This is a genomic window from Candidimonas humi, assembly GCF_019166065.1.
GTDB classification, from domain to species: domain Bacteria; phylum Pseudomonadota; class Gammaproteobacteria; order Burkholderiales; family Burkholderiaceae_B; genus Candidimonas; species Candidimonas humi.
Window position 1 is genome coordinate 57672 of the sequence record NZ_JAHTBN010000003.1, and the last position, 56395, is coordinate 114066.

General features: G+C 65.1%; 54 protein-coding genes, 3 tRNA genes and 1 pseudogene (1 of these 58 running past the window's edge). 30 read left to right on the forward strand and 28 right to left on the reverse strand.

What is annotated here, in order from left to right:
• The first annotated feature begins 123 nt into the window (after positions 1–123).
• On the forward strand, positions 124–558 hold the full coding sequence (locus tag KVP10_RS07190) for a DsrE family protein (RefSeq protein ID WP_217963893.1): 435 nt from the start codon (positions 124–126) through the stop codon (positions 556–558).
• 146 nt (positions 559–704) lie between these two features.
• Here KVP10_RS07190 and KVP10_RS07195 read toward each other — a convergent pair whose 3' ends face one another.
• Entirely contained in the window at positions 705–2057 is a 1353-nt protein-coding gene (locus KVP10_RS07195) for an MFS transporter (protein WP_217963894.1), read from the reverse strand.
• A gap of 78 nt (positions 2058–2135) precedes the next feature.
• Positions 2136–2639: a peroxiredoxin gene (locus KVP10_RS07200; protein WP_217963896.1), complete on the reverse strand. Its 504-nt coding sequence runs from the start codon at positions 2637–2639 to the stop codon at positions 2136–2138.
• A 376-nt stretch (positions 2640–3015) separates the two neighbouring features.
• Between KVP10_RS07200 and KVP10_RS07205 the strand changes: the two genes are divergently transcribed.
• From KVP10_RS07205 to KVP10_RS07230, 6 genes and pseudogenes are all read left to right on the forward strand, one after another.
• The gene (locus tag KVP10_RS07205; RefSeq protein ID WP_217963897.1) at positions 3016–3408 is read left to right on the forward strand and encodes a hypothetical protein; all 393 of its coding nucleotides are present in this window, start codon (positions 3016–3018) and stop codon (positions 3406–3408) included.
• Positions 3409–3582: 174 nt separating this feature from the next.
• Complete coding sequence (gene moaC, locus KVP10_RS07210) at positions 3583–4083, forward strand: cyclic pyranopterin monophosphate synthase MoaC (protein WP_217963898.1); 501 nt, start codon at positions 3583–3585, stop codon at positions 4081–4083.
• Positions 4061–4315 (forward strand): molybdopterin converting factor subunit 1, encoded by a 255-nt coding sequence (gene moaD / locus KVP10_RS07215; protein ID WP_217963899.1) that lies wholly within the window; start codon positions 4061–4063, stop codon positions 4313–4315. The genes moaC and moaD overlap by 23 nt, the downstream gene beginning before the upstream one ends.
• A 3-nt stretch (positions 4316–4318) precedes the next feature.
• Positions 4319–4771 (forward strand): annotated as a pseudogene (locus KVP10_RS07220) (molybdenum cofactor biosynthesis protein MoaE); the annotation flags it as partial.
• A gap of 185 nt (positions 4772–4956) precedes the next feature.
• Positions 4957–5490, forward strand: a complete 534-nt coding sequence (gene moaB, locus KVP10_RS07225; RefSeq protein ID WP_217963902.1) for a molybdenum cofactor biosynthesis protein B — start codon at positions 4957–4959, stop codon at positions 5488–5490.
• A gap of 155 nt (positions 5491–5645) precedes the next feature.
• Positions 5646–6851: a molybdopterin molybdotransferase MoeA gene (locus KVP10_RS07230; RefSeq protein ID WP_217963904.1), complete on the forward strand. Its 1206-nt coding sequence runs from the start codon at positions 5646–5648 to the stop codon at positions 6849–6851.
• Between the two features lie 153 nt (positions 6852–7004).
• Here the strand turns inward: KVP10_RS07230 and KVP10_RS07235 are convergent, their stop codons facing one another.
• Positions 7005–7859, reverse strand: a complete 855-nt coding sequence (locus KVP10_RS07235) for an EamA/RhaT family transporter (RefSeq protein ID WP_217963905.1) — start codon at positions 7857–7859, stop codon at positions 7005–7007.
• A 125-nt stretch (positions 7860–7984) separates the two neighbouring features.
• A complete protein-coding gene (gene bioB, locus KVP10_RS07240; protein WP_217964488.1) occupies positions 7985–8986 on the reverse strand; it encodes a biotin synthase BioB in 1002 nt (333 codons plus the stop codon).
• 433 nt (positions 8987–9419) lie between these two features.
• On the opposite strand from bioB, the gene KVP10_RS07245 reads away from it, so the two are divergent.
• The 9 genes from KVP10_RS07245 to KVP10_RS07285 all read left to right on the forward strand — a co-directional run bounded on the left by KVP10_RS07245 (position 9420) and on the right by KVP10_RS07285 (position 19939).
• Positions 9420–9821 (forward strand): acyl-CoA thioesterase, encoded by a 402-nt coding sequence (locus tag KVP10_RS07245; RefSeq protein WP_246600463.1) that lies wholly within the window; start codon positions 9420–9422, stop codon positions 9819–9821.
• 140 nt (positions 9822–9961) lie between these two features.
• Positions 9962–10570, forward strand: a complete 609-nt coding sequence (locus KVP10_RS07250) for a glutathione S-transferase (RefSeq protein WP_217963906.1) — start codon at positions 9962–9964, stop codon at positions 10568–10570.
• Positions 10571–10638: 68 nt separating this feature from the next.
• Positions 10639–11349, forward strand: coding sequence for a nitroreductase (locus tag KVP10_RS07255; RefSeq protein WP_246600464.1), 711 nt, complete (start codon positions 10639–10641; stop codon positions 11347–11349).
• Positions 11350–11712: 363 nt separating this feature from the next.
• Positions 11713–13392, forward strand: a complete 1680-nt coding sequence (locus KVP10_RS07260; protein WP_217963907.1) for an FAD-dependent oxidoreductase — start codon at positions 11713–11715, stop codon at positions 13390–13392.
• Positions 13385–14497, forward strand: a complete 1113-nt coding sequence (locus KVP10_RS07265) for a cupin domain-containing protein (RefSeq protein WP_217963909.1) — start codon at positions 13385–13387, stop codon at positions 14495–14497. The genes KVP10_RS07260 and KVP10_RS07265 overlap by 8 nt, the downstream gene beginning before the upstream one ends.
• Positions 14497–15384 carry a fumarylacetoacetate hydrolase family protein gene (locus KVP10_RS07270; RefSeq protein ID WP_217963910.1) on the forward strand — a complete coding sequence of 296 codons (888 nt, stop codon included), beginning with the start codon at positions 14497–14499 and terminating at the stop codon, positions 15382–15384. Before KVP10_RS07265 ends, KVP10_RS07270 begins: the two co-directional genes overlap by 1 nt.
• Positions 15385–15414: 30 nt before the next feature.
• A complete protein-coding gene (locus KVP10_RS07275) occupies positions 15415–16389 on the forward strand; it encodes a Bug family tripartite tricarboxylate transporter substrate binding protein (protein WP_217963911.1) in 975 nt (324 codons plus the stop codon).
• A gap of 57 nt (positions 16390–16446) precedes the next feature.
• Positions 16447–17235 carry a FadR/GntR family transcriptional regulator gene (locus tag KVP10_RS07280; RefSeq protein ID WP_217963912.1) on the forward strand — a complete coding sequence of 263 codons (789 nt, stop codon included), beginning with the start codon at positions 16447–16449 and terminating at the stop codon, positions 17233–17235.
• Positions 17236–17530: 295 nt separating this feature from the next.
• Complete coding sequence (locus KVP10_RS07285; RefSeq protein ID WP_217963913.1) at positions 17531–19939, forward strand: hypothetical protein; 2409 nt, start codon at positions 17531–17533, stop codon at positions 19937–19939.
• A 91-nt stretch (positions 19940–20030) separates the two neighbouring features.
• Here KVP10_RS07285 and KVP10_RS07290 read toward each other — a convergent pair whose 3' ends face one another.
• The 11 genes from KVP10_RS07290 to KVP10_RS07340 form a co-directional block, all read right to left on the reverse strand.
• On the reverse strand, positions 20031–20678 hold the full coding sequence (locus KVP10_RS07290) for a MarC family protein (RefSeq protein ID WP_217963914.1): 648 nt from the start codon (positions 20676–20678) through the stop codon (positions 20031–20033).
• Between the two features lie 186 nt (positions 20679–20864).
• Entirely contained in the window at positions 20865–21437 is a 573-nt protein-coding gene (locus tag KVP10_RS07295; RefSeq protein ID WP_246600465.1) for a nucleotidyltransferase family protein, read from the reverse strand.
• Positions 21438–21457: 20 nt separating this feature from the next.
• Positions 21458–21964: a GNAT family N-acetyltransferase gene (locus tag KVP10_RS07300; protein ID WP_217963916.1), complete on the reverse strand. Its 507-nt coding sequence runs from the start codon at positions 21962–21964 to the stop codon at positions 21458–21460.
• A gap of 116 nt (positions 21965–22080) precedes the next feature.
• On the reverse strand, positions 22081–22437 hold the full coding sequence (locus tag KVP10_RS07305) for a SpoIIAA family protein (RefSeq protein WP_217963917.1): 357 nt from the start codon (positions 22435–22437) through the stop codon (positions 22081–22083).
• Between the two features lie 605 nt (positions 22438–23042).
• Entirely contained in the window at positions 23043–23336 is a 294-nt protein-coding gene (locus KVP10_RS07310; RefSeq protein WP_217963918.1) for a HigA family addiction module antitoxin, read from the reverse strand.
• Positions 23336–23614 (reverse strand): type II toxin-antitoxin system RelE/ParE family toxin, encoded by a 279-nt coding sequence (locus tag KVP10_RS07315; RefSeq protein WP_217963919.1) that lies wholly within the window; start codon positions 23612–23614, stop codon positions 23336–23338. The genes KVP10_RS07310 and KVP10_RS07315 overlap by 1 nt, the downstream gene beginning before the upstream one ends.
• Positions 23615–23724: 110 nt before the next feature.
• Complete coding sequence (locus KVP10_RS07320) at positions 23725–23997, reverse strand: helix-turn-helix domain-containing protein (protein ID WP_217964492.1); 273 nt, start codon at positions 23995–23997, stop codon at positions 23725–23727.
• A gap of 261 nt (positions 23998–24258) precedes the next feature.
• Positions 24259–24335 (reverse strand) — tRNA-Asp (locus KVP10_RS07325).
• A gap of 38 nt (positions 24336–24373) precedes the next feature.
• A tRNA-Glu gene (locus KVP10_RS07330) sits at positions 24374–24449 on the reverse strand.
• Between the two features lie 68 nt (positions 24450–24517).
• Positions 24518–24593, reverse strand: a tRNA-Ala gene (locus KVP10_RS07335).
• A gap of 305 nt (positions 24594–24898) precedes the next feature.
• Entirely contained in the window at positions 24899–25600 is a 702-nt protein-coding gene (locus KVP10_RS07340; protein WP_217963920.1) for an alpha/beta fold hydrolase, read from the reverse strand.
• Positions 25601–25704: 104 nt separating this feature from the next.
• On the opposite strand from KVP10_RS07340, the gene KVP10_RS07345 reads away from it, so the two are divergent.
• Complete coding sequence (locus KVP10_RS07345) at positions 25705–26502, forward strand: AraC family transcriptional regulator (RefSeq protein ID WP_217963921.1); 798 nt, start codon at positions 25705–25707, stop codon at positions 26500–26502.
• Between the two features lie 153 nt (positions 26503–26655).
• On the opposite strand, the gene lnt is transcribed toward KVP10_RS07345, so the two are convergent.
• The 10 genes from lnt to queA form a co-directional block, all read right to left on the reverse strand.
• Positions 26656–28299 carry an apolipoprotein N-acyltransferase gene (gene lnt / locus KVP10_RS07350; RefSeq protein WP_246600467.1) on the reverse strand — a complete coding sequence of 548 codons (1644 nt, stop codon included), beginning with the start codon at positions 28297–28299 and terminating at the stop codon, positions 26656–26658.
• Between the two features lie 3 nt (positions 28300–28302).
• A complete protein-coding gene (locus tag KVP10_RS07355; protein ID WP_217963922.1) occupies positions 28303–29184 on the reverse strand; it encodes a CorC family transporter in 882 nt (293 codons plus the stop codon).
• An 85-nt stretch (positions 29185–29269) separates the two neighbouring features.
• The gene (ybeY, locus tag KVP10_RS07360; protein ID WP_217963923.1) at positions 29270–29740 is read right to left on the reverse strand and encodes an rRNA maturation RNase YbeY; all 471 of its coding nucleotides are present in this window, start codon (positions 29738–29740) and stop codon (positions 29270–29272) included.
• Positions 29730–30722, reverse strand: a complete 993-nt coding sequence (locus tag KVP10_RS07365) for a PhoH family protein (protein ID WP_217963924.1) — start codon at positions 30720–30722, stop codon at positions 29730–29732. The genes ybeY and KVP10_RS07365 overlap by 11 nt, the downstream gene beginning before the upstream one ends.
• Before the next feature lie 79 nt (positions 30723–30801).
• Positions 30802–32280 (reverse strand): tRNA (N6-isopentenyl adenosine(37)-C2)-methylthiotransferase MiaB, encoded by a 1479-nt coding sequence (gene miaB, locus KVP10_RS07370; protein ID WP_217963926.1) that lies wholly within the window; start codon positions 32278–32280, stop codon positions 30802–30804.
• 202 nt (positions 32281–32482) lie between these two features.
• Positions 32483–33418 carry a protein translocase subunit SecF gene (gene secF / locus KVP10_RS07375; protein ID WP_217963927.1) on the reverse strand — a complete coding sequence of 312 codons (936 nt, stop codon included), beginning with the start codon at positions 33416–33418 and terminating at the stop codon, positions 32483–32485.
• Between the two features lie 2 nt (positions 33419–33420).
• Positions 33421–35301, reverse strand: a complete 1881-nt coding sequence (gene secD, locus KVP10_RS07380; RefSeq protein WP_217963928.1) for a protein translocase subunit SecD — start codon at positions 35299–35301, stop codon at positions 33421–33423.
• Positions 35302–35371: 70 nt separating this feature from the next.
• On the reverse strand, positions 35372–35722 hold the full coding sequence (gene yajC / locus KVP10_RS07385; protein WP_217963930.1) for a preprotein translocase subunit YajC: 351 nt from the start codon (positions 35720–35722) through the stop codon (positions 35372–35374).
• Between the two features lie 50 nt (positions 35723–35772).
• Positions 35773–36909, reverse strand: a complete 1137-nt coding sequence (gene tgt, locus KVP10_RS07390; protein WP_217963933.1) for a tRNA guanosine(34) transglycosylase Tgt — start codon at positions 36907–36909, stop codon at positions 35773–35775.
• The gene (gene queA, locus KVP10_RS07395) at positions 36906–37946 is read right to left on the reverse strand and encodes a tRNA preQ1(34) S-adenosylmethionine ribosyltransferase-isomerase QueA (protein WP_217963935.1); all 1041 of its coding nucleotides are present in this window, start codon (positions 37944–37946) and stop codon (positions 36906–36908) included. Before queA ends, tgt begins: the two co-directional genes overlap by 4 nt.
• Positions 37947–38329: 383 nt before the next feature.
• Between queA and dacB the strand changes: the two genes are divergently transcribed.
• From dacB to KVP10_RS07425, 6 genes are all read left to right on the forward strand, one after another.
• Positions 38330–39778 (forward strand): D-alanyl-D-alanine carboxypeptidase/D-alanyl-D-alanine endopeptidase, encoded by a 1449-nt coding sequence (gene dacB / locus KVP10_RS07400; RefSeq protein ID WP_376810937.1) that lies wholly within the window; start codon positions 38330–38332, stop codon positions 39776–39778.
• A 157-nt stretch (positions 39779–39935) separates the two neighbouring features.
• Positions 39936–40577 (forward strand): uracil phosphoribosyltransferase, encoded by a 642-nt coding sequence (upp, locus tag KVP10_RS07405; RefSeq protein WP_217963938.1) that lies wholly within the window; start codon positions 39936–39938, stop codon positions 40575–40577.
• Between the two features lie 157 nt (positions 40578–40734).
• Positions 40735–41451 (forward strand): hypothetical protein, encoded by a 717-nt coding sequence (locus KVP10_RS07410; RefSeq protein ID WP_217963939.1) that lies wholly within the window; start codon positions 40735–40737, stop codon positions 41449–41451.
• 180 nt (positions 41452–41631) lie between these two features.
• Positions 41632–41958: an ElaB/YgaM/YqjD family protein gene (locus tag KVP10_RS07415; protein WP_217963940.1), complete on the forward strand. Its 327-nt coding sequence runs from the start codon at positions 41632–41634 to the stop codon at positions 41956–41958.
• Positions 41959–42052: 94 nt separating this feature from the next.
• Positions 42053–42463, forward strand: coding sequence for a phage holin family protein (locus KVP10_RS07420; protein ID WP_217963941.1), 411 nt, complete (start codon positions 42053–42055; stop codon positions 42461–42463).
• The gene (locus tag KVP10_RS07425) at positions 42460–42816 is read left to right on the forward strand and encodes a hypothetical protein (protein WP_217963942.1); all 357 of its coding nucleotides are present in this window, start codon (positions 42460–42462) and stop codon (positions 42814–42816) included. The genes KVP10_RS07420 and KVP10_RS07425 overlap by 4 nt, the downstream gene beginning before the upstream one ends.
• Before the next feature lie 49 nt (positions 42817–42865).
• Here KVP10_RS07425 and ubiD read toward each other — a convergent pair whose 3' ends face one another.
• Positions 42866–44410 (reverse strand): 4-hydroxy-3-polyprenylbenzoate decarboxylase, encoded by a 1545-nt coding sequence (gene ubiD, locus KVP10_RS07430; protein WP_217963943.1) that lies wholly within the window; start codon positions 44408–44410, stop codon positions 42866–42868.
• Positions 44411–44738: 328 nt separating this feature from the next.
• Between ubiD and KVP10_RS07435 the strand changes: the two genes are divergently transcribed.
• Positions 44739–45644, forward strand: coding sequence for a lytic transglycosylase domain-containing protein (locus KVP10_RS07435; RefSeq protein WP_376810936.1), 906 nt, complete (start codon positions 44739–44741; stop codon positions 45642–45644).
• A 159-nt stretch (positions 45645–45803) separates the two neighbouring features.
• Here KVP10_RS07435 and KVP10_RS07440 read toward each other — a convergent pair whose 3' ends face one another.
• Positions 45804–46961, reverse strand: a complete 1158-nt coding sequence (locus tag KVP10_RS07440; protein ID WP_217963944.1) for a pyridoxal phosphate-dependent aminotransferase — start codon at positions 46959–46961, stop codon at positions 45804–45806.
• A 382-nt stretch (positions 46962–47343) separates the two neighbouring features.
• Between KVP10_RS07440 and KVP10_RS07445 the strand changes: the two genes are divergently transcribed.
• From KVP10_RS07445 to KVP10_RS07460, 4 genes are all read left to right on the forward strand, one after another.
• Complete coding sequence (locus KVP10_RS07445) at positions 47344–48270, forward strand: hypothetical protein (RefSeq protein WP_246600469.1); 927 nt, start codon at positions 47344–47346, stop codon at positions 48268–48270.
• Positions 48271–48529: 259 nt separating this feature from the next.
• Positions 48530–50818: an NADP-dependent malic enzyme gene (locus KVP10_RS07450; RefSeq protein WP_217963945.1), complete on the forward strand. Its 2289-nt coding sequence runs from the start codon at positions 48530–48532 to the stop codon at positions 50816–50818.
• 37 nt (positions 50819–50855) lie between these two features.
• Positions 50856–52079: a patatin-like phospholipase family protein gene (locus tag KVP10_RS07455; protein ID WP_217964496.1), complete on the forward strand. Its 1224-nt coding sequence runs from the start codon at positions 50856–50858 to the stop codon at positions 52077–52079.
• Position 52080: 1 nt separating this feature from the next.
• Entirely contained in the window at positions 52081–52551 is a 471-nt protein-coding gene (locus KVP10_RS07460) for a barstar family protein (protein WP_217963946.1), read from the forward strand.
• 3 nt (positions 52552–52554) lie between these two features.
• Here the strand turns inward: KVP10_RS07460 and KVP10_RS07465 are convergent, their stop codons facing one another.
• On the reverse strand, positions 52555–53289 hold the full coding sequence (locus KVP10_RS07465; RefSeq protein ID WP_217963947.1) for a 16S rRNA (uracil(1498)-N(3))-methyltransferase: 735 nt from the start codon (positions 53287–53289) through the stop codon (positions 52555–52557).
• A 295-nt stretch (positions 53290–53584) separates the two neighbouring features.
• On the opposite strand from KVP10_RS07465, the gene tkt reads away from it, so the two are divergent.
• Together tkt and gap are read left to right on the forward strand one after the other, a co-directional pair.
• The gene (gene tkt, locus KVP10_RS07470) at positions 53585–55630 is read left to right on the forward strand and encodes a transketolase (RefSeq protein ID WP_217963948.1); all 2046 of its coding nucleotides are present in this window, start codon (positions 53585–53587) and stop codon (positions 55628–55630) included.
• Positions 55631–55645: 15 nt separating this feature from the next.
• Positions 55646–56395, forward strand: the 5' portion of a protein-coding gene (gene gap, locus KVP10_RS07475; protein ID WP_217963949.1) for a type I glyceraldehyde-3-phosphate dehydrogenase. Its footprint extends 264 nt past the window's final position; only the first 750 of its 1014 coding nucleotides appear in the window; it begins with the start codon at positions 55646–55648; its stop codon lies beyond the right edge, outside the window.

Sequence of the window (56395 nt, forward strand, 5' to 3'; positions counted from 1 at the left end):
TTGCGCCGGATCGCGGCATGGCAAGGGCAATTCCTGGGGCGGCAGCGCTTCCAGGGAAGCCATGCCTGGCCGATCTGGCGTGACACAATCATTTTCCTACCGCAACAATCCGGAGTTCAAATCATGATCAAGCAGATTCTGACTTTCATCGTCGCCGCCAGCATGCTGGGCCTGGCCGGCGTGGCCCGCGGCGCGGACGCGCAGGGCGCCAAGGTGCCGCGCGTGGTCTATCACATTTCCGACGCCGAGCATCAGGCGCTGGGGGGGCTGCGCAACATCCGCAACCATCTCGACGTCGCGCCGAACACCAAGATCGTCGTGGTGAGCAATGCGAAGGGCGTGGACTTCATGATGAGCAACTACAAGGATGCGGCCAAGGTCGATCCGCTGATTTCGGCGCTGGCGGCGCGCGGCGTCGACTTCGAAGTCTGCGAAGTCACGATGAAGAACCGCAAGCTGAAGAAAGACGACTTCGTCATGGAAGCCAATTTCACGCCTTCCGGCGTGGTGCGCATCACCCAACTGGAAAACGAAGGCTACGCATACATCAAGCCTTGATACATCAAGCCTTGGTACATCGAGCCTTGGTACATCGAGCCGTGGCATCTCAAGCCTTGGCACCTCAAGCCGTGGCACATCGAGGGCCTTGATGCATCGGTCCCGGGCGGCGCCGCTGCATGCGCCGCCCGGGGCGGGCGCCGGCCTCAGGAGCCCGTCGCCGTCGATGCGGCCGGGGTTTCGGTGCCGGCGGCCGGAGCTTCGTCGCTGACCGGCGTCTCGCCGTCGGTCTGTTCCAGTATGGGGTCGCGCGAAATATCGCTTTGCACGTCGACCCGCGGGTCGAGTTCGGCCGCCACCGGCGAGGCCTGCAGGCTGTCGGGCATGGGTACGAAATTGGTCGGCGCATCCTGGCTCAGGTGAGCCCCGGTCACCTTGCGCGGCCGCACGAAAGCCACCAGCACCAGGGCGCAGCACGACACGAACACATAGAACATGCCCGTGCTGATGTGGCGCATCAGCAAGCCCACGAACAGCGGGCCCAGGCAGGCGCCCACGCCATAGACCATGAGCAGCATGGCGGAAAGCCCGACGCGGCGTTCCGGATCGACGTTGTCGTTGGCGAATGCCGCGCCCAGCGGATACATGGTGAACTGCAATATGCCGTAGGCCGCCGAGAACAGCAGCAGGACCCAGAAGGGGAATTGCCACCAGCCCCACAGGGGCAGTGTCAGCAACAGCAGCATCACGGCATTGATGCGGATCAGGCCGGCCCGGTTGACCCGGTCGGCCAGCCAGCCCATGGGCCATTGCGAGGCCAGGCCCGCGGCCACCGCCACCGCCAGGAAGACGGCCGCCTCGCTGTTGCTGAGCCCCACTTTGGCGCCGTACACCGGCGCCAGCCCATAGAAGGCGCCATTGATGTTGCCGGCCACGAAAAACACCAGCAGCGACATGGGCACGCGCGCCAGATAATATTTGATATAGATGGGCGCCGGCTTCTGGATCGCCGGGTGGACCCGGCCCGTGAGCGCGATGGGCACCAGGCACAGCGACATGCAGATGGCCACGAACACCAGCGGCTCGTAGTTCAGGTGCGGGAACAGGGTCAGCGACAACTGGCCGGACACCGTGCCGGCGCCCGAGAACACCATGTAGAAGGCGAATATGCGTCCGCGCAGGTGGTTTTCGGTCTGCTCGTTCAGCCAGCTTTCGATCACCATGAACTGGGTGACCATGGCAATGCCGGCGACGAAGCGGAAGGCCAGCCAGACCCATAGATTGTCGACCAGCGCCTGGGCCAGCACCGTGGCGGTGGCGACGGCCGCGGCGGCCCCGTAGGCGCGGATATGGCCGACCCGGATGATGAGCTTGTGGCCGATCCGCGCGCCGAACACCAGCCCGGCGTAGTAGGCCGCGATCAGCGCGCCTACCCAGACCTCGGACACGGCGCTGGCCGTCAGCCGCAGGCCGATATACGTATTGAACAGCCCCGCGCCGGATTGCAGCAGCAGGATGGCCAGATAGAGAGAAAAAAACGAGGTGACCGACTTGAACATTGGGCGGCTACCGCAGGGCTGAGGGAGGCGGCGCGCAGGATCCTGCGCGCGCGGCGGCCCGGGCGGGCCGGCTCGGACTCAAAGCTGGGACAGTAGCGTGGCCGCGTCGCTTACCTTGAATTCGCCGCCATTTTCCAGGTTCAGTTGCTCGACTACGCCGTCTTTCAGCAGCGCGGAATAGCGCCGCGAACGCACGCCCAGGCCGCGCGCCGTCAGGTCGAGTTCGAGGCCCAGCTTGCGCGTCCATTCGGCGCTGCCGTCGGCCATCATGCGGACCTTGCCCTGGGCGCCCTGGTCGCGGCCCCAGGCCCCCATGACGAAGGCATCGTTGACGGCCACGCACCAGATTTCATCCACGCCCTTGGCCTTGAGCTGGTCGGCCAGCTTGATGTAGCCCGGCAGGTGCTGGTTCGAGCACGTGGGGGTAAAGGCGCCGGGCACCGCGAACAGCGCGATCGTCTTGCCTTTGACCAGATCGGCCACCTTGAAGCTGTTGGGCCCCAGCGTGCAGCCTTCGGTTTCGGTTTCGATGAATTCCGCCAGCGTTGCGTCGGGTACGTGGTCTCCAGCCTTGATCGTCATGTGATGCTCCTGTGGGTTCGAATAAATGGCCGCCGGGGCCTGAAAACATAATCATACGACGAGGCCGGCGGGCTCGCTGACATACCGCCGCAAGCAGGGCCGCGCCATTTTGCCGGAAACCGCAGGCGGTGCAGGACGGCTTGTGCCGCGGCGCGTAGGCGCAGGGCCCGATACGGTATTGATACATTTTCAAACGCCTGGGCCCACCTTCGGCAATGATTCGGAAATACTTCTTGCGGACAATGGTGACCATTGCGCCGGAGTGCCGGCACAGCCGCCCGGTCGGTCGGGCGCTACGGCACCATATTGGGGCGGCGCCCGGGCACACAGCCCAATGCCGCGCCTACCGGCCGGCACCACACTGACGGAGGTCCACGTGATACTACCGAAACTTTCCGCCGCCATTCTTTCCATGGCCTTGCTGGGCAGCGCCTATGCGGCGCCGGCTCGCGATGCCGACACTACCCTGGACCAGTGGGTCCTGATCTCCGGCGCCACCAATGGCGCGGCCGATGCGCTGGGCGTCAGCGAAGACGACCTCGACGAACACCGCAACACCGCCCGCAGCCATCTCACGCGCTATGCGGCCGAGCACGGCATGCGCATGGAGCGCTTCGACGCCCTGTTCGACCTGGGCGCCAACGAAGGCCGCCGCCTGGTGTCCGATCGCGTCGCCCTGGCCCGCGCCAAGGGCCAGTCGCTCATCGACGGCTTCCAGCGCGACAAGATCATCGGCTACGAAAGCGTCAAGGACGCGCTGGACGTCTGACGCTGACCGGTGTGGCCGGCCTAGCCGGCCCGGCCCCGGCGCCATTGCGCCGCGGCCGGGTTTTCCTGCGCCACGCCCATCGGCATTGCGTATTATCATAGGGTCATGACACGCCCCCGGCCCGCCTTGCGCGGCATGCCGGGGTTCCACGCGCCGAACCGACCCGAATTTTCCATGAATCAAGCCGAAGCCGCCGAACCCGTCCTCAGCCATCTGGACGAATCCGGACACATCCGCATGGTGGACGTCAGCAGCAAGGCTGCGACGCAGCGCACGGCGATCGCCGAAGGGCGCGTGCGCATGAGCGCGCAGGCCTACCGGCTGCTGACCGCGCGCGAGAACGGCAAGGGCGAGGTGCTGAACACCGCCAATGTGGCGGGCGTGATGGCGGCCAAGCGCTGCGCCGAGCTGATCCCCCTGTGCCACAGCCTGCCGCTCAGTTTCGCGGGAATCGAATTTTCGCTGGACGAAGCAGGGCATGCGGTCACCATCCGCGCCACTTGCCGCAGCGACTACAAGACGGGCGTCGAAATGGAGGCCATGACGGCCTGCAGCGTCGCCGCCCTTACTATCTACGACATGTGCAAGGCCGCCGACAAGGGCATCGTCATCGAGACGGTGCGGCTGGCCTATAAATCCGGAGGCAAGAGCGGTGAGTGGCGCAGCAGCAATTAAGGTCCTGTATTTCGCGCAAGTGGCCGAACTGACTGGCACGCGCCATGAATCCTGGCCGCTGCCGCGCAGCGTCAGCGGCGCCGACTGGCTGCGCGAGCTCGAGGCCCGTTATCCGCAGCTCGCGCCGGTGTCGCGCCTGCGCCTGGCGGTCAACCAGCGCCACGTCGCGCATCACGCCTCCATCCAGGCGGGCGACGAGGTGGCGGTGTTCGAGCCCGTCACGGGGGGCTAGCCCATGGTCATTGTGCAAGAAGCCGATTTCGACTCGGCGCGCCTGCAGGCGGAATTGCGCCGGCGCCATGCGGCGGGCGCCATTGTCACCTTTACCGGATATGTGCGTGACTACGCGCAGGACGCGTCCACCCGCAGCCTGTTCCTCGAGCACTACCCGGGCATGTGCGAGCGCGAGATCGAGGCTATCTGCGCCGCGGCCGGCGCGCGCTGGCAGGTGCTGGAAAGCCTGGTCGTGCACCGGGTTGGCGAATTGCGCCATAAAGAGCAGATCGTGTTCGTGGCGGTGGCCAGCGCGCATCGCGGCGACGCCTTCCGTGCCTGCGAGTACATTATCGACGCCCTCAAGACCCGCGCCCCTTTCTGGAAACGCGAGAACCTGGCCGACGGCGACAGCTTCTGGGTAAGCCAGCATCAGGCGGACGCCGACAAGACTGCGCAGTGGGGCGAGGACCCGGCGGCATCCGGGCCCGCGGCGACGCCGGCAGAAGCCGCCGAGGCCGCTGAGGCCGCTGAGGCCGGAGCCGGAGCCGGAGCCGCCAAGCGGCAGGGCATGGCATCCCAGGCCACGGCATCGGCGGTTGCAGGCTCCCGAAGCGGGGCGTCCCGGACCGCAACATCCCCGACCAAGGAAACCTCATCGTGAGCAAAGCATCCGCCGACAAGCCCAGGATCTCGCTGGAGTGCGCGGTTCTTACCATATCCGATACACGCACGGCCGCCGACGATACCTCCGGCGATTATTTGACGCAGAGCCTGCAGGATGCCGGCCATCATTGCGCGGCGCGTGCGCTGAGTTCAGGAAATCTCTACCAGATCCGCAAGATCCTCAGTGACTGGATCGCCGACCCCGGCATACAGATCGTCATCACCAACGGCGGCACGGGCTACACGCACCAGAAATCCACGGCTGCCGCCATCGTCCCCTTGCTGGACATGCAGATCGCCGGGTTCGGGGAATTGTTCCGCCACCTTTCGTTCCTGGAAATCGGCTCTTCTTCGCTGCAGTCCGATGCTTTCGCGGGATCGGCCAACAACACGCTGATCTTCTGCGTGCCGGGCTCGACCGGCGCCTGCAAGACCGCCTGGGAGGGCATTATCCGCGAGCAACTGGACAGCACGCATCGCCCCTGCAACTTCGGCAGCCACTTCCAGGCGCTGCTGGCCGCGCGATAGTTCCGCGTGGGCATCCCGGGCCGGTCGGCCCGGCCGCAATGCCCTTCGGCCCGCCGGCCGGCACCTGGTGTCCGGCTTTCAGCTTTCGGCTTTCAGTTTTCGGCTTTTAGCTTTCGATCTACGATCTCAACCTCCGTCTTTTTCATTCATCTCTCATGCTCGACTTCGATACCGCCCAGGCCCGCCTCGCCCAAGCCGGCAAGGCCCCGACCCATACCGAGAAATGCCCGCTGCACCTGGCCGCGGGGCGCGTCCTGGCGCATGCCGTTACGGCCAGGCTGGATCTGCCTCCGGCCGACAACAGCGCCATGGACGGCTACGCGATCCGCTACGCCGATTACCAGCCCGGCCGGCGCCTGCCCATCCAGGAACGCTGCTATGCCGGCCAGCGCCCGCAGCCCCTGCGCGAGGGCCAGGCCACGCGGCTGTTCACCGGCAGCGTGATGCCCGAGGGCGCCGATACCGTGGTCATGCAGGAAGACTGCACCGAAGCCGACGACATGCTGGAGATCCGCGAGGCGCCGAAGGCGGGGTCGCACGTGCGCAAGCGCGGCGAAGACATGCAGCAGGGAGGCACGGTGCTGGAGGCCGGAACCGTGCTCGGGGCGGCGCAGATCGCGGCCCTGGCCGCGCAGGGCGTGGGCCAGCTCGAGGTGTTTCCGCGCCTGCGCGTGGGCATCCTGACCACCGGCGACGAATTGGTCTTCCCCGGCCGCGAGCTGGCGCCGGCGCAGATCTACAACTCCAACGGCCCCATGCTGGCCTCGCTGGTCGATGGGCTGGGCGCGCAGGTGCTGCACGTGCTGCATGCGGTCGATACCGATGTCTCGGTGCGCAAGGCCTTCAAGATGCTGATCAAGGACTGCGACCTGGTGCTGACGGTAGGCGGCGTGTCGGTCGGCGAGAAAGACCTGGTCAAGCCCGCCATCGAGCAGGCCGGCGCCACCCTGGACCTGTGGCGGGTATGCATGAAGCCCGGCAAGCCCGTGGCCCTGGCGCACGCACGCAACAAGCCCATCGTCTGCTTGCCCGGCAATCCGGTGTCGGCCTATACGGTGTTTACCTTGCTGGTCACGCCCCTGATTCGCGCCATGCAGGGGCGCGCGGCGATACTGCCGCCGGTGCGCCAGGCGCGCCTGCGCAGCGACCGCGTGTTCCGCGAATCGCGCGAGGAATTCCTGCGGGTGCGCGCGCAGGAATCCGAAACCGGCGTGGCCGAAGTCACGCCCTACGGCAACCAGGGGTCGGGGGTGGTGAGCTCGCTGCCCTGGGCCACGGGTTTCGCCCGGGTGCCGGTCAATACCGATGTGCGCGACGGCGACCTGCTCAGGTATTACGACTGCCGGCATTGGCTGGCATAGCGGCGTAGCGGCTTAAACGGGAGCATCCCCCAGGCGCAGGGGCGGGCCTGTATGCGGCTCCGCCCGGCGTGCTGTCCAGACGCGCCGCGCCGGCTTTGCGCGTAGGCGTCTATGCCTACGCATGGCGCACGGTAGTGTGCGTGCCGCCTGTCTCTACATGTGCTGCATCAGTATCACGATGGCCGCGATCGCCAGCACGATGCCCAGCACGTTCATCCAGGACAGTTTTTCCTTGAAAAACCCCGCGCCCACCACCGCGCCCAGCGAGATCACGCCTATGTTCATGGCGGAAAACACCAGCGTGGGGTTGTGCGGATAGACCTGGTGGGCGCGTATATAAAAATAGATATTGCTGAAATTCAGCAGCCCCAGCACCAGCCCCGCCGTCACATTGCGCATGCTCCAGGCGCAGCGGCGCAGCGCCAGGTACAGGATCATCAGCAGCGCCGCCAGCGCGAAGGCGCTGAACAGGCTGCTGGCGAAATCGGCGCCGCTCTTGGCCAGTTGCTTGAACAGGACGTCGATGCAGCCATAGCCCGCCCATACGCACAGCAGCAGCGCCGCCGATTTTCCCAGCTCGCCCGAGGCGGCGGCCTGGCGGCGCGGGCGCAGCAGCAGGCACGCCAGCGCGACCAGGGCCACGGCGATGCCGGCCAGCTTGCCTGTCGATGCGGCTTCGCCGAAGATCAGGAACGAGGCCGCCAGCGGGATCAGCAGCGACAAGCGCTGCGCCGCATCGCTGAGCACGATGCCGGCATGCCGCACCGCGGCCGCCATGGCCAGGAAGATGCCGGGCAGCAGCACGCCCAGCACCGCCAGTATCCACCACGGCGTGTCGGGCCGCAGCAGCGAGGCCGGGTCCGGCCGCAGCACCGCCAGGCACAGCGCCGCGGCGAGCAAATAGTTGACGGCGATCGCCTGGTCTATTTCGATTCGTTGCTGTCTTGCGATCTTCAGCAGGATCGATACGGCCACGCTGCAACTGACGCTGACTATCAGGGTATACATGACGGTGTGGGCGGATAGTGTCGAAAGAATGAGGAAGGGCGGTAAAACAGAGTAGCTAAAACAAGGCAGCTAAAACAGGGCGCGCAGCAGTGATTCGATTCCGGATGGCCGCGCGGCGGCAAGCCTCAGTCCGGGGCCGCCGCTGCCGCGCCGGCCGGATGCAGCCCCAGGCGCCGCAACAGCGTCCGGTCCCGATCTTCGCCGGGATTGGCCGTGGTCAGCAACTTGTCGCCGTAGAAAATCGAGCTGGCTCCGGCCATGAAGCACAGGATCTGGGTCGATTCGTCCAGGTCCTCGCGCCCGGCGGACAGGCGCACCACGGCAGCCGGCATGGTAATACGGGCCACGGCTATGGTGCGCACGAACTCCAGAGGGTCCAGGTCCGGCGCATCATGCAGCGGGGTGCCCGGCACCTTGACGAGCCGGTTGATCGGCACCGATTCGGGCGGCGGGTCCAGGCGGGCGAGCTGGGCGATCAGGCCCGCGCGCTCGGTGCGCGACTCGCCCATGCCCACGATGCCGCCACAGCACACTTTCAGCCCGGCGTCGCGGACGCGTTCCAGCGTATCCAGCCTGTCCTGGAAGCTGCGCGTGCTGATGATCTTTCCGTAGAACTCCGGCGCCGTGTCCAGGTTGTGGTTGTAGTAGTCCAGCCCCGCTGCCTTCAGCGTGTCGGCCTGCCCGGGCTTGAGCATGCCGAGCGTCACGCAGGTTTCCATGCCCAGTGCTTTCACCCCGGCCACCATTTCGGCCATGGTGTCGATCTGGCGTGCCGTGGGCGAACGCCAGGCCGCGCCCATGCAAAAGCGTTGCGCGCCGGCGGCGCGGGCCTGGCGGGCAGCGTCCAGCACTTCCTGCAGCGGCATCGTCGCCTGTGCCTGCACGGGGGTTTCGTAGCGGGCCGATTGCGGGCAATAGGCGCAGTCTTCGGGACAGCCGCCCGTCTTGACCGACAGCAGGGTCGACAGTTGTATCCGGGCCGGATCATGGTGCGCGCGATGGACTTGTTGTGCGCGATGCAGCAAGTCCAATAGCGGCAATTCATATAGCGCCAGGATTGCGTCGATCGTCCATTGCGTGGGGGCGGCCGCGTCGCCGGGGGCGTGTGGGCGCTGCGCTTCAGGCATATCGGTGCGAGCGGGGCCGGAAGCTGCGGTGTCGGTCTGTAGAGGCATGGCGGATGGGGACAAGAAGGATGCCAGCGATGGTAGAGGACTGCCCGTATACGGGGCAATAGCAAAAGCTGGCGGCAAGATGGCTGAAATAGACGGATTCTGGTCGATGATGGCTGCTATTTGCGTTCATTTTTTTTGAACTGGGTCGCTGGAGGCCGGGATAGGAGGCTGCTGGCAAATGGTGTCAAAATGCAACGGCAATGCCATTGCTGCCAGGCTCGTGTTCGGAGTTTCAGCCTGGGCCTGGTTCGATGGCAGCCAGGCCCGGCCTGCGTTGCACGCAGCGGCTGGCCTGGGAGTGCGCGTCGCGCCTGGCGGGAATCCTACGGAACGGCTATCATCAATTAATTGATACTTAAAGTATTTGAAAGGAGGCCGGCCCATCATGCGGTTCGAGCGCGAATTGACCATAGAGTGGGGCGACTGCGACGAGGCCGGCATCGTCTTTTATCCGAACTATTTCTATTGGTTCGACTGCACCTTCCAGGCCATGCTGCGCAGCAAAGGCCTGAGCCAGCGCGAAGTGCGGTCGCGTTATGGCGCGGTGACGCCGCTGGTCGATGTGGGCGCGGTCTTTCGTTCGCCGGTGAGCTACGACGATGTCGTCACCATACAGGCCGAATTGCAGGAATGGGCCGAAAGGCGCATGCGCATTGCTTATACGGTGCGCTGCGGGAACCGGCTGGTGGCTACCGGCCACGAACTGCGCGCCTGGGCCGTGCCGCGAGCAGAGGGCGGTTTGAAAGGGGCCGTGATTCCCGAGGATTTCAAGCGCTTGTTTGCCTGAATCGAGGCATCGGCCGCGACCGCATACAATCGGTCATGGGCTAGTCCTGTCCGACCTGTGGGCCGGGCAAGCCTTGCAAGGCCGCCCGGCAGCGCTGGCTGCTTCAGACGCCGTTTCCTCAATTTGATTCAGGACATGCAATGAAGATCTATTTTTCTCCGTCTTCCCCTTTTGTGCGCAAATGCATGGTCGTCGCTCACGAGCTGGGGCTGGAGTCTCGTATCGAGAAGTTGCCCGCTGCGGCCGGGCCGGTCGCTCGCGACCGTAATATCGTTTCGTCCAATCCCCTGGGACAGGTTCCCACGCTCTTTACCGACGAGGGCCAGGTCTTGTACGACAGCCGTGTGGTGTGCGAATACCTGAATGAACTGGGCGGCGGCGACCTCATCCCCGGCGAAGGCTCGTCGCGGTGGCTGGTATTGACGGAACAATCGCTGGCCGACGGCATGCTCGATGCCGCGCTGCTGTCGCGCTACGAAAAAGCGCTGCGCCCCGCGGAGTTTCGCTGGAATGAGTGGGTAGGCGGCCAGATGGACAAGATCAAGTGCGGCCTGGACCACTTCGAGGCCGGCATGGCCGGCGCCCGCGCGCAGGCCATAGACATCGGCACCCTGACGCTGGCCTGCGCCCTGGGCTATCTGGACTTCCGTTTTGCCGATTATGGCTGGCGCGAAGGCCGTCCGGTGCTTACGGCCTGGTTCAAGGAAATGAGCGAACGCCCGTCCATCAAGGCTACGGTTCCCGCATAACTGCGGCGCCCGGCCCAGCCGCCCGCCGCGCATCCGGCGGGCTTTCCGTGCAACGGAATGACCGCAGCATGAATTCCCAGAGCACCGATATGTCCGATATCCCAGATACCGCCGAGGCCGTCGTGCAGGCCATCACCTCGCGCAGGAGCGTGCGGGGTTTCTTGCCCCGTCATGTGGACGCGCAGCTATTGCGCCGCATTCTTGCCATTGCCGCCGCCGCGCCCAGCGGCAGCAATATCCAGCCCTGGAAGGTGCATGTCGCGACGGGTTCGATGCGCGACGAGCTTTCCGCCGCGCTGCATGCGGCCCACGAAAGCGGCGTGGCCACTGCACGGGAATACGAATACTACCCCATGGCCTGGCGCAGCCCCTACATCGAACGGCGCCGCGCATGCGGCTGGGGGCTGTACGGCGCGCTGGGCATCAAGAAAGGGGAACGCGAGGCGACGGCGCGCCAGCATGGGCGCAACTACCTGTTCTTCGATGCGCCAGTCGTGCTCATCTTCACCATCGACAACGATTTGCAGAAAGGAAGCTGGCTCGACTACGGCATGTTCCTGGAGAACATCATGGTCGCCGCGCGCGGCTTCGGCCTGCATACCTGCCCGCAGGCCGCCCTGGCCAATTACCCCGACATCGTCAAGCGCTTGCTCGGCATCGATGCCAAGCAGACCCTGGTATGCGGCATGGCGATAGGCTACGAAGATCCCACCTGCGCCGCCAACCAGTTCCGCACCACCCGCATCGATCTGGACGAATTCGTGACTTTCCACGAGTAGGCGTTCAAGGCCGGCTGTCGCCGGCGGTTCGGTTGCGCAAACATGGCGCGCCCGAACGTCCTGTCGCTTCGTAATTCGACACCGCCGCTTGGGATGCGGGGCTGGCCTTTCCCATGCGCTGGCGCGTGATTTCCGAGAATTAGCACCCACATAGTCAGGGCTCCCATCTCTGCCGCACACGGCATCGAAGTTGCCCGCGGCGATATTCACACTTGATTCCAGGCCGGACATCGGTATAAGATGGTCAGACCAAGTTGGTAGGACCATATTGGTCTGACCAGTTTGGAATGCACAGGCCTGGAAAGCACAGGGTGCGGCACGGTTCTCCCGCACGGAGGCCCTGGATATCGGAAAAGGAAAGTTATGGTGCACAAGACTTCTGTACTCATCGTGGGGGGCGGTCCCGTGGGGCTGGCATTGGCCGGAGACCTGGGTTGGCGAGGCGTACAGTGCACGCTGGTCGAGCGTGGCGATGGCTCGATAGAGCAGCCCAAGATGGACATGGTGGGCATCCGCTCCATGGAGTTCTGCCGCCGCTGGGGCATCGTGCCCTGGGTCGAGGGGGCAGGTTACAACCGGGACTACCCGCAGGATTGCGCCTGGGTCACGGACCTGAATGGCTATGAGTTCGGCCGCGAGCCTTTTCCTTCGCCGCGGCAGGAACAATGTCCCCCCCAGAGCCCGCAAAAGCGCGAGCGCTGCCCGCAGAATTTCTTCGACCCCGTGTTGCGCAGGTTCGCCGAGCGCTCAGGTAACGCCACGCTCCGTTTCGATACCGAGTTGCTCGAATTCGTCGACACCGGCGAGCATGTATCGGCGCAAGTCCGCGATTCGCGCAGCGGCACGCTGCACGAGATCCAGGCCGATTATCTTGTCGGCTGCGATGGCGGATCCAGCAGCGTGCGCCACGCGCTGGGCATAGACATGCAAGGCGACGCAGTTCTGACCTACACGACAAATGTCATATTCCGCTGCGAAGGCCTGGAGCGCCTGCACACCAAAAAGCCAGCCTATCGCTACATTTTCATAGGTCCCGAGGGCACCTGGGCGACTCTGGTGGCGATCAACGGGCGCGATCAATGGCGCTTTTCACTCATCGGCGACGAGCAAAGGCGCACGCTGACCGAGGACGAGGCGCGACGCGCCATCGTGCGCGCGGTCGGGGTTCCGTTCGACTTCGAAATCCTGTCGATGCTGCCCTGGGTGCGGCGTCAATTGGTGGCGGAAGAATATGGAAAGGGCCGGGTATTCATTGCCGGCGATGCCGCGCACCTGACTTCGCCCACCGGCGGTTTCGGCATGAACACGGGGCTACTCGATACGGTCAATTTGTCGTGGAAACTGGCGGCTGCGGTGCAGGGCTGGGCGGGGCCGGGCCTGCTGCCGTCGTACCAGGCGGAACAACAGCCCGTGGCTCGGCGCAACGTGGCCGAGGCGAGCGACAACCTCAGGCGCATGCTGTCGCCGCGGATACTCAAGCCCGATCCCGCGGTGTTCGACCAGGATGATCCGGATGTCGAGACCGCGCGCAGGGAATATGGCGCGCGCTACACGGAAATGATGCGGCGCGAATGGTTTTCCATCGGAATCCATCTGGGCTATGTCTATGAAGGGTCGGAAGTGATCGTGCCGGACGGCACCCCCAGGCCCGCGGACGAGGTGTCTTCCTATACGCCGACCGCCAGGCCGGGCTCGCGCGCGCCGCACGCATGGCTGGCCGATGGCAAATCCATCCTGGATCTCTATGGCGGCGGCTTCGTCCTGCTGAGATTCGGGGCGGACGCGCCTGCGGCGGAAGAGCTCGTAGTGGCCGCGCGGCGGGCCGGCCTGCCCTTGCAGGTAGTGGAGATCGACGATGCCGCCGCGGCGAAGCTGTACGAACGCCGCCTGGTGTTGGTGCGGCCGGACGGGCAGGTGGCGTGGCGGGCGGATGACGCGCCCGCCGATGCCGCGACGCTGGTCGACATCGTGCGCGGCGCCCGGCTCGCGTCCGTGGTCAACGGCCAGGCCCTGCCAGTCTCCGAGGAGGCCCAGCATGGCTGATCTGCAGATGGTACCCGACGAGGCGGCACGCCGCAGCCTGAATGAAGATCTGGCCCGCTACGGCTGCCGGGTCTATCAACCCGATGATCCGCCGCTGTTTACCCGGTCACCCCGATTCGTGATGCAGCCCCAGCACTGGCGCTGGAGCGATATCGGGCCTCTGCTGGACCGACTGGGACAGCAGCTTTCCCTGGAAAAGGGCGGCCAGCGCCGTACGCTGCGGTTGTGCAATCCGGGCCTGCCTTATGGCACCACGCCGACTTTCTGGGCTTCGATCCAGGTGATTTTGCCGGGCGAAATAGCCACTGCGCATCGCCATACGGCGAGCGCGCTGCGCTACATCATGCAAGGCAGCGGCGCGATGACCACCGTCAACGGCGAACGCTACCCCATGAACGAGAGAGACCTGGTACTGACGCCGGCGATGGCGTGGCACGACCATGAGCATCATGGCGACAAGCCGATGATATGGCTGGATGTGCTGGATATCTCTCTTGTGCGCTCCATGCATGCCACCTTCTTCGAAGAGTCGAAACAGGCGACTCAGGATGTGGCGGACATACCGGATCGTTCTTTCCGCCAGTTCGGCAGCGGCCTGATGAGCCCGCCCGATGCGCCCGAGACCGCGCCGCGGCTCAATCCCTTGCTGGCCTATCCGCGCGAGCTTGCATTTGCTGCGCTGGCGCAGGCGGCGGGGCTGGATCCGGACCCGTTCGATGACGTGGTGCTGGAATACCGGAATCCCACGAACGGCGCGGCCGCCATGCAGACCTTGGGGCTGCGCTTGCAGATGTTGCGCCCGGGAATGCGCGGCAAGGCTCGCAGGCATACCGGCAGCAAGCTCTATTACGTGGTCGAAGGCCAGGGCACCAGCATCGTGGAGGGCCGGGCCTGCGACTGGAGCACTGGAGATTTTCTCGCCATTCCGCCCTGGGCATGGCACGAGCACGCGAACCGCTCGTCCACGCACGATGCGGTGCTGTTCCAGGTCAATGACATCCCGGCAATGCGCGCCCTGGGCCTGTATGCAGAGCAGGCGCTGTCTTCGGGCCAGGGGCACCAGGAAGTCATCGGCCAGGGTTTTGAAACAGGAACGAACCGCTAATGAACATCGCTTCTTTCAACGACTACCGGGTAGGCATCGTAGATGGTCCGGAAATTTTCGATATGACGGCGGCACTCCCGTCGTTTCTGGATCAGTTGCCGCGACAGCGGATGAACTGGCTTATCGCGCACTGGGATGAGCTGTCCGCGACCCTATCCGCGTATCACCGGCACGGAATCGGACTGCCCCTGGACCAGGTGCGCTTGCTGCCGCCGAATCCCGCGCCGCTGCATGTGTTCGCGGCGCCCGCCAATTACCGCAAGCATATCGGAGAGCTGGGCGACCGAACTGTGACCAAGGGCGGCCGCAGCGCCAGGGAGCAGGGCTTTTTCCTGAAGGCTCCCGGTTCACTGGCAGGCGCCGGCACGGATATTTTGCTGCCCAAGGGCTCGTCCCGGCGCTTCGACCACGAGTCCGAATTGGCCGTCGTGATCGGCCGCGAGGCCCGCAATGTGCCGCGTGACGAGGCGATGGGCTATGTGTTCGGCTATTCATGCCTGATCGACGCAACCATGCGCATTGAAAAGGGAGTGGCCGAAGAAGAGCGCTCCATGCGCAAGTCCTTCGAGACCTTCACTCCCATGGGGCCGTATATCGTGACGGCGGATTCCATCGGCGACCCGCAGGCGCTGCAGAATCGCCTGTGGGTCAATGGCCAGTTGCGCCAGCAGGCCAATACCAGCGAGATGATCGTCGGCATAGCCGAATTGATCGAGCTCGTTTCATCGGTCCTGACCTTGCAGCCCGGCGATGTGATCGCAAGCGGCACCCCCGAAGGAGTGGGGCCGTTTGTTCCCGGTGATGTCGTACGGATCGAGATCGAATCCGTGGGCTCGATGGAACTGAACGTGCGCGAGTTCGCGCAACATTCCCCGAGACCATATTAAGTAGTCAATCGTGGTGGACAGGAGATCAACATGATGAAGCGTTTCGCAGCAAGCTTGGCAGTTATGTCTGTAATTGGCGCCATAGTGCCCGCGCATGCCGACACTTATCCCGCCAAGCCGGTTACGGTGATTATTCCCTTTGCCCCGGGCGGCGGGGTCGATGTGCTGACGCGCGCCATCGCGGCCAAGCTGGAGGCGAATTGGCGCAAGCCGGTAATCGTGCAGAACAAGCCGGGCGCCGGATCCCTGGTAGGTACGGCATATGTGGCTCGCGCGGCGCCGGACGGCTACACCCTGCTGGCGACGGTGAACCAGAGCATGGTCGGCAACCGGTTCCTGTACAAGCATCTGCCCTATGATCCGGACAAGGATTTCGTGCCCATCACTATGATGGTCAAGGCCGAACAGCTTATCGTCGCCAATAAAAACCTGCCGGTCAAGACGCTGAAGGACGTGGTGGCGCTGGCGCGCAGCAAGCCTGGCACGTTGAACTATGGTTCATATGGAAACGGCAGCCAGCCGCACTTGCTGTTTTCGATGATCAACGACCGGGAGCACATCCACCTGACTCATATCCCATACAACGGCATTACCCCCAATCTGCTGGCGCTTGCCGGCGGCGACGTGCAACTGGCCAGCGGCAGTGCGGCGGTTGTCCTGCCCCTGGTGCAGTCGGGTAAAATCAAGCCCATTGCCGTGGCTGGCAGCGAGCGGGTCAACCAGTTTCCCGATGTTTCCACCACAACGGAGCAGGGCTTTCCTTACGCCCAGATCTCGATCTGGTATGGCATGTTCGCTCCGGCCGGAACGCCGGCAGCAGTTGTCAGCGACATACGCAAGGCGGTGCAGGCCGTGCTTGCCGATCCACAGTTCGTCAAGCAGCAGGTGAGCTCCAAGGGGCTGAACGTCGTGGCGGGGGACGGCAAGCAATTGGCCGACACCATACATAAAGAAACCCAGTCCACCGGAGCAATGATCAAGGCGGCGGGTGTCGTTGCCGAATGATCGCGCGGGGCGCTCCCGCCCGGGCCTCGGATGATTGAAGAGGAACTACCTTTCCCGATGAGTATTCCACGCAAGAGCGCCGCGGGCGGCTTGGCCAAATCTTCGGGCGCTGCGGCCAGGCGGCCGCGCGTGTTCGAAGACATATGCGATCAGATCCGCCAAAAGCTTTCCAGCGGCGAGCTCAAACAAGGCGACAAGCTGCCTTCCGAGCGTGATCTGGCGGAAACTTTCGGGACATCCCGGGCGGCGGTGCGCGAGGCTCTGCGCAGTCTCGAACGGGGCGGCGTGGTGGAACTGCGCCGGGGGGTGAAGGGGGGTACCTATGTCTCGCGTGCCGACCCTTCGATCGTCGCACAGTCCTTGCACGATCTGCTGAGCTTTGGTGCGGTGTCCATTCAAAGCCTTACGGAAAGCCGCGCAATCTTGCAGGACTCGGTGATCCGCCTGGCATGCGACCGGGGCACTGACGCCGATTTCGATTTGCTGGAAGCGAGCATCGACCGGACCGAAACCCTTACCCGCGAGGGCCGGCTGGAGGAAAGGCGCGTCCAGTTGCTGGAATTCTATCGCCTGCTTGGGCGCGCCACGCGCAACGAGGTAATGGTCATCCTGGTGGGGGCGCTCACCGATATGGTCCTGAAGCTGATGGCCCGGCACGATGTGGCGCCGCGCCTGGCCACGATCAGGACCCATCGCCAGATCGTGCGCTGCCTGCGCAGGCGCGACAAAGAAGGGGCTGCCCAGTTGATGGCCACGCACCTGGACAAGCTGCACGCCCATTTCCTGAAGGCCGAAAGAAGCCAGCAAAAGCGGAGCCTGGCTCTCGACAGCAGCCCAAACGCCTGATTTACGACCTGTCGACTGTGGCGACGGCCCACAAGGCCGTGTTTGGTGACGGCTACGGCCGCCCGCCGGTCGTGGTGCGGATGTACACGAAATCCGGCAGGTATGCCTGGATGGAAATCAATGCGCGGGTCGTCGCCATGCCTGGCGGCAAATAGGGATATCGTATGCTGCGGCATACACCGACAAACCAGGGGGAAAGCGGGCTGGCGAGTATACAGGTTATAGAATAAGTCCTTTTGTCTTGCTGCGAATCAAACGCAGCTCTTGCGGGCCCCGCAAAGAACCAAGGAGATAAATGGAAAACACAAACCTGTTGCGTCCCCGCGTCGCCGTGCTGACGGTATTGTTGCTGGCCGCCCTGGCCATAGTCCTGGTTTTCTCTTTGAATGTCCTCGCGCATTACGCCCAGTTTTGCGGTCCCGAGACTGTGGGGGCCTGCGCGGGCCGGGCGCTGCGCTATGTGCCCTGGCTGCCCATGGCCCAGATCGTGCTGGCCGCCGCAGCGGCGCTGGTGGCGATGATCGGAGCGCCGCTTGCGCGTCGCCGTTCGTGGGCTGCGCGTCTATGGCCTCTGTATTTATTGCTGCTTCTCGTGGGGTTGCTGTACGTCGGCGTACTGCTGGCGCAGGCCGCGGCGCTGTCATCCGATGCCCTGCGGGCCGGGACGGTGTCGGGCTGGCGCCAGTTCTGGTTCCTGCTGGCCGGCGTTTCGGGCGTGCCTTCCGTGTTGGCGGTGATGCTTTCGTGGCTGGTACTCGCCTGCTTGTGTTTCACCGCGCCGGCGGGCGTAACGGCAAGCCGCTCCAGGGGCCGGCTGGCGCTGCTGTTCTTCCTGGTCTTCGCAGCGGTGCCGATGGTGCTGTACTTGTCCGCGAACATCGGACTGATCCTGTTTTCGACGACAGACTACGTCGTGTTCGCACACGACTATAAAAAGGCCGCCGGCATAAGCATCGAATGGGGGATTTTCCTGGCGTGCATCCTGAGCGCGTTGCCGGTATGGATCGTGGCCTATGTCCGCGACTCGGGCCGGCGCGGCGTGGCCGGGACGTTGCTGGCGGCCTTGATCGCCTTGCTGCTGGGTTTCGCATTCGAGCTGATCGGCGTGCTGGTCCTGGCGGTGTTGCCCTCCCATGCGGTGTCGCCGCGGCACGTGATGCAGACCGCCTGGTACTTGTTGGCCTGGATCCTGGTCTTCAATGCCTTGGCGGCCTGGATAGCCTGCTCGCTGGTCCGGCCGGCGCCTGCCGGGGCGCACGGCATGTTGCGCGGCAATGGCACGCGCTGGGCGTGGGGAGCGGCAAGCGTACTCGTCGCTATTGTCACTTTCGGATTCTGGGGCATCCTGCTTGCGGCCAAGCTCAACTGGGCGGGGGCGCAGCCGGCGAAAAGCCTGCTCGCCGATAGCCCTCCGTTTGCCTTGGCTGCGTCGCCCGAGGGCAATAGTTGCGCCGGCATCGTCCGCGCCGGCTCGTCGCTGTGGCTGGTGGGTAGCAATGACGACAGCGTCAGCGACAGCCTGGCCGACATCGTGAAGGATCCGCAGGTACAGAACCTTGCGTTGGGGCCTGATCACTTACCGGGGCAGCCGCCGGCCTATCGGACTTTCTACCCCACCAGTACGGTCCTGTCGCGACTCGAGGGGCACGCGTTCAAGCCGGTCGCCTATTTGCCCGGAAAGGGATGCCTGGTGCCGGTGCCCGGTACCCAACGGCTTTTGCTCCTGACTTCGCTGCAGCCGCGCGACGGCTATGCGCCACAGGCGCCCAGCCTGGTCTTCCAGACGCAGGACGATGGCCGTCACTGGCAAGTGCTGGAGCCCGGGATGCTTGCGACGGTCAGCCCGGATGTCTACCAGAGCGGCGTCGAATTCCGCAGCAAGGACCGCGTCTGGGCCTGGCGCGGGCGCCTGGGCGAGGCGGGCTCGGACCCGTCGGGCTTCGGCTATTCGGGCGACGGCGGCCGCACATCCGAGCCTTTGCCGATACCGGCAGATTTCCGCAGCAAGGCTGGCGATGTCGCGAGCCTGGTGCCCGAAGATGCGCGCGCATCCATCAAGCTGGACGACAGCAGGGGCGTGCGGCGCTTCGTCACCGAGATCTCGCCGACCCGGGCTGTGCTCTGGCTTTCCCAGCGCTTCAGCTATGAGATTGCGCCGCACCGGCATGGATATATTGCCCGCACCGATGCGCTGGTTCTCGAGCGCGCGGGCGATGCGTGGCGGGCTTCGGCCGTCAAGCATTTGGACGGCCTCTACATCGACAAACTGGCGCAGCCGCAGTCGGGGCCGGCTTATGCCGCCGTCTTCCGGCAGAAACAGGGGCGCGAGGAGATTGCCGTGCTCGATGGCGCAAAGGTGCAATGGCAGGATCTGTCCGCGGCGCCGAACCCCTTCTGGCCTATGGGGCAGAGCGACGTGCGCGGTTTGTGGGCGGCCAAGAATGTGCTGGTCGTGAATGTGTACGCCGAATATGTGGCCGTAAAGGGCACGCGCGGGCGCTCTTACTTCGACGAAGTGAGCTTCTCGGCGCCGGCAAAGTATTATTCGAACGATGCCGGCCGTCACTGGCATAAGCTGGCGATTGCCGCTTATCCAGGCATATACGGCCTGGACCCGGACACGGCGCGCCTGTATTTCCGCAACTTCAACAGGCGCACTTATGTGTCGCCGTTTTTCGCCTTCGAGCTCGGCACGGCGAAGTAATACCCGGAACTACTGTTCGCCGGGCTTGCCGCCCCGGTTCAGCCATGGCCGGGGCCGCCTGCCGGATTAGAGCAAACGCATTTCGGCCTGCCTATGCTAGGCCGGGCAGCATCACCTTGGCGCCGGCGAACACCATCTCGACGGCGATGGCCGCGAGGATCATGCCCATGAGGCGGGTCATGACGACACGCATCTTGGCTGAAAGCAGCTTGCCGATCGATGCCGCGAAAAACAAGACCACGAACAGTGCCAGCAGCGTGGCAAGAAGCACGACGCCGAACGACACGTATTGCGCCGCTCCGCGTACCTGGGCCGCGTAGATGATCAGCGTTGCAATGGTGCCCGGGCCCACGATCATGGGAAACGTCATGGGGTAGAACGCAATGCCGTCATCGGTGTCTTCGTCGCCGGCATTGTCGGCGCGCTTTTCGTGTTCGCCCCGTTCATGGGACGTGATCGGCTGCCCGTTGAGCATGGAGAATGCAATGCTCAAGAGTACCAGCCCGCCCGCCACCCTGAAAGCGTCGATAGTGACGCCGAAGAAGCCGATGATATAGCCGCCCGCCAGGGAAATGACCACGCACATCACCGCGGTACAGAGCGATATTGCGAGCGCCAGGCTACGCTGCTCGGCGATGGTCTTGCCAGTCGTCAGGGACAGGAAGATGGGCAGATTGATGAAGGGGTTCATGATGGCGAACAGTGCGCCCAGGAATTTCGTGGCGAAGACGATATCCATAGAAACCATCCTTTTATGAGTCCGGTTGGCCGCGACTGTGACTGTTCGCCGCGGATAGAGGCCGGGGGCCGTACAAGCGCCGGGTTTTGGGGGAATAACTATGACAAGCCTGCATGAGGCTAGTTAGCTGTTGCTTATTGATTATCGCCCGTCTGCCGGCCCTGCCTATGCCGGCACACCTGTGGCTCACGAAATGCAGATAGTGAGCTTCGGCCACTTTTCTTTGAATCGCTTTGACTGAACACGCTGCATGAACGTGTCGAACGTCACCCTGGACGGATTGTGCCGGACCCGCAACTCGAACAAATCGTCCAGGCCATGGGGCGCCACGACATGCAAAAATTCATCTTCATCCAGGAAAACGCCGACACACGTGGCATATTCCGGCCATGTGGCGAGGCCATCTTCCAGGGAACTCAAAGGCGCTACCTGTAAACCGAAGGTATTTGCATACCAGTCATGCACCCGGGCCTGATTGGTTACCTCGCAATTGAGGCCCGGAAGCAATCGGTTCAACTGTTGCTGGAGATGCGCATCCAGCTCGAGCGGCGCATGGGCGTCAAAATATGCGACATCCAGGTCGCCTACTTCGGAAGACTTCTGAAAACCATGCAGGCTGTCCCAGACCAAGGCCCTGACGGCACCGGCCCCGATACACCATGAGCCCAAGCCCAGCGAGCGCACCGCCACTAGCGCATTCATCAATGGCACAGAGGATCGGACGAGTGCGCACAGTTGCCGTCGATAAGCGTCTTGCATGTCGGGAATCATTTGTGTGGCTAAGGCTGCAAGCCTTGTTGCTTGATTCGGCCGTTGTCGCCTGGCTTGGTGCGCGATTCCCTGAGATAGTAAATGTCCCATTCGGATTCATCGATTTTCACGAAGCCGTGCCGCTGGTAAAAGCGGTTCGAATCGCTATCGCGGAGCGCGCCGACCTTGACCGGGATCGATCGTGCATCGGCATCGGCGAAGACCGACGCCAGCACAGCCGAACCGATGCCTCTTCCTTGATATGCCGGCACTATATACAGATGCTCGAGCGCCAGGTGATCGCCGGTCGTTTTTGCCACGACAAAGCCGACCGATACGCCATTCGCCACAATGAACCTGCAGCATGCCGGGTCGAAAGATGACAGGAAGCGATTCCTTGCCCGCTGCGGGTCATAGCGGCCTATGCGCTCCAGGCTTTCCCGCATCGCGTCGATACGCATCTGTACCAGTGTTTCGGCATCGCCGTGCGAGGTGCTTGCGAAAGCCACGTTCAACGGCCTGTTCTTGTCATCCATATATCGACGTTTTGCCATCAGGGTAGGGAGACTGCGCCGATCCTTGGATTTTCAGCTTCGGAATCGCGTCAGCTTGTGGCCGGCTCAGTTCGTAACGGTTGCCTCGAGCACGGCATTCAGGCATTGATCCAGGCTCGCGCCTGCTCCAGCTCGTCGACGCGGAACGCCTTGACTTCCGCCTTGGTAAAGAACCGCGCCAAATGCATCGACGCGTGAACCCAGCCCGCGTCAGCCACCACGGCGGCGCGCGTGATCTTGCGGGCGAGGGGCACGCCGAGCGTCAGGTCGGTCCACAAGGCCTTGGGCTCGATGCCGCTGAAATGCTCGATATGTTCGAGCACACGGGTCTTGCCGTTCCGTTCAAGATCGTCACGCATGCGCTCGATGGTTGCACGCAATTCGCGGTCGGTAATTTTGCCTTCGACGGATATCTCGACAACCGGCGAATCGGGGGCGGATTGATACAGAATCATTGCGAGACCCCTAATCAAAGAAACGTTGCACGCCCAGGCACGGATGCGCCCGGTGTTCGGCTGCTTTCGTGATTATGGTAACCCTTTCCTTGTTGGTACCCCTTTCCATGTGCTCCGTCAGGTTACGAGTCTTGCGCTTGGTCATAGTGCCAGCCGGGCCTGGTGGCCTTGGGCATTAGGTATTGGTGTCGCAGGGTGCGAGACGCTGGCATAGGCCTCGTATTAAGATTAAGAGTAAGGTACGAGAAAGGCCTTGATTGCCCCGCACGTTGGCCCATGCCGTCAGTGGGCGCCCGAATACCATGAAAATTCTTCGCTTAGTTCTACGACCAGTCCTAGTCGCGGCCGCGTGCGCGGCGATTTCCGCCTGCGCGAATAATCCGCCCCGGCAAACTGCGCTGGACTATCAGGCCCGGCCCCTTCCCACAGCACAGGGCGCGAATAGCGCCCTTGGTTCGCCAAGCCAGCGTTTGACCATAAAGGCCGGCGAGGGGGAAGACTTGTATCTTCCCTGGTTCATCCGGGATGCGCAGGAGTGGGTCAACAGGCGCTAATCCCGGCCGGATTCGCTTGGTGGCCTGCCGATGGCTTTCAGTGCACGGACATTAGGTGGTGGCGAACCGGAGCTCGTCGACATTCTGCAAATTGACGTGCTGGCGAGCGATCCACAAGTCGTGCACATCCTGCATGGCCAGCCAGCTTTCCGGACTGCGCCCGAGCGCCTTGGAAAGGCGCAGCGCCATCTCCGGCGTGACACGAGAAGTGCCGCTGAGTACTCGGCTGAGTGTGGAAGCGGCTACGCCAAGCGCTTTGGCAAGCTCACGCCCACTGATATTGTTGGGCTCGAGGTAGATCCCGGATATGAATTCGCCTGGATGAGGCGGGTTGTGCATGTTCATCAGTGATAGTCCTCGTAATCCAGCACAAAGGCGTTGCCATCTTCAAATTCAAAAGTGATACGCCAGTTTCCATTGACGGTGATAGACCTGCGCTTCTTCATGATGCCCTTGAGAGGGTGAAGCCTAAATCCCGAAATGTCCATGTCTTCAATGACCTGAGCAGTATCCAGAGCGGACAATTGGAGACGCAGACGTTTAGCGTGGCTCGCCTGAACGCCGGAAGCATTCCCGATCTCAAACAAACGGCGAAGGCCTTTGTGTCGGAAGCTTTTGATCATGCTTCTATTGTATCGTGTTGCGCATCACGAATCGATAGCAATTGGATGGTGACCGCTTTCGGCTGTTCATGTTCTTAGTGCAGACACACCGTCTGAATCATCAAGCGGATTCAAGCGCGTGCAATCTCTATATGCAATCCGGCTGCGGCGGCCATATTCACCAGCGCATCAAGGCCAAACACATTGATTTTGCCGTGCATCAGATCAGAGACGCGGGGCTGGGTCACGCCGAGCAGCTTGGCGGCTTCGGCTTGGCTCATCTTGACGTGGGTTATGTGATGCTTCAGCGCTGTCATGAGGATTGAACGAAGCTTCATGTTTTCAGCTTCTTCCGGAGTGTCCTCGATGGCGTCCCAGATATTGGCAAACCGTTGGCTGTTCATTTGCTTTGCTCCTGCAACAGATCCCGATAACGTTTCGAGGCCAAGTCTATATCTGCTTGGCTGTTTTTTATGTTTTTTCTGAAGGCGGTAGGCCGCGCCGGGAACTCGACCGGTTTGATGAAGGGCATGAGCGATATATACAATATTTGTATATTGCTGCATGCGCCACGCGATGTGCATGTCCATGCACATCAATGTGTAGAAGATAATCGGAACAAAAAAAGCACTCACATGACGTAAGTGCTTTTCCATTGAATTCTTTGGCGGAGCGGACGGGACTCGAACCCGCGACCCCCGGCGTGACAGGCCGGTATTCTAACCAACTGAACTACCGCTCCGCAGCGGCGTATGCTTTCGGTCTCAGCCTATGAGAAGCTGGCGTCCCCTAGGGGATTCGAACCCCTGTACTCACCGTGAAAGGGTGATGTCCTAGGCCTCTAGACGAAGGGGACAGGACGGAAAACTGCGAGCCACATCGGCGTTGTTACAACTAATGCGGCTTCTTCGGCAGACTGGCGATTGGTGGAGGTAAGCGGGATCGAACCGCTGACCTCTTGCATGCCATGCAAGCGCTCTCCCAGCTGAGCTATACCCCCGATATCGGTGCGTCTAGCGAAGAAACGAGATTATGCACGAAACTTTTCCGGAGAGCAAATCGAGGGCGTCGCGATCCGGTTGTCTCGGCTTGGGTGCTGGTGACCGGCGTCATGGCTGCGTCTGCAGGCTGAATCCAGCCAGATACAGGGGGTCGAATCCCCTAGGGGACGCCACCGCTACGCCCATGCGGGCCGAGGCTGTAACAGGGGCAAGTGTCACTCCGTGGGGGTGGCTTGGTTGCTTTGGAATACCGGCCTGTCACGCCGGGGGTCGCAGGTTCGAGCCCCGTCACTGGAATCGTTCTTCAGGCATTGCCCTCAAGAGCACAGCGGATGAGCAGTTCGGCGACGGCGCCTGGGGCCTCGCGCATGGCATTGTGGGCGGTGGGGATGTCGTGGACGCGCCAGCCTGGGTCGGCCTGGAGACGGGCGCGGAGCCCGGTGAAGGGGGTGTCGTCTTCCCATCCGGAGCAGTAAATGAAGTCGCGCCGAGGCACACGGTCGACGGCGCCGGTGAGCCGGATCTTTTGCACGAGGGAGGCGAGGGGGTGGGGACGGCGGCGGGGGTCGCCACCGTGCGGGGCGCGGAAGGGGGGACGGACGGCGTAGCCGGTATCTGCCGCACCTTCGACGAATAAGCGCCGGTAGTTCTCGGTGGTCAGGGACCAGCACGACTCGCCATCTCGCGGAACGTAGGCGTCCAGGTGGATGAGGTGCGAAACGCGGCCGCCGGCGCGGTCGGCGGCGGCGGCGGAGATCACCATTCCGCCGTAGCTGTGGCCGACCAGTGTCGCGTCCGTGATCCGGGCGCGATCCAGGACGCTTACGACGTCGGCGGCGTGAGTATCGAGGTTGGCGCTCGCCACCGTCGCGTCGTCATCATCGGGCCGCAGTCCGGTCAATGTCAGGGCGTGCACGGTATGCCCGGCGCGCTCCAGCAGCGGGGTTACCGCCTCGAATGCCCAGGAACCGTGCCACGCACCGGGCACGAGCACAAATGTGGCCATGGAAATCTCCTTGTTGGATAACGATGCAGGATGGCTCCATTTTCACTGTGCCACGGTATAGCTTGCTACTGATAAACTGCCTCTTTATGCCCATTGGCCGCCAAATGCCCAATCCCGCTGTCGTTACGTCGCAGGTATGGTCATCGGGCGGGCGGCACCTGTGGCCATCGGGCGGCTCCAGTTCGGCGCAGTCGCACGAGCGCGGGCATCTGGTGTATGCGGCCACCGGCCTCTTGACGGTTCATTCCGGCCGCGGCACTTCGGTCGTTCCGGCCAACAGGGTCGCATGGACTCCCGCCGGAAGCCCGCACTGGCACCGCGCCCACGGCGAGACGGACATGCGGATCGTTTTTCTTCCGCCGTTCCTGGCCGGGCGCATGCCGGGCCGGCCGGCGGTGTTCCTGGCTACCGGCCTTGCGCGCGAAGTCCTGCTCGCCCTGACCGGGCCGAGCAATTATGACGGCGCCGTGCCGGGCTATGACGCTCCCGCCCGCGCCCGGCTGCTCCGGGTCCTGGTCGACGAGCTCCAGGAAATACAAGAGCAGCCGCTATACCTGCCGCAGCCCCGGGACAAGCGCTTGCGGGCCATTGCGCGGGCCATGTCCGGAAAACTGGAAGACAATGCCTCGATGGCTGATCTCGGGAAGGCGGTCGGCGCCAGTTCCCGGACCCTCAGCCGGCTGCTGCGCAACGAGCTCGGCATGAGTTTTTATGAATGGCGCACCCATCTGCGCATCTGCCACGCGCTCGTGTTCCTGGCGGAGGGCCGCGACGTCACCCAGACCGCCTACGCCTGCGGATGGGCCAATCCCAGCGGCTTCATCACTGCTTTCACGAACATAATCGGCAGCACTCCGGGCCGCTACCAGGCCGGTCTTCAAGGTACAGCGCACAGCCACTGAGTCTTCGAGGGCGCAAGGAAGGGCGCTGTGCCATCGCCGCCTGGGGAAGCCGGCGCTTCGCCTTTCCAAGGCTGCGGGCGCAACCTCGAAAGCAAGAGCAGCCGTGCAGGATGCCCACGACTCATGGCTGCGTCTATATCGCCCGCCGCGGCCTCATTCGTCTTCGGTCACGCTGCTTTCGGGGCCGCCGGGCCGGTATTTCCGCAGCGCCAGGCCGAGCAGCAACAGCAGGCCGGTCCAGATGAGCACGGGGACGTTGCCCCAGCGGACGTAGGGTGTCAGGCCGGTGGTGCCTTGCACTTCTACGTCCAGTATGCCCTTGCGCAGGGGAGGCAGGGCGGCGCCGACCGAGCCGTCGGGGGCGATGGCGGCGGTGGTGCCGGTGTTGGTGGCGGCGAGCATGGGCCTGGCGGTTTCCAGGGCGCGCATGCGCGCGATCTGCAGGTGCTGGCGCAGGGCCCAGGAATTGCCGAACCAGCCGAGGTTGCTCATGTTGACCAGGATGTTGGCGCCGGGGCCGTGCAGTTCGCTGTCGCGCACGGACTGGATGATTTCTTCGCCGAACAGGTCTTCGTAGCAGATGTCGGGGGCAATGTTCTGGCCGTCGATCACGAACAAGGGCTGGCGCGGCGCGCCGCGGTCGAAGTCGCCCAGCGGGATCTGCAGCAGGTCGATGAACCAGTGGAAGCCGGTGGGCACGAATTCGCCGAAAGGCACCAGGTGGTGCTTGTCGTAGTGCATGCGCAGGGCCCCCGCGCCCAGCGCGGACAGCGGCGTGTAGCGGTCGATGACGATGGCGCTGTTGGTGTAGCGGTCGCGGCCGGCCAGGTTCTTGTGCAGGGGAATGCCCATGAGAATGTCGGCGCCGCGGGCGCGGGCGATCTCCAGCCATTGTTCCCAGACCTGCGGGGCGATGCGGTCCTGGAACACCGGCATGACGGTCTCGGGCAGCACGATGAGATCGGGTTCGCCGTCGCCGGCCTTGGGCGGCAGGGCGGCGAGCCGCAAGTAGGTCTCGATGCCCTGGTTCATGAGCTCGGGGTCGAATTTCTCGGACTGCGGCACGGCGCCCTGCACCAGGCGGACGATCATGGGCTGGCCGTGCGGCTTGAACCATACGACGTGGCCGAGCAGGATGCCGGCCAGGCCGATGACGATGGCGGCCGCCAGGGCGACGGCGGCCGAGGCGTCGTTGTCGCCGTTGCGGGCCCGGGCCATGAGGGCGATGGCGCCGGATGCGAAGGCCGACAGCCATGCCACGCCGTACACGCCGACCACGGGCGCCCAGCTCGCCAGCACGCCTTCGACGTGCGCGTAGCCGATGTTGAGCCAGGGAAAGCCGGTGAACAGCGTGCCGCGCAGCCATTCGGTGGCGGCCCAGGCCGAGGCCCAGACGGCGGCGATCAGCAGTTGCCAGCGGAAGTCGGCATGGCCGTGCAGGTGCCGTCCCGACAGCCAGCGCGATACGGCCGCCGCCAGCGCAGTAAAGAGGGACAGGCCGGCGGCCAGCAGCAGCACGGCGGCGGCGGCCAGCACCGCGGCCAGGCCGCCGTAGCTGTGCATGCTGATGTACAGCCAGTACAGCCCGACCGAGAAGTCGGCCAGGCCGAACCAGAAGCCGGCGGCCGCGGCGCGGCGCGGCGAACTGCTGCCGAAGGCCATGGCCGCCAGTACGGCAAGGGCGAAGATCTGGACGAAGGGCAGGCACCAGGCGGGCAGGGGCCCGGGGGCGAACGACAGGGCGTGCACGGCGCCCAGCAATAGCAAGCCCAGGATGCGCGGCAGGCAGGATTTCAAGGCTTACTCTGTCGGTTGGTCGGCGGATTGGCCCGCTGCGCCGCGCTGCACGTGCAGCCACAGGGCGCGCTTGGCGTCGGCGCCGACCACGGTGATGTCCAGGCCCTGGAAGGCGATGGTTTCGCCGCGCCGCGGTATGTGGCCCAGTTCGGCGGCCAGCCAGCCGCCGATGGTGTCGTAGTCGTCGTCGGGCAAGTCGGTGCCGAAGGCGCGGTTGAAGTCTTCGATTTCGGTGATGGCCATGACGCGCCAGCTATTGCTGCCGGTCTGGAATATGGTTTTCTCGGCGTCTTCGTCGTATTCGTCTTCGATGTCGCCGACGATTTGTTCGAGCACGTCTTCCATGGTGACCAGGCCCGAGGTGCCGCCGTATTCGTCGATGACGATGGCCAGGTGGTTGCGGCTGCTGCGGAAGTCGTGCAGCAGCACGTTGAGCCGCTTGGTCTCGGGAATGAAGACCGCCGGGCGCACCAGCGAGCGCAAGTCTATGGACGGGTTGGTCAGTGACAGCAGCAGGTCTTTGGCGAGCAGGATGCCGATGATGTTGTCGCGGTCGGTTTCGTAGATGGGAAAGCGCGAGTGCCCGGTTTCGATGATTTCGGGCAGCAGCTCGGCCAGCGGCTTGCCGATGTCGAGCATGTCCATCTTGGAGCGCGGCACCATGATGTCGGCCACGGTCTGGTTGGCCACTTCGAGCGCGCCCGAGATCATGGCGTAGGATTCCCCGTCTAGCACCTGCCGGTCGTGCGCGGCTTCCAGTACGGCCTTGATGTCTTCGCGGTCTTCGGGCTCGGGACGCAGGAAGGCGGTGAGCCGGGCCAGCAGCGATCTGGATGGCGTCTTGGCCGGTCGAGGTTCAGGGTCGGAGGGTTTGGAGTCGAGCATTGTCCGCGGGACGGGTCATCGGGCCTTTCAGCATAACCGAAATTGCGCTTCCGGTTGTCGTTCGAGGCCTGCGCCGGGCATAAATTCAGGCGCGATAGGGGTCGGGAATGCCCATTTTGCCGAGGATCCGCGTTTCGATCGCTTCCATCGCCTCGGCTTCGGCGGGGTCGATGTGGTCATGGCCCAGGGCGTGGAGCACGCCGTGCACGACCAGGTGGGCGGCGTGCCACAGCAGCGGCTTGCGCTGTTCGCGGGCCTCGCGGCGCAGCACCGGCACGCACAGCACGATGTCGCCCGCCAGGGTGCCGTCGGGGGCCAGGCCGTATTCGAAGGTCAGTACATTGGTCGCGTAGTCGCGCTGGCGGAATTCGCGGTTCAGGCGCCGGCCTTCGCGCGCGTCGACCAGGCGCAGCGCCAGGGCGGCACGGCGCAGGGCGGGGTCCAGGTCGGGCTCGAGTTCGCGCAGCGCGCGCTCGATCCAGCGGCGCAGGCGCCAGCGCGGCAGTTCGGCGGCGGCGGTGCCGAACTGCACCGACAGGTTCAGTTCAACCGACATGGTCGCCCGCGCGCTCGTAGGCGTCGACGATGCGCGCGACCAGGGGATGGCGCACCACGTCGCGGCTGGTGAATTGGGTCGTGGCGATGCCCTGCACCGAGGCCAACACGTCTACGGCGTGCACCAGGCCGCTGGCCTGCCCGCGCGGCAGGTCCACCTGCGAGGGGTCGCCGTTGATGACGGCCTTGCTACCGAAGCCGATGCGCGTGAGGAACATCTTCATCTGTTCGGGCGTGGTGTTCTGCGCCTCGTCCAGGATGACGAAGGAATGGTTCAGGGTGCGCCCGCGCATATAGGCCAGGGGGGCGATTTCTATCGTCTGCTTTTCGAACAGGCGCTGCACGCGCTCGATGCCCATCAGGTCGTACAGGGCGTCGTAGAGCGGACGAAGGTACGGGTCGACCTTCTGCACCAGGTCGCCGGGCAGGAAGCCCAGCCGCTCGCCGGCTTCCACCGCGGGGCGGGTCAGCACCAGGCGTTGCACGCTTTCGCGTTCCAGCGCGTCGATGGCGCAGGCCACCGCCAGCCAGGTCTTGCCGGTGCCGGCCGGCCCGATGCCGAAGGTGATGTCGTGGCGCAGGATGTTTTCCAGGTATTCGTGCTGGCGCGGGGTGCGCGGCCGCAGGTCGCTGCGGCGCGTGCGCAGGACGATGGCGCCGTTGGCGTCGATGGGCTCGGACGTGCCCTGGGCTTGCTCCTGGGGATTGCCGGCGCCCAGTTCGACCATGCCGAGCTGTATGTCGTCCACCGACAGCGCCTTGTGCACGGCGCGCTGGTGGAACCATTCCAGCGCGCGGCGCGCGGCCTGGGCCTGCTCGCCCTCGATCGAGAAGCGGTTGCCGCGGCGGTTGAGCTTGACGTTCCAGCCGTCGGCGATCTGGCGCAGGTTCTCGTCCAGCGGGCCGCACAGATTGGCCAGGTGCGTGTTGTCGCCGTCCAAGGTGGCGATGATGGGGGGCTGGCGGCGTGGCGCCCGGTTCATAGACTACCCTCCTGTCCTGGTTGCGATATGTTCCACCGCGAGGCAGTCCCGCGATTTTCCGGCAGCTTCGCCGCCGCGCTCATCGAGCCGCCTCCGGCGCAGGCTGGCGCAGCACCATTTCGCCCTTGAGCGTGTTGGTCAGGGCGCGCAGCACGCGCACATCGGCCATGCTGCCGATGAGCCGGGGCTGGCCGGGGAAGTTGATGATGCGGTTGTTTTCGGTGCGGCCCATGAGTTCGCCGGGGTCGCGCCGCGAGGGGCCCTCGACCAGCACGCGCTGCACGCTGCCCACCATGGCTGCGCCGATGGCGGCGGCCTGTTCGTTGATCAGGGCCTGCAGGCGATGCAGGCGCGCCAGTTTTTCGTCCTTGCCGGTGTTGTCTTCGAGATCGGCCGCGGGCGTGCCGGGGCGGCGCGAGTAGACGAAGGAGAACGACTGGTCGAAGCCGATGTCCTCGATCAACTGCAGGGTCTTGGCGAAGTCTTCCTCGGTTTCGCCGGGGAAGCCGACGATGAAGTCGGACGACAGCGTCAGCCCGGGCCGCGCGGCGCGCAGGCGGCGCACGATGGACTTGAATTCCAGCGTGGTGTAGCCGCGCTTCATGGCCGCCAGCACGCGGTCGCTGCCGGCTTGCACGGGCAAGTGCAGGAAGGGCACCAGCTTGGGCAGCTTGCCGTGCGCCTCGATCAGGCGCGAGGTCATTTCCTTGGGGTGCGAAGTGGTGTAGCGGATGCGCTCGATGCCGGGGATCTCGTGCACGTATTCCAGCAGCATGGCGAAGTCCGCGATTTCGTCGGTATCGCCCATGGCGCCGCGGTAGGCGTTCACGTTCTGCCCCAGCAGCGTCACTTCGCGCACGCCCTGGTCGGCCAGGTCGGCGACCTCGACCAGCACGTCGTCGAAGGGGCGCGAGATCTCGGCGCCGCGCGTATAGGGCACGACGCAGAAGCTGCAATACTTGCTGCAGCCTTCCATGATGGATACGAAGGCCGTGGGGCCCTCGACGCGGGCCGGGGGCAGGGCGTCGAATTTCTCGATCTCGGGGAAGCTGATGTCGACTTGCGGCTCGCCCGAGGCCTTGCGCCGCGCGATCAGGTCGGGCAGGCGATGCAGCGTCTGCGGGCCGAACACCACGTCCACATAGGGTGCGCGGCGCACGATCTCGGCGCCTTCCTGGCTGGCCACGCAGCCGCCCACGCCTATCACCAGGCCCGGCTTGTTCTGCTTCAGGTGCCGCACCCGGCCCAGGTCGGAAAACACTTTTTCCTGGGCCTTTTCGCGTATCGAACAGGTGTTGAACAGGATCACGTCCGCTTCTTCGGGGTCTTGCGTGAGTTCCAGCCCCTGCGCTTCGCGCAGCACGTCGGCCATTTTCTCGGAGTCGTACTCGTTCATCTGGCAGCCGAAGGTGCGGATGAACAGCTTGCGAGCGGGGGATTGCGTCGTGGACCCGGCGTCGTTCGGCGCCAGGGCCGCCAGGACGTTTTCGATGCCGGCCATGGCCGGTTGCGCAGCCGCGGGCGTCGCGCCCGGCCGCTTGAGGGAGATTTCTTGCATGGCGTCAGCCGTGACGGGTGTATATCCCGCGGGCTCGTTGGTTATAGGGGAAAGCGCTTATTTTACCTTGCGGCCTGGGCACTGGGCCCGGGAAGGGCCTTGGCGGGCCATTAATACGGGCCGTTTACGACGGGCCGCTTGCTCCGGGCCATGCCTGGCTGGAGGGACTCGCCGGTTTGCGGCGAGCCCCAGGCCGGATCGTTCAGCCGAGTTCGGCGCGCGGGTCGTCTTTCTTGACCTGCCTGACGAGGTCTTCGCGCTTGACGCCCATCCACATGGCCAGGGCGGCGGCCACGAACACGGACGAATAAATACCGAACCAGATACCGATGGTCAGGGCCAGCGAGAAGTAGTGCAGGGTGGGGCCGCCGAAGAAGAACATCGACAGCACCATCATCTGCGTCGAACCGTGGGTGATGATGGTGCGCGAGATCGTCTGGGTAATGGCGCCGTCGATGATTTCGCGCACCGGCGCCTTGCGCTGCTTGCGGAAGTTTTCGCGGATCCGGTCCATGATGACCACGGATTCGTTCACGGAATAGCCCAGCACCGCCAGCACCCCGGCCAGCACCGAGAGTGAGAATTCCCACTGGAAGAAGGCGAAGAAGCCCAGGATGATCACCACGTCGTGCAGGTTGGCGATCACGCCGGAGACGGCGAATTTCCATTCGAACCGCAAACTCAGGTAGATGATGATGCCCACCACCACGCAGAGCAGGGCCATCAGGCCGTTGTGTGCCAGTTCCTGGCCCACCTGCGGCCCGACGTATTCCACGCTGCGCAGTTCGACGTCGGGGGTCTGGGCCTTGAGCACCTTGAGTACGGCTTCGCTTTGCGCCGCCGAGGTCTGGCCGTGGGCCAGCGGCAGGCGGATCATCACGTCGCGCGAGGTGCCGAAGTTCTGCACCTGGAAGTCTTTGTAGCCGAGCGTGTCGACCGCGTCGCGGATCTTGTCCACCTGGGCGGTCTGGGCGTAATGCACTTCCATCACGGTGCCGCCGGTGAATTCGATCGACAGATGGAAGCCCCGGGTGACGATGAAGAACACCGCGGCAATGAACGTCAGCAGGCTGATGATGTTGAGCACCAGCGCATTGCGCATGAACGGGATGGTGCGGTGGATGCGAAAGAATTCCATGGTCAGTCCTTGGTGGTATTGGGCTTCCAGACTTGCCCGATGGAAATACTGCGCAGCTTGCGGCGGCGCCCATACCATAGATTGGCCAGTGCTCGCACCCCCACCACCGACGAGAACATCGAGGTCAGGATGCCTATGCAGTGCACCACGGCGAAGCCGCGGATCGGGCCCGTGCCGAAGGCCAGCAGCGACAGGCCGACGATGAGCGTGGTCAGGTTCGAGTCGAAGATGGTGTCCCAGGCGCGCTCGAAGCCCAGCTGTATGGCCCGTTGCGGCGTGTCGCCGTTGCGCAGTTCCTCGCGGATGCGCTCGTTGATGAGCACGTTCGAGTCGATGGCCATGCCCAGCGTCAGCGCGATAGCCGCGATGCCGGGCAGGGTCAGCGTCGCCTGCAGCATCGACAGCACTGCCAGCAGCAGCAGCACGTTGAAGGCCAGCCCCAGGGTGGAGAACACGCCGAACAGCCTGTAGTACAGGATGATGAAGACGGCGATGCCCAGGAAGCCGTACAGGGTCGAGTCGAAGCCCTTCCTGATGTTGTCGGCGCCCAGGCTGGGGCCGATGGTGCGTTCTTCGATGATGTTCATGGGCGCCGCCAGGGCGCCGGCGCGCAGCAGCAGGGCGGTGTCGGCGGCTTCTTGGGGCCCCATGCTGCCGGTGATCTGCACCTGGCCGCCGGGGATTTCGCTGCGGATGACCGGCGCGGTCACGACTTCGCCCTTGCCGTTCTCGAACAGGATGATGGCCATGCGCTTGCCGATGTTGTCGCGCGTGACATCGCGGAAGATGCGCGCGCCCTTGGCGTCCAGCGTCAGGTTGACCGAGGGCTGCTGGGTCTGCGGGTCGCGGCCCGGCTGCGCGTCCTGCAGGTTTTCGCCTGTCAGGATGACTTGCCGGCGCACCAGCAGGGGCCGGCCGTCATGGTCTTTGTAGCGTTCCAGGCCGAAGGGCACGGTGCCGGCCGCCAGGGCCGCCATGGCGCTGGGCGAGTCGTCGACCATGCGGATCTGCAGCGTGGCGGTGCGGCCCAGGATTTCCTTGGCCTTGGCGACGTCCTGCACGCCGGGAAGTTCGACCACGATGCGGTCGGCGCCCTGCTGCTGGATCACAGGCTCGGACACGCCGAGCTCGTTGATACGGTTGTGCAGGGTGGTGATGTTCTGCTTCAGCGCGTTGTTCTGGATCTGGATGGCGGCGTTGTCGGTGAGCTTGCCGACCAGCGGATATTTGCCGCCGTTGGGCTGGCCGTTGGTGAAGGCGATCTCGGGCATGCGGCGGCGCAGGTCGGACAGCGCCTTGCCGCGGTCGTCGTCGCTGTCGAACTTGGCGACGATGGTCAGTTCGGAGCGGTCCACGTTGGCATTCTTGATGTCGGCCTCGCGCAGGTTGGTGCGCAGGTCGCTGGCCAGCGAATCGAGCCGGCCCGTCAGGGCGCCGTGCATGTCGACTTGCAGCAGGAAGTGCACGCCGCCGCGCAGGTCCAGGCCCAGGTACATGGGGTGCGCGCCCAGGGCCGACAGCCAGTTGGGCGAGGCCGAGACCAGGTTCAGGGCCACGGTGTAGCCAGGGTCGGACGGATCGGGGTCGAGCGCTTTTTCGATGACGTCCTTGGCCTTGAGCTGCAGGTCGGTGTTGGCAAAGCGCACCCGCACCGAGCCGGAAGGGCCGCTTTGCTCGAAGTAGGCGCCGGTGGTGGGGATATTGTCGTGTTGCAGGATGTCCTGGACGCGCTCGAGCGTCTGGTTGTCGACCTTGACCGTGGATTTCGCGCCGGCGATCTGCACCGCGGGCGACTCGCCGAAGAAATTGGGCAGCGTATACAGGATGCCTATCAGGACGGCGGCCAGGACGGTCAGGTACTTCCAGAGAGGGTAGCGGTTCATGGTCGATCGGGGCAGGGGCGTCGAGGACGAGCCCCGGCACGGACGGTGCCGGGGAAGAGACGTGGGGCGCTTAGAGCGCCTTGATGGTGCCCTTGGGCAGCACCGAGGTTACCGCGGAGCGCTGCAGCACGGTTTCCACGGGCTTGTCGGCGATGTTGGAAATTTCGAGCGTGATGTAGCTGTCGCTGACCTTGGTGATCTTGCCCAGCATGCCGCCGCTGGTGATGACTTCGTCGCCCTTGGCGAGCGCCGCAACCATGTTGCGCTGCTCTTTCTGGCGCTTCATTTGCGGACGTATCATCAGGAAATAGAGAATCACGAACATCAGGATGATGGGCAGCATGCCCATCAACGCGTTTTCTCCGCCGGCTGCGCTGCCGGCCTGGGCGACCATGGTATTCAGTGTGTCTAGAGCGAGCATTCGGGACTCCGGGTTCTTTTAATAAACTCACTATTGTAGCGATATCTGGCTCATTCGATGCCGCGCGCCCGATCGCGCTCGAAGCCGGCGCGCCACTGGGCGAATCTGCCGGCCTGGATCGCCTCGCGCATCTCCTGCATCAGGTCCAGGTAGAAATGCAGGTTGTGCAGGGTATTGAGGCGCGCGCCGGTGATCTCGTTGGCGCGCTGCAGGTGGTGCAGATAGGCGCGCGAGAAGTGCCCGCAGGTGTGGCAGCCGCAATCCGGGTCCAGCGGCCGGGTGTCGTCGCGGTAGCGCGCGTTGCGGATCTTGATGTCGCCGTAGCGGGTGAACAGCCAGCCGTTGCGGGCGTTGCGGGTCGGCATTACGCAGTCGAACATGTCCACGCCGCGGCTCACGCCCTCGACCAGGTCTTCGGGCGTGCCCACGCCCATCAGGTAGCGCGGCGCCGCCGCCGGCAGGCGCGGGGCCACATGGGCCAGCACCCGCAGCATTTCTTCCTTGGGTTCACCCACCGACAGGCCGCCTATGGCATAGCCGTGGAAACCGATGTCGACCAGGCCCTGCAGGGATTCGTCGCGCAGTTCCTCGAACATGCCCCCCTGCACGATGCCGAACAGGGCGTTGGGGTTGGCCAGTTCGTCGAAGGCGGTGCGCGAGCGACGCGCCCAGCGCAGCGACATGCGCATCGAGCGCGCCGCCTCTTCGGCGGTGGCCGGGCGCCCGTCGATGGAGTAGGGGGTGCACTCGTCGAACACCATGGCGATGTCGGAATTCAGCGCGCGCTGGATGCGCATCGATTCCTCGGGCGTCAGGAACAGCCGGGCGCCGTCTATGGGCGAGGCGAATTTCACGCCTTCTTCGGTGATCTTGCGCAGGCCGTTCAGGCTGAAGACCTGGAAGCCGCCCGAATCGGTCAGTATGGGTTTTTGCCACTGCATGAAGCCATGCAGCCCGCCGTGGGCCTGCATGACCTCGGTGCCGGGCCGCAGCCACAGGTGGAAGGTATTGCCCAGCACGATCTGGGCGCCGATCTGTTCGAGTTCGTGCGGCAGCATGGCCTTGACGCTGCCGTAGGTGCCCACCGGCATGAAGATGGGCGTCTCGACAATGCCGTGGTTCAGCGTAATGCGGCCGCGGCGGGCCGCGCCGTCGGTGGCCAGGAGTTCGAATTGCAGACCGGTCATGACTGGGGAGACTCTATGAACATGGCGTCGCCGTAGCTGAAGAAGCGGTAGCGTTCGGCGACCGCGTGGGCGTAGGCGCGGCGGATCGGCTCCATGCCGGCCAGCGCCGAGACCAGCATCAGCAGGGTGGACTGCGGCAGGTGGAAGTTGGTGATCAGGGCGTCGATCGCCCGGTACTGGTAGCCGGGGGTGATGAACAGCTTGGTGTCGCCCTCGACCGGGCCCATGGCGTGCGGGTCCTGCGCGGCGGCCGATTCCAGGGCCCGCACGCTGGTGGTGCCGACGGCGACGATGCGGCCGCCGGCCTCGCGGGTGGCGCGTATCAGTTCCAGGGTCTCGGCCGGAACCACATAGCGCTCGGAATGCATCACGTGGGCGCTCAGGTCTTGCACGCGCACCGGCTGGAAGGTGCCGGCGCCCACGTGCAGGGTGACGAAGGCGCGGCGCACGCCCTGCGCCGCCAGGCGGTCGAGCATGGGCTGGTCGAAATGCAGCCCCGCGGTGGGGGCGGCCACGGCGCCCGGCTCGCGGGCGTAGACCGTCTGGTAGCGTTCATCGTCTTCCTGCGCGGCGGCGTGGGTGATATAGGGCGGCAGCGGCGTGCTGCCGTGGCGTTCCAGCAGGTCCAGCACGCGTTCCGGGAATTCCAGCTCGAACAGCTCGCCTTCGCGCCCGAGCACCTGCGCCGTGAAAGCGTCTTCCAGCCGCAGCGCGCTGCCGGCCTTGGGGGATTTGCTGGCGCGTACGTGGGCCAGCGCCCGCGTGGGGGCGGTGATGCGTTCGACCAGCACTTCGACCCGTCCGCCGCTGTCCTTGCTGCCGCGCAGCCTGGCCTTGATGACGCGGGTGTCGTTGAACACCAGCAGGTCGCCGGCGCGCAGCAGCCCGGGCAGGTCGGTGAAGCGCAGATCGTGCAGGCGCGATTGGGCGTCCAGGCGCAGCAGGCGGCTGCCGCTGCGTTCGGCTGCGGGCGATTGGGCAATGAGTTCGGGAGGCAGGTCGTAGTCGAACTGCGAAAGTTCTAGTTTGGGGTTCACGCGGGGGAATCGGGAGTGCGGGGCGGATGCCGCCCCGAGGAATTGGCAACAGGGCACTATTTTAGTTTAGTCGCGGGCCGGGCGCGTCCGCGGCGCAGCGCCGTCCGTCCCGCCGTCCTTTGTTCCCCCGTTTTAATGACTTATGATGGAGCGCGATCCGCATCCGCAAGGCGCCGCGCCCGCACGCCGGCGCCAAATCGGCGGCGCCTTTGGTTATGCTTGCAACTTTCCAAGGACAAAGATTGCAGGGGCGGGTCGCCATCATGGTTGTACGGTTGACGGGAACAAGAATGAAATGGATCGCCCGGCCGGCGTTGCCTCGCATGCCGGCCCTTGCAATAAAGGTTTTGCGGACCTCTGTCCTGGCGCAGGCGGCCGGCGCCTTGCTCGGGCGCTTCAAGGCTTGCCCCGCGGCGCCGAGGCGTTTGCGCGGCGCGATTGCGGTCCTGGCGCTGGCGTGGGCGGCCGCGGCCCCGGCGCAGCAATTACCCCCGGAACTGGCCAAGGCCTGGACCGCCACGCGCGTGCCCTTGGGCTCCCTGTCGCTGGTGGTGCGCCAGATCGACGGCCCGCAACTGATCGCGATCAACGACACTGTGCCGCGCAATCCGGCCTCGGTCATGAAGATGGCCACCACCTGGAGCGCGCTTTCCGGCCTGGGGCCGGATTTTGCCTGGCGCACCACTTTCCTGACCGAGCGCGGCGACCGGCCCGATGCCCAGGGCACCTTGCGCGGGCCTTTGTACCTGAAGGCGGGCGGCGACCCGATGCTGCGCATCGAAGACCTGTGGACGCTGCTGAGCGATCTGCGCCTGCGCGGCGTAAAGAATATTTCCGAGCTGGTGGTGGACCGCTCCATCTTCGGCCGGGTCGCCACCGATCCCGGCGCCTTCGACGACGCGCCCGACCGTCCCTACAATGCCAGCCCCGATGCGCTGATGGTGGGGCTGGGCGCGGTACGGCTGGTGTTCCAGCCCGATACGCGGGCGCGCAAGTGGATTCCCATCGTCGACCCGCCCCTGCCCGAGATCCGCGTCGAAGGTTCCGTCAAATGGGAAGCCGGGACTTGCCGCGGATCGCCCGAGATCGGCACCGACGTCACCGGCAGCGGCGCCGGCGCCGTATTGCATGTCAGCGGGGCGGCGCCGGGGTCCTGCGGCGAATTCAGCGTTTATCGCCTGGCCATGCCGCAGGCGGATTATTTCACCGCCGTGTTCCGCCTGCTCTGGAAGGAGCTGGGCGGCACCCTGGGCCGCGGCGTGCGCGAAGGCGCGGTGCCGCCCGGCGCGGTGCCTATCGTCTGGCACGATTCGGCGACGCTGGCCGACACCATCAGGCTGATCAACAAGAACAGCAACAACGTCATGGCCCGCACCGTATTGCTGACGCTGGGCGCGGCCAAGAATGGCCCGGGAGCCACCGTGGCCAGCGGCGACCAGGCCGCGCTGGCGGTACTGGCGAGCCAGGGCGTGGACACCCGCGGCTGGGCGATCGACAACGGCGCGGGCCTGGCGCGCCAGGCCCGCCTTACGGCCCGCGGCCTGGGCCAGATGCTGGACGTGGCCTGGCATACGCCGCTGATGTCCGAGTTCATGTCTTCGCTTGCCATCTCCGGCGTCGACGGCACGGTCAAGCGCCGGCTGCGCGGCGGCGACGTGAAGGGCATGGCGCACCTGAAGACCGGCACGCTGCGCGATTCCCGCGCCCTGGCCGGCTATGTGCTGGGCTCCGACGGCAAGCGCTATATCGTCGTCAGTATCGTCAACGATCCGAAGGCGGGGGCGGTGCGGGCCTTCGACGATGCGCTGATCCGCTGGGTCGCCGAGAAATGAGGCCTGCGCCTCACCGTTGCGGCCTCGCCGCGCCGGCTTGCCGCCCGCAGTGCGGCTTGTGCCCGCCGCCCGCGCCCGCCGCCTGGGTCCCGGCGCGGCCCGGACTGGCATAGACTATTTGAACCGGCCCGCGCGCGCGGGCCATCCTGGAACCGACATGCCCATACATGAAATCCGCCATCCTTTGATACGCCACAAGCTCGGGCTGATGCGCCGCGCCGACCTGAGCACCAAGAATTTCCGCGAGATGTCGCAGGAGATCGCCGCGCTGCTGACTTACGAGGCCTCCAAGGACCTGCCGCTGGAGCCCCACACCATCGAGGGCTGGTGCGGCGAGGTCGCCGTCGAGAAGCTGGCCGGCAAGAAGGTGACGGTAGTGCCGATACTGCGCGCCGGCATCGGCATGCTGGACGGCGTGCTCAGCCTGATTCCCGGCGCCAAGGTCAGCGTGGTGGGCCTGGCCCGCAACGAAGAGACGCTGCAGGCCCATACCTACCTCGAGCGGCTGGTGGGGGCGCTGGACCAGCGCCTGGCGCTGATCGTCGATCCGATGCTGGCCACGGGCGGTTCCATGGTGGCGACCATAGACATGCTGAAAAAGGCCGGCTGCCGCAACGTCCGCGCCCTGGTCCTGGTCGCTGCACCGCAAGGCATCGAGACCGTGCTGGGCAAGCATCCGGACGTGCACATCTACACGGCGTCCATAGACAGCCACCTCAACGAGAACGGCTACATCATCCCCGGCCTGGGCGACGCGGGAGACCGTATCTTCGGCACGCGCCAGCAAAGGCCGGATTAATAATGATGGCCGGCGACCGATGCGGCCGGTGATTGCGATCGATATCGGCGATCAATGATTAATGATTACTAACCATTGTTCATCTTTTGTCCTCGGCCGTTTACGGGAAGCGTGTAGTATGAAAGCACGACGATTGGGACTGGATCGGAAAAACTCCATGAGCAGATTGTTGTGCGCGAGCGTGGCGATAGTTGCGGCTTGGGCCGGCCTGGTGGCCGCGGCCCGGGCCGATGTGTGCGCCGCGCCCTTCATGCACGACGGCGGCCATGTGCGCCTGACCGGATCGGGCGCCATGCAACTGGGGGCAGACGTGCATTTTTCCGAAGTCGGGAAATCGGCGGCCGGCGCATGCCGGGCGCGGGTGCAGGGCACGGCCAGCTTCGGCCTGGCCGGCTTGCCGCCGGGCAAGTCCAAGATCGATTATTGGATGTCGGTGCGCAATGGCTACGCGCACTTCGAGCGCCGCGACGACTCGGGGCGGCGCGTGCCCCTGAACGGCGGCTTCGACCTGCGCATGCTGGGGCTGTTCGCCTATGGCCAGCCGATCACGCATGCCGGGCAGACCTTTTCCGCCTTGAAATTCCAGGTGCATGTCGACCGCCAGGCGCAGCCGCTGACGGTGCGCACCGGGGAAAAGACCGTCGGGCAGCGCCAGCGCATCCAGACGGCGCGGGGGCCTCAGTCGTGCTGGCCGGTGCGCTACGAGCGCGTCACCGATCCCACCCAGGCCTCGTTCAACGGCCTGGTCCTGCCCATACCCGGCATGCGTGCCGCCGTTACCGATTGGTACTGCCCGGCGCTGCACATGGTGATGAAGCAGGACAGCAATCAGCAGGGCCTGGCTTCCGAACTGGAGGTGGCGACCCTGGAATAAGCCTGTAGCGGGCCGCCGGCCGACGGGAACAGATGTGGCCCGGACCGGCGGGCCGCGCAGCAAGGCCGCAAATGGGCCGCCCGGACGGCGAAATGCACTACGGAATCCGGCTGGTTCGAGCCGTACGGCTGTGATGTATTATTTTGGATAACAGTTTCAACCTTGCACAAGGAGCATGCCATGCCTGCAAAAGATACTGCCAAGGATGTACAGGCCAACGAAGAACAGTTCATCGAAAGCATCAAGACCAGCCTGGACGATGCCGAGAAACTGCTGCGCGAGGCGGCCGACGCCACGGGCGACAAGGCGGCGGAACTGCGCGACAAGGCCATGCGTTCGCTGCGCCGCACCCGCGAAGCCCTCTACGACACGCAAGATGCGCTGCTGCTGCGCGGGCGCCAGGCGGTGCGCGCCACCGACGACTACGTGCACGACAACCCGTGGCAGTCGATAGGCATAGCCGGATTGACCGGCCTGCTGGTGGGCATGCTGATCAGCCGCCGCTGATGCCGCCGCGCCGTTCGTCCCGCGGCTTGGGGATCGCCGGCGCGTTCCCGCGACTGTCGTCGCAAGCGCAACTCTTACCGGATCTCGACCCGACATGGCCTTGAGACAATCCGTGGGCGATATCGCCGGCACGCTGCTGTCCATGATGCACACGCGGCTGGAGCTTTTCTCTCTCGAAGCCTCCGGCCAGACGTCGCGCCTGTTCAAGCTGGCCGGCATGGCGTTCGCCGCGCTGCTGTTCCTGACGCTGGCGGTCTTGGTGTTTTCCATTGCCTTCGCGCTGTACTTCTGGCCCAGCCAGGACCGCTACCTGGCGCTGGGCCTGCTGGCGCTGCTCTATGCGCTGCTGGGCCTGGGGCTGTTCTGGGCGGTGCGGCGTTCGCTCTTGTACGATCCGATGCCGTTCGCGGCAACCCTGGACGAGTTGCGGCGCGATGCGGCGATGGCGGCGCGCCTGGGCGAGCCTTCTGCTGCCGAGGACGCCGCCTCCAAGGATGTCCCATGAACAAGCGCGCTTCCCGCAGCCCCCAGGAACTGCGTATCGAGATACTGCGCGCCCGCGCGGCACTTGAACGCCAGGCGCTGCGGCGCCATGTGGCGCAGGTGGGCGCGGCGCTGCGGCCTTCGGCGCTACTGCAGGCGGCGCTACCGCGCCTGTTGCCCGGCAGCGGCCGGAGCTGGCTGGCCGAGGGGCTGTCGCTGGCGCGGCGCTACCCTCTGGTGGTCAGCCTGGCCTCGGCGCTGCTGGCCGGCAAGCGGCGCGGACGCGCCTGGGTGCGCCTGGGCGCCGGGCTGCTGCTGGGTCTGCAGGCCTTGCGCACGCGCGAATCGGGCCAGGGCCGGCGCACAAAATTCTAGGCGACAGTGTCCTGTTTGCTTGAAGCTTAAAGGACACTGGTCACAGCCGTCATAGACCCAGGTTTTGCCACATGGCGTCCACGCGGGCCTTGACGTCCGCGTCCATGACGATGGGCCGACCCCATTCCCGCTGGGTCTCGCCGGGCCATTTATTGGTCGCGTCCAGGCCCATCTTGCCGCCCAGGCCCGACACCGGCGAGGCGAAGTCCAGATAGTCGATGGGCGTGTTGTCCACCAGCACCGTGTCGCGCACCGGGTCCATGCGCGTGGTCATGGCCCAGACCACCTCTTGCCAGTTGCGCGGGTCGATGTCCTCGTCGACCACGACGATGAACTTGGTGTACATGAACTGGCGCAGGATGCTCCAGATGCCGAACATCGCGCGCTTGGCGTGGCCCGGGTATTGCTTGCGGATCGACACCACGGCGAGCCGGTAGCTGCAGCCCTCGGGCGGCAGGTAGAAATCGACGATCTCCGGCAGTTGGCGCCGCAGCAGCGGCACGAACACCTCGTTCAGGGCCACGCCCAGCACCGCGGGCTCGTCGGGAGGCTTGCCCGTGTAGGTGCTGTGGTAGATGGGGTCGCGGCGCATGGTGATGCGTTCGACGGTAAAGACGGGAAACCAGTCCTGTTCGTTGTAATAGCCCGTGTGGTCGCCGTAGGGCCCTTCCAGCGCCATCTCGTAGCTGCGGTCCGAGGGGCCTTGCGAGCCCTCGGGCACTGTGAGCGGTTCGGCGCGCGGATCGTTCGCCGGCAGCAGATGGCCCTCGAGCACGATCTCGGCGCGCGCCGGCACCGACAGCTCGCTGCCCAGGGCGTCGGCGACCTCGCTGCGGCTGCCGCGCAGCAGGCCGGCGAACTGGTATTCCGACAGGCTGTCGGGCACCGGCGTCACGGCCCCGAGCGTGGTGGCCGGGTCCGCGCCCAGCGCCACGGCCACGGGAAATGGGGTGCCCGGATGCGCCAGCGCATGATCGCGGAAGTCCAGCGCGCCGCCGCGGTGCGACAGCCAGCGCATGATGAGCTTGTTGCGGCCGATGATCTGCTGCCGGTAGATGCCCAGGTTCTGGCGGCGCGCCCGCGGGCCGCGGGTGATCACCAGGCCCCAGGTGAGCAGGGGGGCGGCGTCGCCCGGCCAGCAGCGCTGCAGCGGAATCCGGTTCAGGTCGACGTCCGCGCCCTCGAGCACGATTTCCTGGCAGGCCGGCCCTTTGACGGTCTTGGGGCTCATGTCCCAGAGCGCGGCCTTGAGCATGGATACCTTGGCCAGCGCGTCGCGCAGCCCGCGCGGCGGCTCGGGCTCGCGCAGCGCCGCCAGCAGCTCGCCCGTCTCGCGCAGCGCGGCCACGTCGTCGGCCCCCATGCCCCGAGCCACGCGCCCCGGAGTGCCGAACAAATTGGTCAGCACCGGCATGGCGGCGGGCGCCCCGCCGTGCACGGCGCGCTCGAACAGCAGCGCCGGGCCGCCGGCGCGCAGCACGCGGTCGCCGATCTCGGTCATTTCGAGGTCGGTGGACACCGGCACGGCGATGCGCCGGAGCTCTCCCGCGCTTTCGAGTTGCGCCATGAAGTCCCTGAGGTCGCGGTATTTCACGGAAATTCCCATTAATTTCGTTACAAATGCGAAACAGGACTAAGGTTAACATCGGCTTGACTGCTTTTACACGGACACCGGAAGAATGATCGACTCTTCTGCGGAGAACTATTTTGCTGTAGGACCGCCCCAAGACAAAAAGCCTTCCCATGGGGGACGGCAAGCCGAAGGCGTGGCGCGGGGGAATCTGCTCGCCCGTTCGTTTCGCGGCCTGATGTATCGCGGCGGCGAATGCATCCACGTCGCCGCCATCTACTTGGGCATCGCCGCGCTGGTGACGATGGCGCTGAGCCTTACCGTGCCTTCGCTGCGGATACAGTCGCGCAATATGCACGACGCGCTGGTGGCGACCCTGCGCCCCGACGTGATGCAGGGAGGTTCTTCCGTCACGTCTTACGCCTCATATGCACAGGCCAGCGATGCCATGCTGGCCGCGGCAATGGGCCCTGTCGCATCGGTTTCGGCGGGCGGGCCCGAGCCTGCGGAGGCCTCTTCCGAGAGCACGGCGAACGGCGCAGGTTCCGCCGGATCCCGCACCACGGCCGGCGGCGCCAAGGGGACGCAAGTCGCAAACGCGGCGCATGGCGCCAACGCAACTGGCGGGGCCAATGCCGCGCTGGCCCCGGTCGTCGCGGGCGCCGCCGCAGGGGCTCCGGAACGCAAGGCGGGCGCGCCCGTGCCTGCCAAGGGCGGCTCGAAGGTCGAACTGGTGTCGCCCGGCTATTTCTCGCGCGCATTGGGCGTGGCCGCCGAAGACCTGTCCATTCCCCACGTCAGCAAGGCGCAGGCCGAAGCCTTGCGCAGCTATATCGCGCGCAAGTACCAGATTGCCTACAACGCGGCCGGGGTGCTGATCAAGACGGCTTTCGTGGTCGGCAAGGAACAGCACCTGGATCCGCAATTGCTGCTGGCGGTGATCGCGGTCGAATCCCGCTATAACCCCTTTGCCGAAAGCCATGTCGGCGCCCAGGGCCTGATGCAGGTCATGACCAATGTGCACAAGGACAAGTTCGCGCGCTTTGGCGGCGGCCTGGCTGCCGCGCTCAACCCCATCGCCAATATCCGTGTCGGCTCGCAGATCCTGAAGGATTGCATCAAGCGGCGCGGCTCGGTGCTGGGCGGCCTGGCCTGCTACGTGGGCGCTTCCGGCTCCAACGACGGAGGCTACGGCGCGAAGGTGCTGGCGGAGCAGCGCCGCATAGCCCTGGCGTCGGGCATCCCGATAGAAAAATAGGGCTGCTCCACCTCGCGGCTTGCGTACTGTTCGGGTTCGCCGGGTATGACATAGTCCGCAGGGGACTGTGCCGTGTCCGAGTTCGCCGAGTACGGCACAGTATGCAGGGAGCCACAGCATTTCCGGGCTCAGCCATTTCTTGGCGTGAACCGCGCAGGCTTATGCCAGGAATCGCTCCATGCGGGCGATGGCTTCCTGCAGGCGGTCCAGCCCCGTGGCGTACGAGAACCGCATGGTGTGGCGCGCCCATGCCGAGCCGAAGTCGCGCCCGGGCACGGCGGCCACGCCGGCCTCGTACAGCAGCCGGTGCGAGAAGTCGTCGCTGTCCTGGCTGTGCTCGCTGATGTCGGCATAAATATAGAACGCGCCGTCGGGCACTACCGGCACGTGCAGCCCGAGCCGTTCGAATTCGGGCAGCAGGTAGTCGCGCCGCTGCTTGAACGACAGACGCCGGTTTTCGTAGATGCGCATGATATCCGGCTCGAAGCAGGCCAGCGCCGCGTGCTGGGCGAGCGAGGGCGCGCAGATCGCCAGGCTGGCCGCGAGCTTTTCCACCGCCGGAATCATGGCCGCGGGCGCAATCAGCCAGCCCAGTCGCCAGCCTGTCATGTGGAAGTACTTCGAGAAGCTGTTGACGATGATCACGTCGTCGTCGAGCGTCAGGGCGCTTTGCGGTTCCTGGTCGTAATACAGGCCCAGATAGATTTCATCCATGATGACGAAGCCGCCGCGCTGGCGCACCTCGGCGATCAGCGCCTGCAGGTCGGCGCGCGCGATGGTCGTGCCCGTGGGGTTGCTGGGCGAGGCGATCAGCACGCCGCGGGTCGCCGGCCCCCAGTGCTCGCGGATGTCGGCGGCGCTGAGCTGGAATCGCTGCTGGGCGCCGCAGGGTATCAGCCTGGGAATGCCGCCCGCGCCGGTGATGAAGTTCTGGTTGGCTGGGTACGAAGGGTCGGGCATCAGGATTTCGTCGCCCGGATTGATCAGCGCCATGCTCAGCAGCAGCAGCGCGCCCGAGGCGCCGGAGGTGACGACCACGCGGTGCGGATCGATCTTGGCGCCGAATTGCTGGAAATAATAATGCGCAATGGCGTCGCGCAGAGGCGCGATGCCGGCCGGAGGGGTATAGCCGCTGAGGCCGGCGCGCGCGGCGCGGTCCAGGGTTTCCAGTACTTGCGCGGGCGCGGTAAAGTCGGGTTCGCCTATGCCCAGGCTGATCACGTCGCGGCCTTGCGCGTTGAGCGCGTTGGCCTGTTTGAACAGCTCCACAGCGTAGAATGGCATCACTTGTTCGGTGCGCTTGGCGAGGGCGGGCATGGGGCTGGCTTTCCGGGCGGGCTATGGGACGAGAAAAGGATTGTAGAGCGTTGCGGCGCGGGCCGCAGCCGCCACGATACTTGGGCGGCCGGGGCGGCTTTGTGCCGGTCGCGCCGCTCGTGGCGTTCATAACGTTCATGGCGCTCATGGCGCTCATGGCGCTCATGGCGTCTATGGCGTCTATGGCGTTCATGGCGTTCGCGCCGCAATATCCGGAACCCGGATGCGGGCCAGCGGCGCGGGGCCTGCGACACGGACGCGGCCCTTGCGGGCAAGCTTTGCAGTCTTGCGCTTATCTTTGCAGTCTTGCAGTTATTTCTTCCTGCAGATATTTTTTAAGCAAGTATTTTCGATCGGAAAACCAGACCAGGAATCGTTGCACATGCCGTCTCCTTCGCGCCGTTCGTTCCTGATGGGCCGCCGCCCGTCCAGGGATCCATGGGACAACTTCTGCCAGCGGATGCGCCGCAGCATCGCCGGCAGCTTTTTCGACTATGGCGCCGACCAGGGGACAGGCAGTGCGCGGCTGGTGCCGGCCGAGCCCTCCGACGTGCATCATGCGCGGGCGCTGTGCGCCGAATATGGCGTGTTGCTGGCCCTGGGCGGGGTGCCGCAGGCGACGCAGCCGCTGGGCCAGTCGGTGCTCTGGGTCGAGCCCGGACGCGAGATGGCCGGCTGCCGCCGCCTGAAAGAGGGCGGCAGCCAGTGGTTCGTGCAGCCCGGCTGCCTGCTGGGGGAACTCGAGGCGGCCGGCTTCAGCCAGTTTGCCGAGTGGCCTTCGTACCTGACCGTGGCGGCGTGGCTGGCCGATCGCACCTTGTGCGATTGGGACTCGGGCCAGACCCATATGTCCGGCCTGGACCATGCCGCCGTCGTGCTGGCCGACGGCAGCAGCGCGACCCTGGGTCCCTTTGGCGCCAGCAGCAACCAGGCGCTGCCCAATTTCAGCACGCAGCAACTGGTGTCGAGCCTGTTCGAACTGTCGGGACGCACCGAAGCCCAGGCCTGCCGCCGGCTCGAACCCTGGCCGGCGCGCTACCGCCTGGACGCGCTGCTGCCCGCCGAGGGGCAAACCATCAACCTGTCGCACTTGGTGCTGGGGCATGGCGGCGCGCTATGCTGGGTCGAATGGGTGGTGCTCAACGAGCGCCGCATGGCGCCGCGCCCCGAAACGACGCGCGCCGAATTTTCCACGCATCACGACAGCTCCGAAGACGAAGCCTGGTTTTTCGCTGCCGATCTGGACGCGCGCGTCAAGACGCTGTTCGACCCGTCCGACCTGTTTCCTTATACCGGGCAGGATATCTGAGCCGCTGCGGCCACCCGCCGTTTACCGCCACCGCCACCGCCGCCGTCTTGGTCGTCTCGGCCGATGAGGTCGATGAGGTCGATGAGGTCGATGGGCTGATGGGCTGATGAGGCAGGGCGGGCCGCCGGGCATGGCTTGCGCCCCCTGGTTTGGCCCGGGTCGGGCCGCAGGGCGCCGCGCCGTGGGCCCATCCTGCAAATAATTCCTGGCAAGGGCTAGAATGGGCGTCTCTCCATATCTTCCCCGATCAAGAAACACCATGGACGACAATATTCGCACCGCAGCTTTGGCCTATCACACGCATGGGCGCCCCGGAAAGGTTGCGGTCACCCCGACCAAGCAGCTCTCGAACCAGCGCGACCTGGCGCTGGCCTATACGCCCGGGGTCGCCGCGGCCTGCGAAGAAATCGTCACCGATCCGGTCAATGCCTATCGCTACACCGCGCGCGGCAATCTCGTGGGGGTCATCACCAACGGCACCGCGGTGCTGGGCCTGGGCAATATAGGCGCGCTGGCCTCCAAGCCCGTCATGGAAGGCAAGGCGGTGCTGTTCAAGAAGTTTGCCGACATCGACGTGTTCGATATCGAAATCAACGAAACCGATCCCGACAAGCTGGTGAACATCATCGCCGGCCTCGAACCGACGTTCGGCGGCATCAATCTCGAAGACATCAAGGCGCCCGAATGCTTCGTCGTCGAGCGCAAGCTGCGCGAGCGCATGAAGATCCCTGTCTTCCACGACGACCAGCACGGCACCGCCATCTGCGTGTCGGCCGCCTTCATCGGCGGCCTGGAAGTCGTCGGCAAAGCCATAGACCAGGTCAAGGTCGTGGTGTCGGGCGCCGGCGCCGCGGCGCTGGCCTGTCTGGATCTCATGGTCGACCTGGGCTTGCCGCTGTCGAACATCTGGGTCAGCGACATCGAGGGGGTGGTGTACAAGGGCCGCACCACGCTCATGGACCCCGACAAAGAACGCTTCGCGCAAGCGACCGAGGCTCGCACGCTGGGCGAGATCATCGACGGCGCCGACGTGTTCCTGGGCCTGTCGGCCGGCGGCGTGCTCAAGCCCGAGATGGTCGCGAAGATGGCGGCGCGTCCGCTCATCCTGGCGCTGGCCAATCCCACCCCGGAAATCCTGCCCGAGGTCGCCCGCGCGGTGCGCGACGACGTCGTCATGGCCACGGGCCGTTCCGACTACCCGAACCAGGTCAATAATGTCCTGTGCTTCCCGTATATTTTCCGCGGCGCGCTCGACGTGGGCGCGACGACCATCACGCGCGGCATGGAAAAGGCCGCCGTGCAGGCCATCTACAAGCTGGCACAGGAAGAACAGAACGAGGTCGTGGCTGCCGCCTACGGCACTTATGGGGTGTGTTTCGGCCCCGAATACCTGATTCCCAAGCCTTTCGATCCGCGTCTGATCGTGCGCATCGCCCCCGCGGTGGCGCGCGCCGCCATGGAAGACGGCGTGGCCACCCGGCCCATCGAAGATCTCGACGCTTACGCGCAGCAGCTGCAGCAGTTCGTCTATCGCTCCGGCTCGTTCATGAAGCCCTTGTTCTCCATAGCCAAGGGCCTGGTGCGCGACGGCGGCAAGGCGCGCATCGTGTTCGCCGAGGGCGAAGAAGAGCGCGTGCTGCGCGCGGTGCAGGTGGTGGTCGACGAAAAGCTGGCCCGGCCCATATTGGTGGGCCGGCCGGCCGTGCTGCAGGCGCGCATCGAGAAGTTCGGCCTGCGGCTGCGCCTGGGCACCGATGTCGAGGTCACCAACCCCGATTACGACGAGCGCTTCCATCGCTATTGGACCACCTACTGGGAACTGATGTGCCGCCGCGGCATCAGCAAGGAAATGGCGCGCGTCGAGATGCGCCGCCGGCTGACCCTGATCGGCGCCATGATGGTGCACCTGGGCGATGCCGACGGCATGGTCTGCGGCACGGTCGGCACTTATGCCAACCACCTGCAGTTCATCGACCAGGTCATAGGCCACAGCAAGGGCGCGCGCATCTACGCGGCCATGAATATCCTGCTGTTGGCGGAACGCACCGTGGCGCTGGTCGACACGCACGTCAACGACGACCCCAGCGCCGAGCAGCTCGCCGAGATCACGCTGGCCGCGGCCGCCGAGATGCGGCGCCTGAATGTCGAGCCCAAGGTGGCGCTGCTGTCCCGCTCCAATTTCGGTACCGCCAGTTCGGCCTCGGGCTCCAAGATGCGCGAGGCCCTGGAACTGATCCGCGCCCAGGCCCCCGAACTCGAAATCGACGGCGAGATGCATGGCGACTGCGCGCTCGACGAAGCCCTGCGCCTGCGCATCCTGCCCTCGACCACGCTCAAGGGCGAGGCCAACCTGCTGGTGTGCCCGAACGTCGATTCGGGCAATATCGCCTACAACCTGCTCAAGACCACGGCCGGCGGCAATGTGGCCGTGGGCCCGTTCCTGCTGGGGGCCAACGCGCCGGTCCACATCCTCACTTCCAGCTCTACCGTACGGCGCATCATCAACATGACGGCGCTGACTGTAGTCGATGCCAATACACCCAGGTAGCACGAGCCTCGCGCCCTCCGTCGTGTCCGGCTCGCATATGGGCCTGGTGCTGACCGGGGGCGGCGCGCGCGCCGCCTATCAGGTCGGGGTGCTCAGCGGCGTGCTGGACATACTCGATCCCGAGCGGCGGGCAGATTTCCGTAATCCTTTTCGCATCATCTGCGGTTCTTCGGCCGGCGCCATCAATGCGGCGGCGCTGGCCTGCAAGGCCGACGTGCCCCACGAGGCCATGGACCGCGCCCGGCTGCTCTGGGAGACCTTGCGCACCGACATGGTCTATCGCAGCGACAGCGCGGGCCTGTTCCGCAGCGGGCTGCGCTGGCTGGGCATGCTCAGCCTGGGCTGGCTGCGGCCCGGGCTCCGGCGCCGCAATCCGCGCGCCCTGCTGGACAACCGGCCGCTGGCCGAGCTGCTGGGGACGGTGCTCGATTTTCCGCGGTTGCGGCGCAACCTGGACGACGGGTTCCTCGATGCGCTGGCGATCACCGCCACGGGCTATACCAGCGGCGAGCACATCACTTTCTACGAATCCAATCTCAGCATCGAGCCCTGGACCCGGCCCCTGCGCCGCGCCGTGCCGAGCCATATCGGCATCGAGCACCTGATGGCGTCGACTTCCATTCCGTTCGTGTTTCCGGCGCAATCCATTTCTTTGCGCCCGCGGCCGGGCGACCCGGTGGCCGAGGCGATGTTGCGGGCCGATTCCCCGCATGGGCAGACGGAATGGTGCGGCGACGGCTCGATGCGCCAGCTCGCGCCGCTGAGCCCGGCAATACATCTGGGGTCCGAGCGCATCTTCGTGATAGGCACCGGGCATGAAGATGACACATATCCTGAACAACGCCGCGATGATCCGCTGTATCCTACGCTGGCGCAGATCGGCGGGCATGTTTTGTCCAATATTTTCCTGGACAGCCTGGCCATGGATGTGGAGCGTATGGAACGCATCAATGAACTGCTTGCGCAAGTGGCCCCGGATGTATTAAAAAGCCAGTCGCTGCGCCCGGTAAAGTCTTTGTCCATCACACCAAGCCGGTCGCTGGACGAAATCGCCATGCGGCATCTGGAACAGATGCCGCGCGCCGCCCGCAGCTTGTTCCGGGTGCTGGGCGTATCGTCCGGTTCCAGTTTGTCCGCGGGCGGAGCCTTGGTTTCGTATCTGCTGTTCGAGTCGGGCTATACGAAAGAGCTGATCCGCCTCGGACGCAACGACAGCATGAGCCGCATAGAGGAAGTGCAGGCGTTTTTCAAGGAGCCCTGATATGGCCCAGGCACAGTCGCTGCAGAAGAAACTGCAGAAAGGTGGTTTGCTCGACATTTCCTCTTTCGGCCAGCGGGACGTCGCGGAGGCGGCCCAGGTTTTGGGAATGACGCTTTTCTTCGTCGACTGCGACCGCGCGCGCAGTTGCTCGGCTGTGTTGCGCGCCATCGCCAAGGCTGTCGATTTTCCCGAATATTTCGGCAGCAACCTCGATGCCCTGTCCGACTGCCTGTGCGATACGCTGCAGGATCAGAAGGTGGGCATGGTGCTATGGCTGCACAACCTGCATTCCGGCGATCCCGCGCTGGCCGCCGATGCTGCGGCCATCGAAAGCGTATGCGCCGATACGGTGGAATTCGCGGCCGACAATGGCCGTTATTTCGCCTACGCCATCCAGCATGCCGGCAAGCATCCGGACCCGGAGCCGGGCGTGGCGCCTACGCCGTACGCAGGCCACCGCGAGCACGAATAGCTTTCAGTCCCAGCCCAGCAGGGCGCTGGCTGCGGCCACCAGCGCGAGTCCGGCGGTCTCGGTGCGCAGCACTCGCGCACCGTGGCGCACCGCCTGCAGGCCATGGCCGCGCGCCAGTTCCAGTTCGTCTTCCGACCAGCCGCCTTCGGGGCCGACCAGCAGCGCGAGCTGCCGTGTGCCGGGCCGCAGCGCTTGCGCCAGGCTCTGCGGCGCCTCGGGATGACAGAACAGGGCCAGGCCGGCTGCCACGTCGAGTTCGCGCAGGCAGTCGCCCAGGCTTTGCGGCGCCGCGATTGCCATGAGGCGGTTGCGCCCGCACTGCTCGCTGGCCGCCTGGGCCACGCGTTCCCAGTGCTGCTGGCGCTTTTCCAGGCGCGCGCCGCTCAGTTGCAGCACGCTGCGCCGGGCCGCGACCGGAACCAGGCGCCGCACGCCGAGTTCCACGGCTTTTTCGATGATCCAGTCCATTTTGTCGCCGGCCGCGATGCCTTGCAGCAGCGTGATCTCGCCGGCCAGTTCGGCCTCGCGCGCGTCATGAGCGCCCAGCAGGGCGCTGGCGCCCTTGCCCGAGGCCTGCAGCGTGGCCGGGTATTCGCCGCCATGCCCGTCGAACAGCACGATGGCCGCGCCGTCGCGCAGCCGCAGCACGCGCAAGGCGTGGTGCGCGAGGCCTTGCGGCAATTCGATACTGCGGCCCGCGGCGAGGCCGGCGGGACAATAGAAGCGGGGCGTGGCCATGGGGCGGTGTCGAGGATGTCCGTAGGATCGGCCCGGCGGGGCCGCCCATAAGGTAGCATGCCCGCGGGTCCGTGCGAAATGCCCGGAATCCGCGGGAAATATCAGGCCTGGCGCGCGGCCCGGTTGCGCCCCTTTGCGCCTGGCCCGTGCAAAGGCCTGCAATGCGGGGAAATCGAATGTATCCGCGTGCCGGGCCGCGGGGTGCCGAGTGGTAAAATCGAAGGCTTTGCAAACCCTGTTGCGGCGATCCGCCCCCGGTTTCCTTGCCCGGCGGCTCGCGCCTTGCGAGTTTCCTATGAGCCTACCTTCAGTCCACGATGCTTCCCTGGCCAATGCCATCCGCGTGCTAGCCATGGACGCGGTCCAGAAAGCCAATTCGGGCCACCCGGGGGCTCCCATGGGCTTGGCCGAGGTCGGCCAGGTGCTCTGGACGCGCCATCTGCGCCACAATCCCGCCGATCCTGCCTGGCCCGACCGCGACCGCTTCGTGCTGTCCAACGGGCACGCTTCCATGCTGTTGTATGCCATGCTGCACCTGAGCGGCTACGACCTGCCCATGAAAGAGCTGGAGAATTTCCGCCAACTGCATTCGCGCACCCCGGGCCATCCCGAGGTGGGCCTGACGCCGGGCGTCGAGACCACCACCGGGCCGCTGGGCCAGGGGCTGGCCAATGCCGTGGGCCTGGCGCTGGCCGAGGCCCTGCTGGCCATGGAATTCAACCGCCCGGGCCACACGGTGGTGGATCATCACACCTATGCGATCGCCGGCGACGGCTGCTTGATGGAAGGCATTTCGCACGAGGCCTGCTCGCTGGCCGGCACGCTCGGGCTGTCCAAGCTGATCGTGTTCTATGACGACAACGGCATTTCCATCGACGGCGAGGTCGACGGCTGGTTCCGCGACGACACCGTCAAGCGCTTCGAAGGCTACGGCTGGCACGTCATTCCCCCCATAGACGGCAACGACGCCGCGGCGGTCGACGCCGCCGTGGTGCAGGCCAAGGAATGGTCGGCCAAGGGCGGCGGTCCCACGCTGATCTGCTGCCGCACCATCATAGGCAAAGGCTCTCCGCACAAGGCGGGCACCGAAAAAGTGCACGGCTCGCCGCTGGGCGAAGAAGAAGTCGCCGCCACCCGCAAGGCGCTGGGCTGGACCTGGCCGCCGTTCGTGATCCCCAAGCATGTCTACCAGGGCTGGGACTGCCGTCCGCGCGGGCACGAATTGCAGGCCGAATGGCAGGGCCGTTTCGACGCCTATGCCGCGGCCTTTCCGGAACAGGCGCGCGAACTGCTGCGCCGCATGGCGGGCGAACTGCCTGCCGGCTTCGATGAAAAAGTGCGCGATTTCATCGCCGAAACCGCGGCCAAGGGCGAGACCGTCGCTACCCGCAAGGCTTCGCAACTGGCCATCCAGGCCTTCGCCCCCGTCGTGCCGGAAATGCTCGGCGGTTCGGCCGACCTGACCGGTTCGAATCTTACCGACTGGAAGGGCGGGGCTCCGATCATGGTCGGCTCCGAGAGCCTGCAGTCCGGCCGCTATATTCACTACGGCGTGCGCGAATTCGGCATGGCTGCGATCATGAACGGCGTGGCCCTGCACGGCGGCTACCTGCCTTTCGGCGGCACCTTCCTGACTTTCTCCGACTACTCGCGCAACGCCATACGCATGTCGGCGCTGATGAAGCAGCGCGTGGTGCACGTCTTCACCCATGATTCCATCGGCCTGGGCGAGGACGGCCCCACGCACCAGTCCATCGAGCACGCGGCCAGCCTGCGGCTGATTCCCAATCTGCAAGTATGGCGGCCCTGCGACACCACCGAGACCGCGGTGGCCTGGGCGGCGGCGCTGCGGCGTCCGGCCAGCATCGGCATGCAGGTGCATGACGGCGGCCCCAGCGCGCTGCTGCTGTCGCGCCAGAACCTGCCCTTCGTCCAGCGCGACGACACTACCGTGCAGGCGATCGCCCGCGGCGGCTACGTGCTGCGCGATGCGGCGCAGCCGCGCGCGGCCATTATCGCCACCGGCTCGGAAGTCTCGGTGGCCCTGGCGGCGCAAGAACAGCTTGCCGCCAAGGGCATTGCGGTGCGCGTGGTGTCCATGCCTTGCACCCAGGTGTTCGATGCGCAAGACGAACAATGGCGTGCCGCCGTGCTGCCCGACGGGATGCCGCGCGTGGCGGTGGAAGCCGGCGTCACCGCCGGCTGGTACAAATATGTCGGCCTGCACGGAAAAGTGGTGGGCCTGGATACCTACGGCGAATCGGCTCCCGGAGGCGTCTTGTTCAAGTATTTCGGCATTACCGCAGAGCACGTCGCGGCGGCGGTCGAGCAAGTTTTATAAAACAGGAGAATTGCAATGACGATACGGGTAGCGATCAATGGGTACGGGCGTATTGGCCGCAACGTTTTGCGCGCCCACTACGAGGACGGTAAAAAGCACGACATAGAGATCGTCGCGATCAACGACCTCGGGGCTCCCAAGATCAACGCGCACCTGACGCAGCACGACACCGCTCACGGGCGTTTCCCGGGCAAAGTGTCGGTCGACGGCGACTACATGGTGGTCAATGGCGACAAGATCCGCGTGCTGGCCAACCGCAATCCGGCCGAGCTGCCCTGGGGCGAGCTGGGCGTGGATGTGGTGCTCGAATGCACCGGCTTCTTCGCCAGCAAAGAAAAAGCCAGCGCGCACCTGAAGGGCGGCGCCAAGAAAGTCGTCATTTCCGCGCCCGGCGGCAAGGACGTGGACGCCACCATCGTCTACGGCGTGAACCACGGCGTGCTCAAGGCCAGCGACACGGTCATTTCCAACGCTTCGTGCACCACCAACTGCCTGGCCCCGCTGGTGCAGCCGCTGCACCAGAAGCTGGGCATCGTGAACGGCCTGATGACCACCGTGCACTCCTACACCAACGACCAGGTCCTGACCGACGTCTACCACGAAGACCTGCGCCGCGCCCGTTCGGCCACCATGAGCATGATCCCGACCAAGACCGGCGCTGCCGCCGCGGTCGGCCTGGTGCTGCCCGAACTCAACGGCAAGCTCGACGGCTACGCCATCCGCGTCCCGACCATCAACGTGTCCATCGTCGACCTGTCCTTCGTG

Bases quoted from the DNA above. Each gene is read 5' to 3' on its own strand.
- KVP10_RS07190 (WP_217963893.1), top strand. From the start codon at position 124: ATGATCAAGCAGATTCTGACTTTCATCGTCGCCGCCAGCATGCTGGGC.
- KVP10_RS07195 (WP_217963894.1), bottom strand. From the start codon at position 2,057: ATGTTCAAGTCGGTCACCTCGTTTTTTTCTCTCTATCTGGCCATCCTG.
- KVP10_RS07200 (WP_217963896.1), bottom strand. From the start codon at position 2,639: ATGACGATCAAGGCTGGAGACCACGTACCCGACGCAACGCTGGCGGAA.
- moaC (WP_217963898.1), top strand. From the start codon at position 3,583: ATGAATCAAGCCGAAGCCGCCGAACCCGTCCTCAGCCATCTGGACGAA.
- KVP10_RS07230 (WP_217963904.1), top strand. From the start codon at position 5,646: ATGCTCGACTTCGATACCGCCCAGGCCCGCCTCGCCCAAGCCGGCAAG.
- KVP10_RS07235 (WP_217963905.1), bottom strand. From the start codon at position 7,859: ATGTATACCCTGATAGTCAGCGTCAGTTGCAGCGTGGCCGTATCGATC.
- bioB (WP_217964488.1), bottom strand. From the start codon at position 8,986: ATGCCTGAAGCGCAGCGCCCACACGCCCCCGGCGACGCGGCCGCCCCC.
- KVP10_RS07245 (WP_246600463.1), top strand. From the start codon at position 9,420: ATGCGGTTCGAGCGCGAATTGACCATAGAGTGGGGCGACTGCGACGAG.
- KVP10_RS07250 (WP_217963906.1), top strand. From the start codon at position 9,962: ATGAAGATCTATTTTTCTCCGTCTTCCCCTTTTGTGCGCAAATGCATG.
- KVP10_RS07255 (WP_246600464.1), top strand. From the start codon at position 10,639: ATGAATTCCCAGAGCACCGATATGTCCGATATCCCAGATACCGCCGAG.
- KVP10_RS07260 (WP_217963907.1), top strand. From the start codon at position 11,713: ATGGTGCACAAGACTTCTGTACTCATCGTGGGGGGCGGTCCCGTGGGG.
- KVP10_RS07265 (WP_217963909.1), top strand. From the start codon at position 13,385: ATGGCTGATCTGCAGATGGTACCCGACGAGGCGGCACGCCGCAGCCTG.
- KVP10_RS07270 (WP_217963910.1), top strand. From the start codon at position 14,497: ATGAACATCGCTTCTTTCAACGACTACCGGGTAGGCATCGTAGATGGT.
- KVP10_RS07275 (WP_217963911.1), top strand. From the start codon at position 15,415: ATGATGAAGCGTTTCGCAGCAAGCTTGGCAGTTATGTCTGTAATTGGC.
- KVP10_RS07280 (WP_217963912.1), top strand. From the start codon at position 16,447: ATGAGTATTCCACGCAAGAGCGCCGCGGGCGGCTTGGCCAAATCTTCG.
- KVP10_RS07285 (WP_217963913.1), top strand. From the start codon at position 17,531: ATGGAAAACACAAACCTGTTGCGTCCCCGCGTCGCCGTGCTGACGGTA.
- KVP10_RS07290 (WP_217963914.1), bottom strand. From the start codon at position 20,678: ATGGATATCGTCTTCGCCACGAAATTCCTGGGCGCACTGTTCGCCATC.
- KVP10_RS07295 (WP_246600465.1), bottom strand. From the start codon at position 21,437: ATGCAAGACGCTTATCGACGGCAACTGTGCGCACTCGTCCGATCCTCT.
- KVP10_RS07300 (WP_217963916.1), bottom strand. From the start codon at position 21,964: ATGGATGACAAGAACAGGCCGTTGAACGTGGCTTTCGCAAGCACCTCG.
- KVP10_RS07305 (WP_217963917.1), bottom strand. From the start codon at position 22,437: ATGATTCTGTATCAATCCGCCCCCGATTCGCCGGTTGTCGAGATATCC.
- KVP10_RS07310 (WP_217963918.1), bottom strand. From the start codon at position 23,336: ATGAACATGCACAACCCGCCTCATCCAGGCGAATTCATATCCGGGATC.
- KVP10_RS07315 (WP_217963919.1), bottom strand. From the start codon at position 23,614: ATGATCAAAAGCTTCCGACACAAAGGCCTTCGCCGTTTGTTTGAGATC.
- KVP10_RS07320 (WP_217964492.1), bottom strand. From the start codon at position 23,997: ATGAACAGCCAACGGTTTGCCAATATCTGGGACGCCATCGAGGACACT.
- KVP10_RS07340 (WP_217963920.1), bottom strand. From the start codon at position 25,600: ATGGCCACATTTGTGCTCGTGCCCGGTGCGTGGCACGGTTCCTGGGCA.
- KVP10_RS07345 (WP_217963921.1), top strand. From the start codon at position 25,705: ATGCCCAATCCCGCTGTCGTTACGTCGCAGGTATGGTCATCGGGCGGG.
- KVP10_RS07355 (WP_217963922.1), bottom strand. From the start codon at position 29,184: ATGCTCGACTCCAAACCCTCCGACCCTGAACCTCGACCGGCCAAGACG.
- ybeY (WP_217963923.1), bottom strand. From the start codon at position 29,740: ATGTCGGTTGAACTGAACCTGTCGGTGCAGTTCGGCACCGCCGCCGCC.
- KVP10_RS07365 (WP_217963924.1), bottom strand. From the start codon at position 30,722: ATGAACCGGGCGCCACGCCGCCAGCCCCCCATCATCGCCACCTTGGAC.
- miaB (WP_217963926.1), bottom strand. From the start codon at position 32,280: ATGCAAGAAATCTCCCTCAAGCGGCCGGGCGCGACGCCCGCGGCTGCG.
- secF (WP_217963927.1), bottom strand. From the start codon at position 33,418: ATGGAATTCTTTCGCATCCACCGCACCATCCCGTTCATGCGCAATGCG.
- secD (WP_217963928.1), bottom strand. From the start codon at position 35,301: ATGAACCGCTACCCTCTCTGGAAGTACCTGACCGTCCTGGCCGCCGTC.
- yajC (WP_217963930.1), bottom strand. From the start codon at position 35,722: ATGCTCGCTCTAGACACACTGAATACCATGGTCGCCCAGGCCGGCAGC.
- tgt (WP_217963933.1), bottom strand. From the start codon at position 36,909: ATGACCGGTCTGCAATTCGAACTCCTGGCCACCGACGGCGCGGCCCGC.
- upp (WP_217963938.1), top strand. From the start codon at position 39,936: ATGCCCATACATGAAATCCGCCATCCTTTGATACGCCACAAGCTCGGG.
- KVP10_RS07410 (WP_217963939.1), top strand. From the start codon at position 40,735: ATGAGCAGATTGTTGTGCGCGAGCGTGGCGATAGTTGCGGCTTGGGCC.
- KVP10_RS07415 (WP_217963940.1), top strand. From the start codon at position 41,632: ATGCCTGCAAAAGATACTGCCAAGGATGTACAGGCCAACGAAGAACAG.
- KVP10_RS07420 (WP_217963941.1), top strand. From the start codon at position 42,053: ATGGCCTTGAGACAATCCGTGGGCGATATCGCCGGCACGCTGCTGTCC.
- KVP10_RS07425 (WP_217963942.1), top strand. From the start codon at position 42,460: ATGAACAAGCGCGCTTCCCGCAGCCCCCAGGAACTGCGTATCGAGATA.
- KVP10_RS07435 (WP_376810936.1), top strand. From the start codon at position 44,739: ATGCACGACGCGCTGGTGGCGACCCTGCGCCCCGACGTGATGCAGGGA.
- KVP10_RS07440 (WP_217963944.1), bottom strand. From the start codon at position 46,961: ATGCCCGCCCTCGCCAAGCGCACCGAACAAGTGATGCCATTCTACGCT.
- KVP10_RS07445 (WP_246600469.1), top strand. From the start codon at position 47,344: ATGCCGTCTCCTTCGCGCCGTTCGTTCCTGATGGGCCGCCGCCCGTCC.
- KVP10_RS07450 (WP_217963945.1), top strand. From the start codon at position 48,530: ATGGACGACAATATTCGCACCGCAGCTTTGGCCTATCACACGCATGGG.
- KVP10_RS07455 (WP_217964496.1), top strand. From the start codon at position 50,856: ATGGGCCTGGTGCTGACCGGGGGCGGCGCGCGCGCCGCCTATCAGGTC.
- KVP10_RS07460 (WP_217963946.1), top strand. From the start codon at position 52,081: ATGGCCCAGGCACAGTCGCTGCAGAAGAAACTGCAGAAAGGTGGTTTG.
- KVP10_RS07465 (WP_217963947.1), bottom strand. From the start codon at position 53,289: ATGGCCACGCCCCGCTTCTATTGTCCCGCCGGCCTCGCCGCGGGCCGC.
- tkt (WP_217963948.1), top strand. From the start codon at position 53,585: ATGAGCCTACCTTCAGTCCACGATGCTTCCCTGGCCAATGCCATCCGC.